53 protein-coding genes, 1 pseudogene and 1 other annotated feature (2 of these 55 only partly in view) are annotated in these 57,671 nt (G+C 39.3%); of the genes and pseudogenes, 12 read left to right on the plus strand and 42 right to left on the minus strand.

The genetic code is table 11. From position 1 onward, the window contains the following. The 6 genes from recA to yfmF form a co-directional block, all read right to left on the minus strand. A protein-coding gene (gene recA, locus IGJ53_RS13235; protein ID WP_002293077.1) for a recombinase RecA crosses the window boundary here: on the minus strand, window positions 1-1,011 show its 5' portion. It extends 39 nt beyond the left edge of the window; only the first 1,011 of its 1,050 coding nucleotides appear in the window; its start codon is at window positions 1,009-1,011; its stop codon lies off the left edge, out of view. 108 nt (window positions 1,012-1,119) lie between these two features. Beyond that, window positions 1,120-2,361 (minus strand): competence/damage-inducible protein A, encoded by a 1,242-nt coding sequence (locus tag IGJ53_RS13240; protein WP_010733129.1) that lies wholly within the window; start codon window positions 2,359-2,361, stop codon window positions 1,120-1,122. Window positions 2,362-2,531: 170 nt separating this feature from the next. Further along, on the minus strand, window positions 2,532-3,110 hold the full coding sequence (gene pgsA, locus IGJ53_RS13245) for a CDP-diacylglycerol--glycerol-3-phosphate 3-phosphatidyltransferase (protein ID WP_002310442.1): 579 nt from the start codon (window positions 3,108-3,110) through the stop codon (window positions 2,532-2,534). Window positions 3,111-3,318: 208 nt separating this feature from the next. Further along, complete coding sequence (locus IGJ53_RS13250) at window positions 3,319-4,242, minus strand: RodZ domain-containing protein (RefSeq protein ID WP_002310444.1); 924 nt, start codon at window positions 4,240-4,242, stop codon at window positions 3,319-3,321. Between the two features lie 542 nt (window positions 4,243-4,784). Then, the gene (gene yfmH / locus IGJ53_RS13255) at window positions 4,785-6,071 is read right to left on the minus strand and encodes an EF-P 5-aminopentanol modification-associated protein YfmH (RefSeq protein ID WP_010733128.1); all 1,287 of its coding nucleotides are present in this window, start codon (window positions 6,069-6,071) and stop codon (window positions 4,785-4,787) included. Continuing rightward, entirely contained in the window at window positions 6,064-7,332 is a 1,269-nt protein-coding gene (gene yfmF, locus IGJ53_RS13260) for an EF-P 5-aminopentanol modification-associated protein YfmF (RefSeq protein WP_010733127.1), read from the minus strand. The genes yfmH and yfmF overlap by 8 nt, the downstream gene beginning before the upstream one ends. A gap of 249 nt (window positions 7,333-7,581) precedes the next feature. Here yfmF and mscL point away from each other — a divergent pair, with 249 nt between their 5' ends. After that, window positions 7,582-8,043 (plus strand): large conductance mechanosensitive channel protein MscL, encoded by a 462-nt coding sequence (gene mscL / locus IGJ53_RS13265; protein WP_010733126.1) that lies wholly within the window; start codon window positions 7,582-7,584, stop codon window positions 8,041-8,043. A gap of 56 nt (window positions 8,044-8,099) precedes the next feature. Here the strand turns inward: mscL and IGJ53_RS13270 are convergent, their stop codons facing one another. The 12 genes from IGJ53_RS13270 to IGJ53_RS13325 form a co-directional block, all read right to left on the minus strand. After that, on the minus strand, window positions 8,100-8,546 hold the full coding sequence (locus tag IGJ53_RS13270; RefSeq protein ID WP_002315876.1) for a GNAT family N-acetyltransferase: 447 nt from the start codon (window positions 8,544-8,546) through the stop codon (window positions 8,100-8,102). A gap of 92 nt (window positions 8,547-8,638) precedes the next feature. Continuing rightward, the gene (locus IGJ53_RS13275) at window positions 8,639-8,884 is read right to left on the minus strand and encodes a Veg family protein (RefSeq protein ID WP_002287434.1); all 246 of its coding nucleotides are present in this window, start codon (window positions 8,882-8,884) and stop codon (window positions 8,639-8,641) included. Window positions 8,885-8,998: 114 nt separating this feature from the next. Then, entirely contained in the window at window positions 8,999-9,577 is a 579-nt protein-coding gene (locus tag IGJ53_RS13280) for a sigma-70 family RNA polymerase sigma factor (protein WP_002293088.1), read from the minus strand. A 76-nt stretch (window positions 9,578-9,653) separates the two neighbouring features. Then, on the minus strand, window positions 9,654-10,184 hold the full coding sequence (locus IGJ53_RS13285) for an NYN domain-containing protein (RefSeq protein WP_002293089.1): 531 nt from the start codon (window positions 10,182-10,184) through the stop codon (window positions 9,654-9,656). 3 nt (window positions 10,185-10,187) lie between these two features. Beyond that, entirely contained in the window at window positions 10,188-11,048 is an 861-nt protein-coding gene (gene rlmB / locus IGJ53_RS13290) for a 23S rRNA (guanosine(2251)-2'-O)-methyltransferase RlmB (protein WP_002373371.1), read from the minus strand. Continuing rightward, window positions 11,041-11,436: a Mini-ribonuclease 3 gene (locus tag IGJ53_RS13295; RefSeq protein WP_438750436.1), complete on the minus strand. Its 396-nt coding sequence runs from the start codon at window positions 11,434-11,436 to the stop codon at window positions 11,041-11,043. Before IGJ53_RS13295 ends, rlmB begins: the two co-directional genes overlap by 8 nt. Then, window positions 11,433-12,845, minus strand: coding sequence for a cysteine--tRNA ligase (cysS, locus tag IGJ53_RS13300; RefSeq protein ID WP_259742253.1), 1,413 nt, complete (start codon window positions 12,843-12,845; stop codon window positions 11,433-11,435). The genes IGJ53_RS13295 and cysS overlap by 4 nt, the downstream gene beginning before the upstream one ends. Continuing rightward, window positions 12,842-13,378, minus strand: a complete 537-nt coding sequence (epsC, locus tag IGJ53_RS13305; protein ID WP_002293094.1) for a serine O-acetyltransferase EpsC — start codon at window positions 13,376-13,378, stop codon at window positions 12,842-12,844. The genes cysS and epsC overlap by 4 nt, the downstream gene beginning before the upstream one ends. Window positions 13,379-13,463: 85 nt before the next feature. Then, window positions 13,464-13,704: a binding site (T-box leader), on the minus strand. Next, complete coding sequence (gene gltX / locus IGJ53_RS13310) at window positions 13,701-15,161, minus strand: glutamate--tRNA ligase (RefSeq protein WP_002293095.1); 1,461 nt, start codon at window positions 15,159-15,161, stop codon at window positions 13,701-13,703. (Overlaps the previous feature by 4 nt.) A gap of 169 nt (window positions 15,162-15,330) precedes the next feature. Next, window positions 15,331-16,488, minus strand: coding sequence for a PIN/TRAM domain-containing protein (locus IGJ53_RS13315; RefSeq protein ID WP_002287448.1), 1,158 nt, complete (start codon window positions 16,486-16,488; stop codon window positions 15,331-15,333). 33 nt (window positions 16,489-16,521) lie between these two features. Beyond that, window positions 16,522-17,892, minus strand: coding sequence for a DNA repair protein RadA (gene radA, locus IGJ53_RS13320; protein ID WP_002293096.1), 1,371 nt, complete (start codon window positions 17,890-17,892; stop codon window positions 16,522-16,524). Between the two features lie 62 nt (window positions 17,893-17,954). Then, a complete protein-coding gene (locus IGJ53_RS13325) occupies window positions 17,955-18,482 on the minus strand; it encodes a dUTP diphosphatase (RefSeq protein ID WP_438750438.1) in 528 nt (175 codons plus the stop codon). Between the two features lie 229 nt (window positions 18,483-18,711). On the opposite strand from IGJ53_RS13325, the gene proB reads away from it, so the two are divergent. The 3 genes from proB (at window position 18,712) to IGJ53_RS13340 (ending at window position 21,182) form a co-directional block, all read left to right on the plus strand. Further along, a complete protein-coding gene (proB, locus tag IGJ53_RS13330; protein WP_002287451.1) occupies window positions 18,712-19,518 on the plus strand; it encodes a glutamate 5-kinase in 807 nt (268 codons plus the stop codon). Next, window positions 19,515-20,762, plus strand: a complete 1,248-nt coding sequence (locus IGJ53_RS13335) for a glutamate-5-semialdehyde dehydrogenase (protein WP_172891680.1) — start codon at window positions 19,515-19,517, stop codon at window positions 20,760-20,762. The genes proB and IGJ53_RS13335 overlap by 4 nt, the downstream gene beginning before the upstream one ends. Window positions 20,763-20,837: 75 nt before the next feature. Continuing rightward, the gene (locus IGJ53_RS13340; protein ID WP_002293100.1) at window positions 20,838-21,182 is read left to right on the plus strand and encodes a hypothetical protein; all 345 of its coding nucleotides are present in this window, start codon (window positions 20,838-20,840) and stop codon (window positions 21,180-21,182) included. A 254-nt stretch (window positions 21,183-21,436) separates the two neighbouring features. Here the strand turns inward: IGJ53_RS13340 and IGJ53_RS13345 are convergent, their stop codons facing one another. Further along, entirely contained in the window at window positions 21,437-21,763 is a 327-nt protein-coding gene (locus IGJ53_RS13345; protein WP_002373352.1) for a hypothetical protein, read from the minus strand. Between the two features lie 249 nt (window positions 21,764-22,012). Next, window positions 22,013-23,215 carry an MFS transporter gene (locus IGJ53_RS13350; protein WP_002296013.1) on the minus strand — a complete coding sequence of 401 codons (1,203 nt, stop codon included), beginning with the start codon at window positions 23,213-23,215 and terminating at the stop codon, window positions 22,013-22,015. 116 nt (window positions 23,216-23,331) lie between these two features. On the opposite strand from IGJ53_RS13350, the gene IGJ53_RS13355 reads away from it, so the two are divergent. Beyond that, window positions 23,332-23,847, plus strand: a complete 516-nt coding sequence (locus tag IGJ53_RS13355) for a PadR family transcriptional regulator (RefSeq protein WP_259742388.1) — start codon at window positions 23,332-23,334, stop codon at window positions 23,845-23,847. A gap of 216 nt (window positions 23,848-24,063) precedes the next feature. On the opposite strand, the gene IGJ53_RS13360 is transcribed toward IGJ53_RS13355, so the two are convergent. The 4 genes from IGJ53_RS13360 to IGJ53_RS13375 form a co-directional block, all read right to left on the minus strand. Then, complete coding sequence (locus tag IGJ53_RS13360; protein ID WP_259742389.1) at window positions 24,064-24,510, minus strand: DUF2798 domain-containing protein; 447 nt, start codon at window positions 24,508-24,510, stop codon at window positions 24,064-24,066. A 46-nt stretch (window positions 24,511-24,556) separates the two neighbouring features. Then, window positions 24,557-26,035, minus strand: coding sequence for an ABC-F type ribosomal protection protein Msr(C) (msr(C), locus tag IGJ53_RS13365; RefSeq protein WP_259742390.1), 1,479 nt, complete (start codon window positions 26,033-26,035; stop codon window positions 24,557-24,559). Window positions 26,036-26,387: 352 nt separating this feature from the next. Next, the gene (locus IGJ53_RS13370; protein WP_002310475.1) at window positions 26,388-27,017 is read right to left on the minus strand and encodes a nitroreductase family protein; all 630 of its coding nucleotides are present in this window, start codon (window positions 27,015-27,017) and stop codon (window positions 26,388-26,390) included. Further along, entirely contained in the window at window positions 27,001-27,465 is a 465-nt protein-coding gene (locus IGJ53_RS13375) for a MarR family winged helix-turn-helix transcriptional regulator (RefSeq protein ID WP_002315865.1), read from the minus strand. The genes IGJ53_RS13370 and IGJ53_RS13375 overlap by 17 nt, the downstream gene beginning before the upstream one ends. 148 nt (window positions 27,466-27,613) lie before the next feature. Between IGJ53_RS13375 and IGJ53_RS13380 the strand changes: the two genes are divergently transcribed. Then, on the plus strand, window positions 27,614-30,742 hold the full coding sequence (locus IGJ53_RS13380; RefSeq protein ID WP_311135327.1) for a glucosaminidase domain-containing protein: 3,129 nt from the start codon (window positions 27,614-27,616) through the stop codon (window positions 30,740-30,742). A 294-nt stretch (window positions 30,743-31,036) separates the two neighbouring features. Here IGJ53_RS13380 and IGJ53_RS13385 read toward each other — a convergent pair whose 3' ends face one another. The 3 genes from IGJ53_RS13385 to IGJ53_RS13395 form a co-directional block, all read right to left on the minus strand. Continuing rightward, on the minus strand, window positions 31,037-32,305 hold the full coding sequence (locus tag IGJ53_RS13385) for a glycoside hydrolase family 73 protein (RefSeq protein WP_259742392.1): 1,269 nt from the start codon (window positions 32,303-32,305) through the stop codon (window positions 31,037-31,039). A 227-nt stretch (window positions 32,306-32,532) separates the two neighbouring features. Next, window positions 32,533-33,270: an SDR family oxidoreductase gene (locus tag IGJ53_RS13390; protein WP_010733116.1), complete on the minus strand. Its 738-nt coding sequence runs from the start codon at window positions 33,268-33,270 to the stop codon at window positions 32,533-32,535. A gap of 66 nt (window positions 33,271-33,336) precedes the next feature. Beyond that, window positions 33,337-33,906, minus strand: coding sequence for a DapH/DapD/GlmU-related protein (locus tag IGJ53_RS13395; RefSeq protein ID WP_002372464.1), 570 nt, complete (start codon window positions 33,904-33,906; stop codon window positions 33,337-33,339). Window positions 33,907-34,032: 126 nt separating this feature from the next. On the opposite strand from IGJ53_RS13395, the gene IGJ53_RS13400 reads away from it, so the two are divergent. The 3 genes from IGJ53_RS13400 (at window position 34,033) to nagE (ending at window position 38,073) form a co-directional block, all read left to right on the plus strand. Then, entirely contained in the window at window positions 34,033-34,905 is an 873-nt protein-coding gene (locus IGJ53_RS13400; protein WP_259742393.1) for a LysR family transcriptional regulator, read from the plus strand. 340 nt (window positions 34,906-35,245) lie between these two features. Continuing rightward, complete coding sequence (locus IGJ53_RS13405) at window positions 35,246-36,118, plus strand: PRD domain-containing protein (protein ID WP_010733114.1); 873 nt, start codon at window positions 35,246-35,248, stop codon at window positions 36,116-36,118. After that, a complete protein-coding gene (gene nagE, locus IGJ53_RS13410) occupies window positions 36,115-38,073 on the plus strand; it encodes an N-acetylglucosamine-specific PTS transporter subunit IIBC (protein WP_259742395.1) in 1,959 nt (652 codons plus the stop codon). The genes IGJ53_RS13405 and nagE overlap by 4 nt, the downstream gene beginning before the upstream one ends. Window positions 38,074-38,408: 335 nt before the next feature. Here the strand turns inward: nagE and IGJ53_RS13415 are convergent, their stop codons facing one another. Then, window positions 38,409-39,260, minus strand: a complete 852-nt coding sequence (locus IGJ53_RS13415; protein WP_259742396.1) for an SDR family oxidoreductase — start codon at window positions 39,258-39,260, stop codon at window positions 38,409-38,411. 122 nt (window positions 39,261-39,382) lie between these two features. Here IGJ53_RS13415 and IGJ53_RS13420 point away from each other — a divergent pair, with 122 nt between their 5' ends. After that, entirely contained in the window at window positions 39,383-39,850 is a 468-nt protein-coding gene (locus IGJ53_RS13420) for an Rrf2 family transcriptional regulator (protein ID WP_002314309.1), read from the plus strand. Between the two features lie 262 nt (window positions 39,851-40,112). Here IGJ53_RS13420 and IGJ53_RS13425 read toward each other — a convergent pair whose 3' ends face one another. After that, on the minus strand, window positions 40,113-40,595 hold the full coding sequence (locus IGJ53_RS13425) for a GyrI-like domain-containing protein (protein WP_025478253.1): 483 nt from the start codon (window positions 40,593-40,595) through the stop codon (window positions 40,113-40,115). A 99-nt stretch (window positions 40,596-40,694) separates the two neighbouring features. Next, complete coding sequence (locus IGJ53_RS13430; RefSeq protein WP_259742397.1) at window positions 40,695-41,558, minus strand: AraC family transcriptional regulator; 864 nt, start codon at window positions 41,556-41,558, stop codon at window positions 40,695-40,697. Between the two features lie 597 nt (window positions 41,559-42,155). Between IGJ53_RS13430 and IGJ53_RS13435 the strand changes: the two are divergent. Continuing rightward, window positions 42,156-42,998, plus strand: a pseudogene (locus IGJ53_RS13435) (SWIM zinc finger family protein); the annotation flags it as partial. A 688-nt stretch (window positions 42,999-43,686) separates the two neighbouring features. Here the strand turns inward: IGJ53_RS13435 and xylB are convergent. The 6 genes from xylB to xylA form a co-directional block, all read right to left on the minus strand. Then, window positions 43,687-45,168, minus strand: a complete 1,482-nt coding sequence (gene xylB / locus IGJ53_RS13440; RefSeq protein ID WP_010733108.1) for a xylulokinase — start codon at window positions 45,166-45,168, stop codon at window positions 43,687-43,689. 63 nt (window positions 45,169-45,231) lie between these two features. After that, on the minus strand, window positions 45,232-46,065 hold the full coding sequence (locus IGJ53_RS13445; RefSeq protein WP_010733107.1) for a carbohydrate ABC transporter permease: 834 nt from the start codon (window positions 46,063-46,065) through the stop codon (window positions 45,232-45,234). Beyond that, window positions 46,058-46,972 carry a carbohydrate ABC transporter permease gene (locus IGJ53_RS13450; protein WP_010733106.1) on the minus strand — a complete coding sequence of 305 codons (915 nt, stop codon included), beginning with the start codon at window positions 46,970-46,972 and terminating at the stop codon, window positions 46,058-46,060. The genes IGJ53_RS13445 and IGJ53_RS13450 overlap by 8 nt, the downstream gene beginning before the upstream one ends. 40 nt (window positions 46,973-47,012) lie before the next feature. Further along, entirely contained in the window at window positions 47,013-48,311 is a 1,299-nt protein-coding gene (locus tag IGJ53_RS13455) for an ABC transporter substrate-binding protein (protein ID WP_010733105.1), read from the minus strand. Beyond that, on the minus strand, window positions 48,308-49,918 hold the full coding sequence (locus IGJ53_RS13460; protein WP_438750446.1) for a glycoside hydrolase family 43 protein: 1,611 nt from the start codon (window positions 49,916-49,918) through the stop codon (window positions 48,308-48,310). Before IGJ53_RS13460 ends, IGJ53_RS13455 begins: the two co-directional genes overlap by 4 nt. A 13-nt stretch (window positions 49,919-49,931) precedes the next feature. Continuing rightward, window positions 49,932-51,239: a xylose isomerase gene (gene xylA / locus IGJ53_RS13465; RefSeq protein WP_259742399.1), complete on the minus strand. Its 1,308-nt coding sequence runs from the start codon at window positions 51,237-51,239 to the stop codon at window positions 49,932-49,934. 221 nt (window positions 51,240-51,460) lie between these two features. Between xylA and IGJ53_RS13470 the strand changes: the two genes are divergently transcribed. After that, complete coding sequence (locus tag IGJ53_RS13470; protein ID WP_259742400.1) at window positions 51,461-52,621, plus strand: ROK family transcriptional regulator; 1,161 nt, start codon at window positions 51,461-51,463, stop codon at window positions 52,619-52,621. 295 nt (window positions 52,622-52,916) lie between these two features. On the opposite strand, the gene IGJ53_RS13475 is transcribed toward IGJ53_RS13470, so the two are convergent. The 6 genes in view from IGJ53_RS13475 to IGJ53_RS13500 are tightly spaced (at most 41 nt apart) and all read right to left on the minus strand, a layout consistent with a single transcriptional unit that may run on beyond the window. Beyond that, a complete protein-coding gene (locus tag IGJ53_RS13475) occupies window positions 52,917-53,249 on the minus strand; it encodes a DUF4176 domain-containing protein (protein ID WP_259742401.1) in 333 nt (110 codons plus the stop codon). Then, on the minus strand, window positions 53,242-54,138 hold the full coding sequence (locus tag IGJ53_RS13480; protein WP_259742402.1) for a hypothetical protein: 897 nt from the start codon (window positions 54,136-54,138) through the stop codon (window positions 53,242-53,244). The genes IGJ53_RS13475 and IGJ53_RS13480 overlap by 8 nt, the downstream gene beginning before the upstream one ends. A gap of 4 nt (window positions 54,139-54,142) precedes the next feature. Further along, window positions 54,143-55,732: a T7SS effector LXG polymorphic toxin gene (locus tag IGJ53_RS13485; RefSeq protein ID WP_438750450.1), complete on the minus strand. Its 1,590-nt coding sequence runs from the start codon at window positions 55,730-55,732 to the stop codon at window positions 54,143-54,145. A 41-nt stretch (window positions 55,733-55,773) separates the two neighbouring features. Continuing rightward, window positions 55,774-56,103 (minus strand): DUF4176 domain-containing protein, encoded by a 330-nt coding sequence (locus IGJ53_RS13490; protein WP_259742367.1) that lies wholly within the window; start codon window positions 56,101-56,103, stop codon window positions 55,774-55,776. After that, entirely contained in the window at window positions 56,100-56,855 is a 756-nt protein-coding gene (locus IGJ53_RS13495; RefSeq protein ID WP_010733095.1) for a hypothetical protein, read from the minus strand. The genes IGJ53_RS13490 and IGJ53_RS13495 overlap by 4 nt, the downstream gene beginning before the upstream one ends. Beyond that, on the minus strand, window positions 56,852-57,671 hold the 3' portion of the coding sequence (locus IGJ53_RS13500; RefSeq protein WP_438750542.1) for a T7SS effector LXG polymorphic toxin. Its footprint extends 557 nt past the window's final position; 820 of the gene's 1,377 nt are visible here — the last part of the coding sequence; its start codon lies beyond the right edge, outside the window; the stop codon is at window positions 56,852-56,854. The genes IGJ53_RS13495 and IGJ53_RS13500 overlap by 4 nt, the downstream gene beginning before the upstream one ends.

Here is a 57,671-nt window from a genome sequence, read left to right on the forward strand (position 1 = left end):
ATCTTCTGGGACAGCCACTTCTTCACCAATGCCATAAGCTGCTCTAACTAGAGCAGAAACTTCTGCCATCATTTCAGGATGATTAGCCATATAGATTTTAGCGTTTTCCCGTCCTTGACCAATCCGATCTTCTTTATAAGAATACCAAGCACCGCTTTTATCAACGATGTCTTTTTCTACTGCCATGTCTAGAAGTTCTCCTTCTTGTGAGATCCCTAAACCATACATGACATCTACTTCAGCGATTTTGAAAGGAGGTGCTACTTTGTTTTTTACGACTTTGATCTTTGTACGGTTACCAACAATATCTGTTCCTTGTTTCAATTGTTCTGCACGACGTACTTCTAAACGGATCGTTGCGTAGAATTTCAATGCGCGTCCTCCAGGAGTGATTTCTGGATTCCCAAACATCACGCCTACTTTTTCACGGATTTGGTTGATGAAAATAGCGATTGTTTTTGTTTTGTTGATCGAACCAGAGAGTTTACGCAATGCTTGAGACATCAAACGTGCTTGTAACCCGACATGTGAGTCACCCATTTCGCCGTCGATTTCTGCTCGTGGAACTAAAGCAGCAACTGAATCGACTACTACGATATCCACAGCCCCACTTGATACTAAAGCATCAGCGATCTCCAGACCTTGTTCTCCTGTGTCAGGCTGTGAAAGAAGTAGTTCATCGATATTCACGCCTAATTTTTGTGCATATTGCGGATCTAACGCATGCTCAGCATCAATGAAAGCGGCCGTTCCGCCATTTTTTTGTACTTCTGCAATAGCGTGTAGCGCCACTGTTGTTTTACCTGAACTTTCAGGTCCATATACTTCGATGATACGTCCACGGGGGTAACCGCCGACACCTAAAGCGACATCTAACGCAAGAGAGCCACTTGGAATTGTAGAGATTTGTTGGTCGATTTTTTCGCCCAATTTCATAATAGAGCCTTTACCATAGCTCTTTTCAATTTTTTTCAGTGCAGCATCTAAGGCTGCTTTACGATCATCTGCCAATACGATAATCCTCCTTATATTTACAAATCAGAGCAACATTTCATTATCCTTATCATATCGTTTTTAGTAATAAAAAGCAAGAAAAAACCGAACAAATATTCGCATTTATCATTTTCTTAAAAGCTGTTTTCTCAAAAGATCAAATCCTTGCATAACCGCATTATATCTGATAGCCGCACGGTCTCTGGCAAAATGATATTTTTCTGAAACCACACCATCTTTAGATGAAATAGCGATCCATACTGTTCCTGCAGGGTGACCTTCTAACGTGTCCGGTCCAGCCACTCCGGTGAAAGCTACACTGTAATCTGTTCTTGCTATCTCACGTGCTTGAATGGCCATCTGCTCCACACATTCTTTGCTGACTGTTCCATATTCTGCTAATAGCTCCGGATCAATCTCCAGAAAACCAGCTTTTGTTTGGAGCGAGTAGGTAACGAAGCCGCCTGGAAATACTTCAGATACACCAGCAATATCGCCCAATGCGGCTTGGAAGGCACCGGCTGTCAAGCTTTCCGCCGCTGTTACAGTCTGCTTGTTTTCTTTCAGCAGTTCCACTACGACTTTTGCTAACGAATTATCATCGCCATATCCATAAAAATATTCTCCTACTCGTTCTTGAATCTTTTCTTCCAATGCTAAAAGAGCTTGATTTCCTGCCTGAACATCCTTTGTTTTCACTGTTAGACGCAATGTCACTTCATTTGGTTTGGCATAAGGAGCGATCGTTGGATTGATCTGTGTCTCGATTAGATCTTTTAGTTCAGTGACCAGTCGCGATTCACCAATCCCATAAAAGCGCAAAACTTTAGAAATCAGTTTTTCTTCAGAAGGAAAACGTTCCTCTAGTAAAGGACGTACTTGTTCCACAAACATTGGTTTCAACTCATTAGGCGGACCGGGAAGAAGGATATATGCATGTGTATCTGTTTGATAAAAAGTCCCTAAAGCAAGCCCTGTACGATTTGGTAGAGGAACCCCGCCTTCGATGATTTGGGACTGTTGCAAATTGTTTTTGGTCATTTTTCGATGGGTTGTTTCAAAATATGCCAATAATTTTTTGTATCCTTCCGTATTTTGTATGAGAGACTTACCGAGATGAGCCGCAGTTGCTTCTTTTGTCAGGTCATCTTCTGTCGGTCCTAATCCGCCACATAAGAGTATGAGTTCACTTCTTGTTTCAGCTAGAGCAATCAACTCTTCTAAACGCTGCTGATTATCTCCTACGACTGTCTGATAATAAACTTCGATACCTAGATCAGCTAGCTGTTCTGACAAGAAAGTGGCATTCGTATTCACGACTTGTCCTAGTAAAAGTTCTGTTCCGACAGCTATTATTTCTGCTTTCATTACTTCCCGCTCCCTTATATAGTATACGCTGTACTTATATATTTTTTTATTTAAAAAGAGGGCAAGGCTGATCCATGGACCAGCCTCTCCCCAGTTCTTTTTTCATTATATGATCAAATTATTTTCGCTTTATCAAGAACCGACGAATCTGACCATCCACAAAACAATACCTACATTGATCCTTTGAACACGCCGCTATTTTTGATGAAGTAATCCGCACCTGAATAGATAGTAAAGATCAGACAAGCATAAAGCATGATTTGGTCTACTGGAATACTAATCAGATTGAATGGGATATTATTGATAAACAGCAAGATAATAGCAACCATTTGTGTAGCCGTCTTGACTTTTCCCGGCCAAGCAGCAGCCATGACTTCTCCATGTTCGACAAGTAGTAAACGTAAGCCTGTGACGGCTAATTCGCGGCAGACAATAATCGCGACTACCCAACCTGGGGCCTTTCCTTGGTCAACCAACATGATAAAAGCGGTCATAACTAGCATTTTATCTGCCAGTGGGTCCGCAAATTTGCCAAAGTTAGTGACAAGACCTCGTGCACGGGCAATTTTTCCGTCTAACCAGTCTGTGATGCTGGCTAATGCAAAAATAACTGCGCCTACTAGCTGCGTGACAGCCAGTGTGGTGTCCCCTACGTTAAGTTGTCCCCAATCTAACGGTAATCCTACAACCAAAATAAAAATCGGGATCATACAAATTCTAAGTACAGTTAATTTATTTGGTAAATTCACATTATCGACTCCTTTCTTCCCTATTCTACGTGACTATCCGCGAAGTTTCCACCGATATTATTTACTTTTCCGAACGAATTTATTCAACGGAGCATTTTTATTGAAACTGATCTTTTGGAAATAACGAAGAAGGACCGCGACACAGATTTGTCACGATCCTTCTTTTTTATGCCTACAAGTAAATAGATGAATAAACTCATTTATACGATCACTCTGCGTATTGGAGAGTCAGGTTCACATTTTTAGGACTCTGATTGTTTTCCCCTGGATTAACTGGTACGGATTCTCCATTCGCTTTGATCGTCGCATTGCTTGCTGCACCGATCGTAATGGTCGCATTGGCTGCTGTTTCCGGTAACACGGTACTTTGTGTTTCATTTGCTGCCAGTGTTCCTTGATAAACATAGGCATTGTCTACTAGCACACCGATCCACACACGATTGACAGCGGTAAACTCAAGGGTGACAGGCTTGGTAGCATCTGTAATATTTACTGCGATGGCACTGCCGGAATCCTCTCCTGCAGCTATTGCCATTTTCTTTTCTTCACTTGATTCTGTTGTTGACTCTACTGTAGAAGACTCTTGGGTCTGCGTACTTTGCTCTGAGGAAGAGGACTCCTCGACTGATCCTTCTACTTTGAGCGAAGAAGCTGTATCGCCGATTATTGGATCAGCTTGACGATCTTGCCAAGTCATATAGCCTACGACAACGACGATCGCCAAAGCGACCAATCCTAATAAAATAACAGGAAGACTTGTCCAAAAACGACTTGGATGCGATTCTTCTTGATGTATTGCTTTTCTGGAAGTACTTACTGTTTCAGGCTGCGGACGTTCAGGGACCGATCCTGTCAATTTGCTTTTTCCATCAAAAACATCGACTAAATGGTCTCCATCTTCTCCTACAGCTTCAGCGTATTGCCTAATAAACGCCCGTACGTAAAACTTACCAGGCAATTGATCAAAATCATCATTGTCGATTGCTTCCAAATAACGTTTTTGAATTTTTGTAATCTGCTGTAATTCATCTAAAGATATCTTTTTATTCAGGCGTGCTTGCCGTAATTTTTCTCCGATGGTTTCAAAAGCCACTCGTTCATCTTCTCCAGTCTGTTTGATTCTCCGAAGCATCTGCTGTTGCAACGAAAGACGTTATGTTTGGGGGCTGTGACAAAAGAAGTCGTGTCACAGCTCCTTTTTCCGTTTGTTTCTCTAATACTCAGATCAGAACGCTGATTTCACAACCTCTTCCTTAAACGGTGTTCAAAAGCTTGCATCTTCGGTAATAAGCCCAACCAAACGAAAAATAGGAGGAGCTATTTTTATTTGGCTGTTCTTATTACTTGATGCATAACAGCTTTTTCACAACCTCTTGGTACACGGTGTTCCAGAAGTAGCTTCTTCGGCAATAAGCCGAAATATCACAAAAATTTGAGAAGCAATTTTCGTAAATTCCTTCTTATTTCTTGAAGCTGACCGCTTCTGTCACAACCTCTTTGATTACTTCGTTTGATTTTATTTTAATATAAGTTGATTAAAAGAGAGCATGATTTGTTTTATTTTCTCATTAATATTTCCAACACATCTAAGAATACCATAAAAGCTGGTTTTGGAGGAGGTTCTTGCTACAAGTCTAAAACGAAATTTAAGACTTTTCTCCATAAAACACTGGTTTATTTTGGTCTCATATAAAACTCACTGAAGGCCTCTTCACTTATAAATGCTTCTCCAGCTGCCAGTACGTCTTTCATTTGGATCGAATCGATGATTTCAGGAAGATCAAATAATGTTCGATCACCAAATAAACTTTGCGTAAATTGATTAGCAATATATTCGATTGAATTCAATGATTGGAAATATTGTCCAAGCATTTTCTTCTTCAGCAAATCGAGATTCATTTCTGACACTTCAGGATCATCAGCGAATCCAAGAATGATTTCTTTGACTTTTTCTGCTGCTTTCTCTGGTTCATCCGTATCTCCGCTGAAGTCCGCAAAGTGAAATTCACGATCCAAGCTAAATTCAAAGCCAAAGCTGTCATCGATAATTCCTTGGTTGTACATAGCTAGATAGTTTCGAGAAGTATTACCTAAAATCATTTGGAACAACAGATTGATAGCTGTTTTATAACGTAGTAGTTCTGTTCCTTCTTGCGGCAATGTGTCTAATCCTTTAATACCAAGTACAAATTTATCTCGTGTAATGGCTGCTTCTAATGCACTTTGTTTGATGATTTCTTTTGTGTTTTCTGGGAAATAACGTACAATTTCTTGCTTTGGCGGGAAATTTTTTGCTTCTTGGTTTTCCCGAATAAGTTTCATCAATTTCTCAGGCTCCATCTTACCAACTACAAATAAAACCATATTGCTTGGCTGATAAAACGTCCGATAGCACGTATACAAGTCTTGAGCTGTGATTTTGTCGATACTTTCAACCGTGCCCGCAATATCGATATGCAACGGGTGTGCAGGATACAAATTATTTAGTATACCAAAAAACATCCGCCAGTTAGGGTCGTCTTCATACATTTGGATTTCCTGACCGATGATTCCTTTTTCCTTGTTTACAGTTTCTTCTGTAAAGTAAGGTGCTTGTACGAAGTCGATCAGGGTCGTCAGATTCTTTTCTACCTGATCAGTTGTAGAGAACAGATAACTAGTTTTCGTAAAACTCGTGAAAGCATTAGCGGAAGCACCTTGCTGTCCAAATAATTGAAAGACATCACCGTCTTCTTTTTCAAACAGCTTGTGTTCTAAGAAATGAGCGATGCCATCTGGGACTTTCACTTTTTCTTTTTCACCATAGGGAATAAATTCGTTATCGATCGAACCATAATTCGTACTGAACAAACCATATGTCTTGTGATAGTCGTTTTTAGGTAACAAATACACGGTCAAACCGTTTGGCAGTACTTCATGATAAAGCGTTTCATTGATTTGCTCATATTCTGTTTTATTCATTTGCATTTCCTCCTGCTAAAAAGAAGATTGCTTGCAATTCGATTTGCTCAGCTACTTGTTGTATCTCTTTGATCGTTACACTCTCCATACGTTTCAACCATTCTTCATCAGATAATTTTGTTTCCGGCAGCCAGCTGTCCAAAAAAGAAGCTTCGATTGCCGCTTGCGGAGAGTCTAGAGAAAGCAGGTATTGGTTTCTTAGCATCGCTTTTGTCTGAGCTAGTTCCAAATCTGTTATTTCACCGTTTCGCAAGCTTTCTAATTGCTCGTGGATCAGGCGAAGTACTTGATTTCGGTTTTTTTCATCGATACCGGTCTGGACACTCATGAACCCTCGGAATGTATCCACGCTGCTAGAGGCATAATAAGCTAGACTTTCTTTCTCTCTCACATTCATGAACAGTTTGGAGTGAGGAAACCCGCCAAATAAACCGTTGAAGACCATTAGCGCAAAACGTTCTGGCTCATCATAATACACATTTGTCTGATAAGCTAGATTCAGCTTTGCTTGAACGATTGGCTCACGGACTTGTCGTTCCTTGACGATATTCACTTGAGGCTGGGTATAAAACAAGTCTGGATGAGCTGTTTCACGCGGCTCAAATGGTAATTGCCCAACAGCTTCGGCTGCTTTGTCCGGATCAACATCGCCGACAACAAAAATGTCAATTTGATCGTTTGCCATCATTTCTTGATAGTAAGCCGCTAGCGAACGAGCAGTGATCTTGTCTAGTTCTTCCACTACGCCTAAACTTGGGATTTTTTGTTCCGGGCTGTTTTCAAAATAAAGTTCTTGCAGTGCATAGGAAGCAAAAGTTTGTTTATCTTCCTTCAAACTTTCCAAATAGAGACGCAGATTGTTCTGTTCCAAGTCAAACGTCAACTGATCAAACTGTTGATTTTTGATATTTGGATAAAATAAAACTTCTTTTAAAAAATCCACCGCTTGAGAGAAAAGGTTCGGATCATTGACATATTCGCCGTTCACAAAGCTGATTCCTGCGTTTAGCCAATGCAAGTTCCCTTTTTTTCTTACTGATAGTCCGAAGCTTGCACCATAAAGCTCAGCAAGTTTCGCACTTAACTTTGTCTGATCCGGATAATTCAAACTATTTGTTTCCAGCATACTGCTGAGTAGTGAACGTTTTGTAATGACTTCTTGTTGCAGACGTGCAGTAAAACGGATAAAAATCCGAATCGTTTTGTATTGTTTTGTTGGTAAGACATGAAGATTCACGCCTTCTGCCAATTGATACACCATATTTATATGCTCCTTTTCATAGATGATTGTCCCTTACTCTTTTAGTAGGACAATCGGCTTTTTTTACTTATGCATCTGCTTGAATATATAAGTTCAGGCAATTCGCCGATTTTTCTAAATGATGTTACACTTTATAGTATAGCATAGAAGTTTTTTATCAAAAGAGACAGACTGCTAAAAGCGTATATCGTTTTTTTATTTTTTATTTTTCGATATACTAAAGACATACAAAAGAAGGGAGGGTCATTCATGATCAAAGAATTTAGAGAGTTCATCATGCGTGGAGATGTCTTGGATCTTGCTGTCGGTGTTGTTATCGGGAGTGCGTTTACAAGTATCGTAAACCAAGTGGTACAAGGATTAATCACTCCGCTAATTGGTTGGATTGTCGCTATGATCACAGGAACTTCTGATTTAGAAGGAGCACTTTCTATTCTTGATTGGTCGCCGACAAAAGGTGTCACATTTGCGTTTGGTAACGTTATTAGTGCTATCATTACATTCCTGATTACTGGTTTTGTCTTATTCTTAGTTGTCAAAGCGGCAAACCGTGCGAAGAATTTACGCGCCAAAGAAGCAGAAGAAGAAGTGGAAGAAACACCTACCGCAGAAGATTATCTTAGTGACATACGCGATCTTCTTGCTAAACAAGTGGCAGAAGACAATACGCATCCGGTAGAGCAAACAAATCTTTCAGATACTTCTAAATAATGAAGAATCTAAAAAAAGAAAGCCGATTTCAGTGTCGGCTTTCTTTTTTTAGATTCTTAACTTGTTACCTGTTCTTTTTTCATGTCGATATGCGGAATATCATCTTCCAAATACACATCTGAGATTGCCTTGAATCCAAACGACTCATAAAAGGCCTGTAGATATTCTTGTGCACCGATCACAATTGGTTTTTCTGGAAATTTTTTCTGGATCATGTTGATCGTTTCTTGGACAATCTTTCTTCCTAAGCCGTCTTTACGGTTATTCTGATGAACAAGAACGCGACCAAAATGGATGCTCTCTGCTTCTTCATATACCCGCGTATAGGCAAGGATCTTCCCATCAGTATCTTGGAAATACGTATGCCAAGCTTGTCCATCGATGTCATCAACTTCTTGATAAGGACACTGCTGTTCCACAACAAAGACTGCAATCCGTTCTTTGACGATTGCATAAAACTCTGCTGTCGACAATTCTTCAAATTTCTTTACCTGATATTCCACTAAGTAAACGCCTCCTACTTTTTTATTATTAGCATACCGATTCATACACAAAAAAGCAAACGAACCTTACGAATCTCAGGCTCGTTTGCTTTTTAAACTGCTTCAGTTAAAAATTCGATTTCAACTGTCCGAGTAAGTACATCTGAATAGCTGTAAGATACTCGTTCAAAAGAATTTTCTTCAGGATCCAAGTCAACAACGAATACTGAAGGATAGGTTTCTGTTAAAACGCCGCGGCGTTCTGTTTGACGCTTTCTTCCTGTCTGAGCAACCAACATGATTGGGCTGCCGATACGACCTTCTAAATCTTTCTTGATTGAAGCTAAAGTTGTTGGCATACAGTTCACCTCTACTACCAACTATACCACATATTTTTAAAATTTTCAAGTTTACCATAAAAAAAAAAGAAATGCAATAAAAATAAATAAGAAGCTCATTAAGATTTTTCTAAATTATTCTTCATTATAAAATTTCAAGTGTTTTTTTATTTTGAGTTTTACCCTTCCATATGCACTCATCACTTGCTTGTGATCCATTGACAAACATTCAGCCATCTCTGCAAAATCAACCCCTTGCATGTAATAATGAAAAATTTGTGCTTCTTTTTTTGAAAATCGGATCTCGCAATTTTCGATTGCTTCTTTTAATAAAAGATGCTGAATCGCTAAAGGTTCCTGCAAGGTGATCTCTGCTAAAAAATCTGGTCCTTCTGTCTCTATTTTTTGGTCGATCGAGACTTCGTCTTTTTGGTCACGGCGCTTCAGCGCGTTCTGTTTTCTCAATAAAGAATAAATTTGATTGCTTATGATACTTTTATAATAACTTCCAAAGCTAACTCCTTTGCTTTTTTCGTAAGTTCTCAATGCCTGATATAAAGCGATCCTCGCTTCTTGTTCCCAATCCTCAGTAACATAATTTCTTAAATAATAGGTGTTTTTCAAACGTAGTAAGAGTGGAAAATATTTTTGATACAGGGCAGCAAATGCTTCTTCGTCACCATTACGTGCAGCGCGCAATAACTCCTCAGACATAAAATAATTCCTCCATAAATTCGTTTATGGAGGAATCTTATCATCAATGATTCATCGAACTGATTAGAACGATATGTTATTTATTTTTTCTCATTAAATCGTCCAATTTTTGGGACAATTTTTTTAACTGCTCTTCATTCCACGGAGAATTACGTCGGAAATCAACAAAATGCATATCTTTATTTTCTTGGGCTATTGTTTTTTCCGTTTTTTTAATCGTTTTATATAATTCATAAGCAGAAGTCCGCAACGCCCCCTGAGAAAAAATCATCCACTGTTCTGCTAAATCGCTTGTCGCCACTGTTACTTGTGTCAAACGATCATTCAGCTGCCCAGCGATTCTCTCGATATAACTGTCAGCCGTTTCATCTTCTTTCGTAAAAACAACATCCAACTGATATTTCCTATAATTTTGCTGGATGCCCGGTACTAATTGAGCATCGAAGACAACGATGACTTCCAGACCTTCATATTTCGCATAATTTGATAAACGATGCAAAAGAGCTTCTCTTGCATCTGCCATTTTGTCCTGCTTTTTAAGCTGGACCAGTTCCGGCCACGAACCGATCATGTTGTAGCCATCTACAATCAACAGCTGTTTTTTCATGACCTACTCCCCCTGACGTTGGGAAAAAGCCTGATACATCAGCAATCCAGCGGCAACACTGGCATTTAAACTTTGGACGTGCCCAGTCATTGGGATCGTCAGTAATTCATCCATTTCTTTTTTCAATCCTAGACTCATTCCTTTGCCTTCATTACCAATAACTAAAGCAATGGATCCTTTGGCATTCCATTTTTGGAAGTTTGTGCCGGTCATATCTGTGCCAAATACCCAAAATCCTGTCTCTTTGAGCTGCTGCACAGCTTGTACCAAATTCGTCACACGTGCAACAGGCACATATTCCACTGCACCAGTGGAAGTCTTTGTTACGATAGGCGTGATTCCAACTGCTCGGTGTTTTGGTATGATCACACCATCAACGCCACTTGCGTCTGCTGTCCGTAAAATCGACCCAAAATTGTGTGGATCTTCGATGCTATCCAAAATCAAAAAGAAGGGGTCTTCTTTTTTCTCTTTTGTTCGTTCAATCAGTTGGTCAAGGGATAAATATTCATAAGGTGTAATCGCAAGAACGACTCCTTGATGCACGCCATGATCGCTCAAAGTTTCTAATTTTTGTTTAGGGACCCATTTGACCGGTACAGCTTGCTCACGTGCGATTTCTTTCAGTTCTTCTACTTTTTCTCCTCGTGAATCTTCTTGAAGAAAGAGTTTATTCCCTCGCCCTTGTTGTAGCGCTTCTACTGCGGCATGGTGTCCAAAGACGAAATTATCTTCTAATGCTTCTTCATTTTGATCAGAAACTGACTGATTTCGTCCAGTTTGCTTTTTATTTGGATATCTATTTTGTTTTTTATCTTCAAATCCACGTTTCGATTGATGTTTGTTTGTTCTTTCTTTACCCATTTTTTTCACCAACTTTCTGAATACACCAGCGGATCAATTCTTCCATCCGCTCGGTTTGTTTTGTCAAATGCAGATAGCCCACCAGTGCTTCGAATCCTGTTGCGACCCGGTAAGTCGTAACATCAGCATTTTTTGCACTCGTATGGCTTTTGGCATTTCTTCCTCTGCGATAATAAAGCTCTTCTTCTTCTGTCAAAAGATGTTCCTCCAACATTTGCTGAATCAAAAAAGCTTGTGCATTCGCAGAAACATAATTCGTTGCCGCACGATGCAGCTTATTGGGTTTTGTTTCTCCTTGATCGATCAGGTGGTCACGAACATAGATTTCGTAAATCGCATCTCCCACGTAAGCCAAGGCTAAACCGTTCAATTGTGTGTAATCTCTCATGCTTCTCTTCTCCATCGGGTTCCTTGGGGTGTATCTTCTAATAAGATCCCTTTTTCTTTCAACAAATCACGGATTTCGTCGCTTCGGGCAAAATCACGATTGCTTCTTGCTTGATTTCGTTCTTCGATCAATTGTTCAATCTCTTCATCCAATAATTCTTCTGCTGTAAATAAAATACCGAAGATCGAAAGCCATTGCGAGAATAAAGCTTCTCCCTGTGCCAAGACAGTGGCAGAAACTTCCGGCTGGTCTAGATAAGTGTTCAGCCATTTAGCAAGCTCATAGACCACTGTGATCCCATTTGCTGCATTAAAATCATCATCCATTTCTTCGATGAATCGCTGTTCCAAATTTTCTAACAAAGTGATTTTATCCGCATCATCTGCCAAAGTCTCTGAGGCAGTTTCTTGGCGGAATTTCAAATTGTCAAACGTATTCTTCAGTCGTTGTAAATTGGTGGCTGCTTCTTTCATCGTCGTTTCACTGTAACGGATCGGACGACGGTATTGTGTGGTCGCCATGAAGAAACGCAAGACTTGTGGATCGACGTTTTGGATCATTTCATGTACAGTGATGAAATTCCCTAGAGATTTACTCATTTTTTCATCGTCTTCGCCAATCGTTACATAGCCATTGTGCATCCAGTAATTAGCGAATTTTTTCCCTGTTTTCGCTTCACTTTGTGCGATTTCATTTTCGTGATGAGGAAATTCCAAATCTTGCCCGCCACCATGGATATCGATGGTTTCGCCTAAATGTTTTGTTGCCATGACGGAACATTCGATGTGCCAACCGGGACGTCCTTTGCCCCATGATGAATCCCAAGAAATCTCGCCAGGTTTTGCTTGTTTCCATAAAGCAAAATCTAATGGGTCTTCTTTTTGCTGCTGTTCTTCCCCTGTACGCTGACTTGCGCCGACTTCCAATTCATCGATGGATTGGTCACTTAATTTCCCATAGTTTTCAAATTTACGGGTACGGTAATACACATCACCTGAAGATTCATAAGCATAGCCTTTTTCAACCAACACTTGAATAAATGCTAAAATATCTGGCATATGGTCCATGACTCTTGGATGCAGTGTAGCAGGCTCGACATTCAACGCTTTCGTATCTTCTTCAAATGCTCGGATGAAACGATCAGCGACTTCTGGTGCTGTGATGCCTAATTCGTTTGCTGTACGGATGATTTTATCGTCTACATCCGTGAAATTCGATACGAAATCGACTTTATAGCCTCGATATTCAAAATAGCGTCGAATCGTATCGAAAGCAATGGTGCTACGAGCATTTCCGATATGGATATAATTATACACAGTCGGTCCGCAGACATACATACCGACATGTCCCTTTTGTATAGGGATGAATTCTTCTTTTTTTCTGGTCAATGTATTGTAGATTTTTATCATTCTGATCTCCTCACTTTTTCTCCTTTGATTCGAACGACTTTTGCTGGTACTCCTACCGCTGTAGCGTCGTCTGGAACATCTTTCAACACAACGGCACCTGCACCGATTTTTGCGTTTTTTCCGATCGTTACCGGTCCTAATATCTGCGCATTCGCAGAGAGCATGGCTCCTTGTTTGACCGTTGGGTGTCTTTTACCTGTTTCTTTTCCCGTACCGCCTAATGTTACGCCATGGAACAAAATCACATCATCCTCGATTTCTGCAGTTTCGCCAATGACGATCCCCATTCCATGGTCGATGAACACACCTGTTCCAATCGTTGCTCCTGGATGGATTTCAACACCTGTCAGGAATCGCCAAAATTGAGCATTGATCTTCGCCAATAAAAAGAGGCGATGCTGATATAAAAAATGAGAGAAACGATGCCAAAACAAAGCATGAAAACCAGGATAGGTCAAAACGATCTCCGCTGTCGAACGTGCAGCCGGATCGTTTCTCTTTGCTGCATCAATCGCTCGGGCAAACCAACTCATGACTTTCCACTCCTTTCGTAAGTATTTTATGTAGGAAAACAGCTTCTTATAAAGAAAAGAAGCGCCTTTTAAATAAGTTTCCTTATCAAAAGACGCTTTCCGCGTGGTTCCACTTTTCTTCATAATCAACGATTATCTCTGACAGCTAACGCCTGTTATACGTTCTTGGCTACTTCGTTTCCTGTAAAACAGTTTTTCCTGTTTTCTGTGTTTTCGCCAAGACCACTCCCAGAGGCATTTCGGCAACCATTCATTGATACCTTGCACCACCCGGTATCTCTCTTGTAATGATCAGCTGCTTACTTTTTTCTGTTCATCGTGTTTAGTTCAGTACTTGATTTAAATGTGCTAATGATTTTTCACGACCAAGCAATTCGATCGTTTCAGGCAATTCTGGGCCATGCATTTGTCCTGATACAGCTACACGGATCGGCATGAAAAGATTTTTCCCTTTTACGCCAGTTTCTTTTTGAACGGCTTTGATGGCAGCTTTTACAGTTGGAGCATCTACTACTTCCATTTGTTCTAGCTGTGCTTTAAATGCGTGGAGAACAGTAGGAACTGTTTCACCAGCAAGTACTTCTTTTGCTGCTTCATTCAATACAGGATGTTCATTGAAAAATAGCGTAGACAGATCAACGATTTCTGCAGCATAGCTCATTTGAGGTTGATACAGGCTAACGATCTTCTTCACCCATTCGATTGTCTTTTCATCTGGGTTTTCTGCTACACGTCCATCAGCGATTAGATAAGGCAGACACATGTCAGTAAATGCATCTAGATCCATTGCTTTGATGTAATGGTTGTTTACCCATTGCAGTTTTTTCGCATCGAAAGCTGCGGGTGATTTACTTAGGCGTTTTGGATCGAACATTTTGATCAATTCTTGGTGTTCGAAGATTTCGTCTTCGCCCACAGGTGACCAGCCCAATAATGCAATAAAGTTGAACATTGCATCTGGTAGATAACCTAATTCGCGATATTGTTCGATAAATTGTAAGATTGATTCGTCACGTTTGCTTAGTTTTTTGCCTGTTTCACTGTTGATGATCAACGTCATATGTCCGAATGTTGGTGGCGTCCAGCCAAATGCTTCATAGATCATCAGTTGTTTTGGTGTATTGGCAATATGGTCATCTCCACGTAAAACGTGAGTGATTTTCATCAAATGATCATCGACCGCAACAGCAAAGTTATAGGTTGGCATACCATCGCGTTTTTGGATGACAAAGTCGCCGCCGATATTATCGGATTCGAACGAAATAGCGCCTTTTACCATATCTGTAAATGCGTATTCTGTATTGCGAGGCACACGGAAACGTACAACAGATTCTAGACCTTGTGCTTCTTTTTCTGCTTGTTCTTCAGGTGTCAAGTTCGCACATGTTCCTGCGTAATGAGGCATTTCTCCTCTTGCGCGTTGTGCTTCCCGTTCTGCTTCTAATTCTTCTTCTGTGCAATAGCATTTGTATGCTCGATTGCTAGCAAGCAACTGATCAATCAGCGGTTGATAGATTTCTTTACGTTCAGATTGACGGTAAGGGCCATATTCTCCAGGATTTTCAGGAGATTCATCCCAATCCATTCCCAACCAAGCAAGGTTTTCCAACTGGCTTTTTTCGCCATCTTCGATATTACGTTTTTGGTCAGTATCCTCAATACGAATAATAAAGTCTCCATCATTGTGGCGGGCAAACAAATAATTGAACAATGCAGTTCTTGCATTTCCAATATGCAGGTGCCCAGTTGGACTTGGTGCATAGCGTACGCGTACTTTCGTCATTTTCTTCCTCTTCTTTCAAACTAGACTTTGACTAACAGTAAAAATTCCGTCAGTTACGGCTTCTCAAATATCATTTATTTAAAGCCACTCAGCACAAATTTTACCTTTTCTAAGGTAAATAGTAAAGCCAACTGGTTGAATTTCCTTACCAGTTGGCTGAATTTCTTTTTTATTTTGATTGTTTTGTCTTTTTCTCTGTCTCTTTTTTATTATCGATTCCTCGTCCTGCATGGGCAGGTTTAGCAAAGATCATACGTCCAGCAGCTGTTTGAAGGGCGCTTGTCACAACGACTTCGATACGTTCATTCATATAATGCTGTCCATCTTCTACGACAACCATCGTGCCGTCATCAAGGTAGGCTACCCCTTGTTGGCGTTCTGTCCCAGCTTTTACTACTAGAACATTCATCGTTTCGCCAGGAATGACGACTGGTTTCACGGCATTTGCCAACGCATTGATATTAAGAACAGGTACATTTTGGAATTCAGAGACTTTATTCAAGTTATAGTCATTGGTTACGATGACACCGTCTAAAAGCTTGGCTAATTTGATCAATTTGCTGTCTACTTCGCTGATATCTTCAAAGTCTCCATCGTACATTTCGACAGATATACCTTCTTCTTTTTGCAAAGCATTTAGGATATCTAATCCGCGACGACCACGCACACGTTTCAAACTATCCCCTGAGTCCGCGATGTATTGTAGTTCGTAAAGAACAAAATTAGGGATCATCAAGGTTCCTTCTAAGAATCCAGTCTTTGTAATATCATAAATCCGACCATCAATAATCACGCTTGTATCCAAGATTTTATATTTATGGAAATTTTCTCCTGATTTTCGTTCTAACAGTTGGCTCTCCACTTGGCTAGCTGTTTCTTGCTCGATTTTTTTACTTCGTGAACCAAAGACTTTCTTCCATTCTTCGATTCGTGTCGTTCCCATTCTCAATCCCAAATAACCTAAGATGATCATCAGTAAAATCGGCAATACACTATTGACGAATGGAATTTCCATATTGTAAAGAGGGGTTGAGATCACAACGCCTAAAGTCAATCCGATGATCGCACCGATCGCACCGAAGAGAAGATAAGTCAAACTGACCTCGCTTAGTTTTTGTTCTACTTGTTTGATAATAGCTGAGATATGTTTGGCCAACAGCAAAGATAATAAAAAGAAAATAAGTGCGCCTAACAAGCTGTTGGTAAATGTATTATTCAGCCACCCATTTGACTGTTGACCGATTGCCTGCCAAGCTGAGGGTAAAAATGAAATACCCAAGCTTGCGCCGACAATGATCATCAGCAACGTAATGACACGTTTTTGCATCGTTTTTCCTCCGTTTCGACAATCATTTATTATTTAGCGGAACACACGCTTCAACGTTTCAGCCAAAGTTGCTACTCCAACGATCTCGATTCCTTTTGGCGCTTCCCAGTTGCCTAAGTTGTTTTTAGGCAGGTAAACTTTTGTGAAGCCGAGTTTTTGGACTTCTTTGACCCGTTGTTCAATATGACTGACACGTCTGATTTCTCCAGTCAGTCCGATTTCACCGATGAAACATTCCGTCGGCTGTGTTCCTTTTTCTTTGTAGCTTGAAGCAATACTGACAGCGATAGCTAAATCAATCGCTGGTTCATTTAATTTTACCCCACCTGCAGCTTTTAAGTAAGCATCTTGATTCTGAAGAAGTAATCCAGCTCTTTTTTCCAGCACTGCCATGATCAGAGATACACGATTGAAATCAAGACCTGTTGTTGTTCGCTTAGCATTTCCGAACATAGTAGGTGTGACTAATGCTTGGATCTCTACCAAAATTGGACGTGTTCCTTCCATTGCCACAACGATAGCAGAGCCAGTCGCACCGTCTAGGCGTTCCTCTAAGAAAATCTGTGAAGGGTTAGCGACTTCTTCCAATCCATGCTCATGCATTTCAAAAATCCCAATCTCGTTCGTTGAGCCAAATCGGTTTTTTACCGCTCGTAAAATTCGGAAACTATGATGTTGTTCACCTTCAAAATATAACACTGTATCCACCATATGCTCTAACATTCTTGGACCGGCGATCGAACCTTCTTTCGTAACATGACCGACGATAAAGATGGCAATCCCATTTGTTTTAGCGATTTTGAGTAATTCTGCAGTGGTTTCTCTTACTTGGCTGACGCTTCCTGCCACACTTGTGATGTCTGGCTGCGTCATCGTTTGGATGGAATCAATAATAACATAATCAGGGGAGATATGTTCGATGGCACGACTGATTTCATTCATATCTGTTTCAGCGTATAGATAAAATTCTGTGTTGATACTTCCTAGGCGCTCCGCGCGTAATTTTATCTGTTCTGCGCTTTCTTCGCCGGATACATACAAGACTTTCCCGCCTATGGCTGCTAATTGCTGAGAAACTTGTAATAGCAAAGTGGATTTACCAATACCTGGATCACCACCGATCAAGACCATGGATCCCGGTACCACACCTCCACCTAGCACACGGTTCAGTTCTTCTAATTTCGTTTTGACCCGAGGTTCTTTTTTAGGGACGACGTCTGCGATTTTTGTTGGTTTCGCTTTTTCTCCTGTCAAACTTGTCCGCGTTCTGCGGTCTGTTGTATCTTGTTCGATTTCTTCAACCATCGTATTCCATTTTCCGCAATTTGGGCAGCGCCCCAAGAACTTAGGCGACACATACCCGCAATTTTGGCAAACAAATTGTACTTTTGATTTTTTTGCCATTGTACCGCCTCCTTTTATTCTAACCATGAGACATTAAATCAAGCTTAAATTTCTTTATCGTTTTATTTACTGGAAGAGCCAAATCCGCCTTGACGTTGAGCAGTCGTTTGATCTTGATCTGCTTTTAAAAATGGTAAGAAGATCCCTTGACCGATACGCTCACCTTTCTTGATTACTACATCCTTGAAACCAAAGTTGGTGAATTGGAACATGATATGGCCTTCATTTGCTTCATTATTGTAATAATCGCTGTCAATCACACCCACGCCGTTCGTCAACACTAAAAACCGCTTCAACGGATTGCTTGAACGGTTAGCAAGCTGCAAAAATTCATCTTCTCCCATGTAGGCTTTTATCCCAGTAGACACGAGGATCGGTTTTAACTGTTTTTCATTTTCTGATACGTCTTTTTTCAATGCATCTGCGACGGTTTCCAATCCTTTTTTCCAGCCTGCTTTCCAGATACTTGGGATCACGACCTCTTCTGCTGCTTCAAAATCATAGCCAGCAGCATGATGTGTAGCGCGCTGCGGTAGATTGATATTTTGCTCTTTATATTTAGAAATAACTTCAAATCCTCTTTTTCTCACCGGTTTTCCTCCCTAAATAAACTACTCCTATTCTAACATATTCGAGGCTATAAAAGACTCTCTTTACAAATTCTTCAAGAAATTCTGCTATCCTAAAGTCAACCATTAACGCGTTCTTTTACCGAACAACTGCAAGTTGTACAAAAAAACTATTTTTTACATGACTTTACTCGTCAAAACAAGTAGAATAGAACGAAATTAATGAGTGGATATTTGATTGAGGTGTCACATGCGTAAAGAAATAAAAAATGCAAAACGAATTATTGTCAAAGTAGGAACAAGTACATTGATCTATCCCAATGGAAACATCAATCTTGCAGCGATCGATCAGTTAGCTTTTGTCCTTTCCGATCTTAGAAATCGTGGAAAGGAAGTGATCTTAGTCTCATCGGGAGCTGTAGGCGTCGGTATGCATAAATTACATTTGTCAGAACGTCCGACTTTGATCCCTGAACAGCAAGCTGCGGCGGCTGTTGGTCAAGCCGAATTGATGAATATCTATAATCAAAGATTCAGTGTATATAATCAGCAGACAGCACAAATCCTCGTGACAAGAGACGTGGTAGATTACCCTGAAAGTCGTAAAAATGTGAGGAATACATTGGAACAGCTTTTGATCATGGATACGATTCCTATCGTAAACGAAAATGATACTGTCGCAGTAGATGAATTAGATCATCTGACAAAATTTGGCGATAATGATCAGCTGTCAGCAATCATGGCAAAACTTGTCGCGGCAGACCTTTTGATCGTTCTTTCTGATATCGACGGTTTTTATTCAGATAATCCGACTACAAATCCCGAGGCTCAGATGTATCGCTATATCGATAAAATCGATGAAAAGATTCTGGCACAAGCAGGTGGTGCAGGCAGCACCTTTGGAACAGGCGGTATGCAAAGTAAATTAAAAGCAGCTTCTAGGATATTTGAAGCAAACAGTGCAATGATTTTAGCAAATGGGAAAAATCCGGCAATCATTTTTGATATTCTTGCAGGAAAAGAAGTAGGTACTTTATTTAAGGAGGACTTGAAATGACTGATTTGATGCAATTAGGGCAACAGGCAAAAGATAGTGCGCAACAACTAGCACTTATGCCTACAAACCGTAAAAATGAGCTACTTATTCAGATGGCGAAAACCATCAAAAAGAATCAACAGGCGATCATCGAAGCAAATCATAAGGACTTAGAAAAAGCAGTCGAAAACAATATCAGTGAAACGATGCAAGACCGCTTGCAGCTGACGCCTGAACGAATCAATGCCATGGCTGCAGAGATCGAAAAGATTGCTTCGTTAGACGATCCTATTGGAAAAGTAGATGAGATGTGGACGAACACCGACGGATTGAGAATCGGCAAAAAGCGCGTGCCCCTCGGCGTGATCGGTATCATTTACGAATCTCGTCCAAATGTCACGACTGATGCAGCCAGTCTAGCGTTCAAATCAGGGAATGCCGTTATCCTTCGCGGTGGCAAAGAAGCATTCTTCTCGAACCAATTGCTGGTCCAATTATTGCAGCAAGTACTGCTTAGTGCTGGCGAATCTCCTTATGCCATCCAGTTTGTCGATGATACTTCTCATGAAACTGCAGAACAGTTGATGCGATTGACAGAATACTTAGATGTGCTGATCCCTCGAGGCGGAGCAAAATTGATCCAACGAGTCAAAGAACAGGCAACGGTACCTATCATTGAAACAGGTACAGGAAATAATCACGTATACATCGATAAAGAAGCACAGTTGTCTATGGCAGTGAAAATCATCGTCAATGCAAAAGCTTCCCGTCCTTCTGTCTGCAACGCGGCAGAAACATTACTGATCCATTCTGAGATCGCACCCTTTTTCTTACCAGCCATTGAAAAAGAACTGGTAGAACACGGCGTCTCTTTACGTGCGGATGCTCGTGCGTTAGAATATCTAGAGACAGCTGCTTTAGCAGAAGAGGCAGATTGGGATACTGAATATCTGGATTATATCCTTGCCGTCAAAGTAGTCGATTCTTTAAGCGAAGCAATTGCGCATATCAACCGACATAACACCAAGCATTCAGAAACAATCGTGACAGATAGCTATTCGGCTAGTCAGCGTTTCTTGAATGAAGTGGACGCGGCGGCTGTCTATGTCAATGCCTCCACTCGTTTTACAGACGGATCGGTATTTGGTTTTGGTGCAGAGATCGGTATCTCCACTCAAAAGCTACATGCCCGTGGTCCAATGGGTTTAAATGAATTGACTTCCACAAAATATATCATTTATGGCGATGGACAAATCCGCGAATAATGTTTCGTGTGAAACATTATTCACGCCTTTTGCCTTTTTTCTGTAAAGGTTCTATCCAACTAGAAAGGTGTCAATATGTTTGAAATTTTAATGATTTTTTTTATTTACCTTATTTCTCTGAATATCGCTGCTTTTCTAGGAGTCGGTATTTTATCCCTTTTTTTTCAGTTCAAAAAACGAAGCATAGGGAGTCAACGGGAAAAATGGGCGCAGTATTTTGACAAAATTGGTCCAAAAGGTTTGGTTGCTCGCTTACACATCAGCTACATGGTTGCATTATGCCTGTTAGCTGGAGTCAATTACTATTCTTTTTTCGATCATTCAATTGCCTATACGATTACGTTGCTGATTGCTGGGATCTTTCACTTATCTTATAAATATCAGCTGAATAAAAACCACTTGAATCGGACTTTCCGCTAAAAAATATCCGTACGATAAGTAGGGTGCCTTGAACATCGGCAAAAAACTGCCGAACTTTTTAGAGCGTGGGACAAAAGTAAAGAAAAACTTTTGTCCCACGCTCTAAACATGTATAAACGGCGGGAGCAGAAGCAACTCCTTCGGAAATAAGCTGAAATTCACAAAAATTTGAAAAGCAATTTTCGTGAATTTCTTCTTATTTCTTGGAGTTAAACGCTTCTGTCCCAGCCTCTTCCCATATAAACGGTGTTCTCCTACCAGCTGCCTGGTAAATCGGTTTCCTCTTCGTTAAGAAGCGAAAACCCGTCAAATGTTTCGCCATCATAATAACGAAGCAGCTCATCCATGGACAAGTTCATCGTTTTTTCTTTTTCTTCTTCCGCTGATTCTGCCAATAGCTGTTCCCGATACATCTGATACATACCAGCTATTTTTTGCTGCATCGCTTTTCTAGTTTCACCTTCCGCGTTGATCATTGGCAATTCTTTGATATAGCCACGATAAATCAACCGATCATCTGAAAATTCAATGGGTAATTCAACGAGTGTCAACCCGACTTCCTGAAAATATTCTTCCAGCATCTATTATCCCCCCATTCTTTTTCTTAAATGAATTTTAGCTTACCTACTGAAAATTTTCCAGTTTCATTATTTTGAGAAAAAAAGGGAATGTGACAAAAATCGTGTCACATTCCCTTTTTCCGAATAAATGGTGTTCAAAAGCCAGTTTCTCGGTATTAAGCCAAATTTATGCAAAAATGTAGAAAGCCATTTTCACAAAATTTTTCTTAATACTTGAAACTAAACGACTTTTTCACAACCTCTGGTTTCTTATTCTTCTTCATTTGTAGCAAAATAATTACGGTGATAAATGATACAACATACACTGATAAGAACAATGGCACCTGCAAAATAAAACGCATAGCTTTCACCAATATGTTCGCCGATCACACCTGCAATAAATGGTGCTAAAGCTCCACCGAAAAAGCGGACAAAACTATAGCTGGAAGAAGCAACGTTTCGTTGCAGACCGGGTATTTCCATAGCAATCGTCGTCAACAATGTATTAATGATTCCTTGGAAAAATCCTGCTAACACAATACTGATCGGTACAAGGACTGGCATAGAAGTTCCAGCTCCTAATAACAGCAAACAAATAATGAATAAGACAAATGCAGCTAAAATCGTCCGATAAGTCGTAAACTTCCGCTCAAGAGCCGGTGCAACGAAAATCGAAGCAATAGCCAGAAGCACACCCCAGCCAAAAAATACAAAACCGACTTCTAATTCAGAATAGCCAATCAATAAAAATGGCGCATACGCAAGTAAAGTAAAGAATCCGAAATTATATAACAATGCGATCAGTCCAACTGAACGAAGTTTATGATTGCTTAACGCTTTGACACCTTCCCAAAGGCCTACTTTTCTCTTTGGTTTCTCAGTTTCAGGTAAAAGTACCGCTAGGGCTATAAAACCGCAAAACATCAAAAATGCTACCCCAAAAAATGGATAACGCCATGAACCACTACCCAAGACCCCACCGACTAGAGGACCAACTGCCATTCCGCAACCAAGTGCTGCTTCATACATCATGATTGCTTTTTCTGTGTTACCGACTAAAATACTGACGATCGTTGCTAAAGCAGTAGAGACAAACAAAGCATTCCCGACACCCCAGCCGGCACGTAACCCAATCAACATACCGATATTGCCAGATAATCCACCAAGACCAGCGAATACAACGATGATAAACAATCCGGTCATCAATGTTTTTTTCAAGCCAATCCGACTAGATAAGAAACCTGTAAATAGCATCACCACACCAGTGACTAACATGTAACTAGTAAATAACAGGGTCGTTTCAGCTGGCGTAGCGTTTAACTGTGCAGCAATCGTTTTTAAGATCGGGTCTACTAGGCCTACTCCCATAAAAGCGATCATACAGGTAGCTGCTACAACTAGCGCCGAACTTTTCCCCTTTGTTTCTTCATTTGTTTGTTCTTGTATATCTATTTGATTCTCCAATATTTCCATCCCTTTCTCTCTATTAGCATCATACATGATTTATTTTACATGTCAATATGCACATGTAAAAAATGTAAACTTTACTGTGATATAATAAAGAAAATAAGACGAGAGGTAGGGTTTTTATGAATACTTTAGCCTATATATTATTATGCGTGCTTTTATCCAAACCGCGTTCTGGATATGAATTGAAGCAGCTGATCACAATTTTTTGGGAAGCTCATCACAGTCAGATCTATACGACACTTGCCAAGTTAGACCAGCAGGGTTATGTGACCGTTTTGGACAAAGACGAGCACTCTCAAAAAAAGATCTACCACTTAACTGATGAAGGACGTGCCCTTGTAGAAGAATGGATCAAAGAGGAGACCCCAGCTCCTACGCAAAAAGATGAATTTTTAGCAAAAATCTATGCTTTTTCGACACTCGACAAAACAACAGCTACTGGACTGCTATTCACTAGAGAACAACAGCTGAACAAAATCATGCAAAAAAATAAAAAAAAATTGAATGACCTCTCGCTAGACAAGAGACAAGAATTTGGGCGTTATGTTGTGATCCAGCGCCGAATCATGCTTTGTCAGCAGGAACTCCAATGGTGTCAGCAAGTAAGAGAACAAATGCAGCCGTTTTTTGAGTAATGGATAAACAGAACCTTTCTAGATTTATCTATTAAGCAACGAATCATCTTCACTAAAAGAACGATACAGCAAAAGAACGATACAGCTGAAAAAGAAAAACGATCCGAAAGATAGGCAAGAACCTATCGTTCGGATCGTTTTTCTTTCTAGAACTGCATTGAAGAGAATGTGACAAAAAGCAGGTCACAACCATTTTTTCAAATATACAGTGTTCCATCATTCATTGCTTTGAATGGCTTTCAACACACTTCTTGAAAGTGGGCCAACGATGATCAACTGCAACGGTAAAGCGGCAATCACATTCATTTTCCAAGCATTCATATAAGCAGAGAATAATTGATCAGGTATTCCTTGTTCCATGATTACACCAAACAAAGACATACATGTGACCATTCCTAAAACCATCAAGCAGGAAATAGTTAAGATCATTTGGACCTTGCTTTCTGGATTTACTGGTAGTTTAAAGGCAATTTTTTTCGCCAGCACACCGATGATGAAGACATCCAAAATGAAAGCCACCACGAATCCAGGCACTAGACCAATCAACAAATTTGATAAATGAAGATCTTGATGCAGCCATAAATTATACGCGCTCATCCCCAAGACCATCAAAAAACACATCATTGTTGTAAAAATTATTCCTTCTTTTTTATTTGTAGGCAATCTGTACCACTCCTTTAAATTTGTCACGAAAATCATCGTAGCACATTTAAAAATTTCTCGTAAGTACTTTTTTTATTTTCTGCCCTTTTATTTCATAAACTTCATCAGCCGTACGCTCGACAAAGTAGGAATCATGAGAAGTAAACAAAATCGTTCCCGGATATACTTGCATCAGCTTCTCTAAAGCTTCGATCGTTGCCATATCAATGAAATTAGTCGGTTCATCTAACAGCAACACATTACTTGGCTTAGTAAAAAGCAAAGCAATCGTCAAACGGGTCGCTTCTCCCCCACTTAACGTACACAACGGTTTCGCCAGAGTTTCCTGAGCAAACCCTAAGTGATTCAGCAAACTGCGGACAAGCGATTCCGAAAACTCTGTTTGTCTCATGACAAAACGAATGACGCATTCTTCAGATGTCATTTGATAATCCTTTTGCTGATAGACTTGAATGCTTACTTTCGGAGAGAGAAGGATTCCTTCTCCTTGTTTGCGGATATGTTCCAATAAAGTTGTCTTACCTGAACCATTTTCGCCGACAATCGCGATTTTTTTACCTAAAGAAAATTGAAAATCGCTATTTATCAGTAATGTTCTTCCGTTTCTTTCCAATTGGATATTTTGTCCCATGATTGGATAACGATTGTGGAGTGCAAGAGATTTTGGTACTGGAAAACGGATTTGTTTCATCTGTTGCGGCTTGGTTGTTTCTCCTATTTTTTGGAGTCTTCTCTCTAATGTTTTCGCATTCTTTTGGATGGCTTTTTGTACACTGTCTTTTTGTTTAGAGGAAGACAACCGATCCGGTCTAATTTGTTGCTTTTTCTTTTTACTGGACACTTTTTCCAACTTTTCCGCTTGTTTTTTCTTTTCTTGGAGCGATTTTTCCAATCGTTTTTTCTCTTGCATGATCGACTCTGCTTCTCGTAGCTGAGTCTTTTTCTCCAATTCCTTTTGAGTGAGATAGGCACTATAATTCCCCGAAAACTCTCGGATTTCTCCGTCTTTTACTTCCCAGATTTTCGTTGCCAGCTCATCTAGAAAATAGCGGTCATGACTAACAAAAATCAGCGTGCCATAATAATAACGAAGCTCTTCAATTAGTCGATCCATACTTTTTCTATCTAGATGGGTTGTCGGCTCGTCTAGAAGCATCCCTTGTTCATAAGAAGAAAGAAGACGTATCAACTCGATCTTTCGTTCTTCCCCTCCACTCCATTTCCGTTCCGAAGTTTCTTCCAGTTTTAACTGGAAATGACTGGCTAATTCCAAATTCAGATCCTTTGTTTCAGTAAGATAAGTTAATTGAGGCAGATAGTTGAAAGTGATCTCTGTTTGGATTTTCCCTTGATCGGGGATAAGTTCACCGGCTATCAGTTTCAGCAACGTTGATTTACCGACTCCATTTTCTCCTATGATTCCTATCCGATCTTGCTGATAGACACGAAGAGAATCAATAGATAATTCTAACTGGTTACCAAAACGAACTTGCAGGTTTGTTATATTTATTGCTAAATTTTCCATATGTTTTACACTCCTATTTCATGTAAAACAACAATTATCGATACTAAAAAAGAGCAGAAAAATCTGTTTGCAAAAAACTGCATAACATCTTTTCCTACTCTGAACGAAATAACTATGACTAAATCATCAAATCTGTCATAGCTTTCACCTATTCTACTGTCGTTCGAAAAAATGGACATACTCCACCCATGAAATTGTTGTTTATACATGTCTTTTGAATTTATTTAGTTGTTATTCAAAAGTTCAAAACGTAATTTCATCGATGCAGTCATTTTTCCGACCTCCTTTTTTATTAGGTTACCACACACGATTCAAAAAAAGCAATAGCTACTGAATAGTAACTGAAAACCTTTTATTTGAACGTAGTGATCTTTTCTGGTGCTAAACGAACAGACTCGTAACCTTCTTCTACCGCTTTTCCTATTGATAAAATAATAACTGGAACATAACGGTCTTTATCCAAACCAAATGCCTCTGCCAACTGATCTGCTTCGAATCCACCAATTGGATTTGTTTCATAGCCATGATCACGCGCAACTAGCATGAATTGCATAGCCGCTAAGCTAGAATCGACTTTGACTACATCGTTCATTTCTTCTCTTGAAAAACTCTTGTAATAAGGAATAATCGCAGCTAATTGTTGATCTCTGACTTCTTTTGGCATCTTCCCTGATTCGTAAGCTTGGTTATAGATTTCTTCGCCATATTCATAACATTGCATATCGCCAAAAATCATGACCATTGCAGAAGAAGTATCATTTTGTCTCGTATTGAAACGAATCAAAGGACGCAAAATTTCTTTTGCTTCCTCGCTTTCAGCGACCACAAAGCGCCATGGTTGCATATTGACAGAAGAAGGAGCAGTCGTCGCTTCTTTGATCATTTCCAGCATTTCTTCGTGTGGGATTTTGTATGTTTCATCATATACGCGAACGGATCTTCTACCAGTCATAATTGTTGAAAAATCATTTTTTTGTTCCATTATTATTAACCTCTTTCGTTTCTGTTGTTATATTGCAAAGTTGGGTATTCAATTTATCTAAAAGTGTTAGGAATTGTTTCATTTCTGCATCGCTGAAAGCTGGGGACAGCACGGAACCTGTATCTTTATGGTCCATTTCACAATGCTCGATTTTCTGCTGGGCTTTTTCTGTCAGCGCTACGTACACTTCCCGGTTGTTCTGAGGATTTCTCTGACGCGAAACATAGCCGTTTGCTTCTAATACCTTCAAATGACGAGTAACTGCTCCTTGATCAATCTGCAACTTTTCTTGCAAACTGCTTTGCAGCAATGGATTTTCTTCTTTCAGTCTCATCATGATCTCGTATCTAGTAAGACTTATACCGATATTTTCCTCAAAGATCTGGACGATTTTTTGATCGGCTAATTTGATTTGATATAAAAGGTGGCTAATCTCTTCTAAAGACATAATTTCCTCCTCTCTAATAATTGACTAGTCAACGATTGACTTATCAATAATAGAATAAAAAAAGAAAAAAGTCAAAGAATCAGCTGTGAAATTAAAAAACAAAGGCTTTCAATAGAAATGAGTGTAAATAAAAGAAATCTCTTGTAGAATGAAAAGAAGGAACAATAAAAAAGAAAGAGAGGATAATAATGTGAGAAAAAGAATAGTAGCCGCAGTATTTCTCTTAGTGAATGCGACGTTGTTACCTAATAGTCTCGTATTCGCTGATACCGTTTTGTCAAATGTTCAAACAACAGAAACATCTGCCCTATCAGAAGATGAAAGCGCACCATCCCAATCAAGCCTATCTGGAGAGAATTCCTATCAAAATCTAGAAGACAGCTCTTCTGCCGTAGAAAATTTTACACCGCCAAAAATCTCTGGAAATCCCTCTTTGCAAGGAGCAAATGGTAGATTTGAACAAATGAAACCTGATAAAATCCACCTTTCAGCTTCAAAACAAACAAAGGAATCGTTCATTCAGCAGCAATCTGCTCATAGCTACATTGATGCGCAAGGTGTGTATGAGATCGTCTCTACTGATGTCCAGCTACCCGGTGGACAATGGGTGGATAAAGGAACGATCCAACTGGTCATACCGACAGAACCAACAGAACAAGTCACCAATTATTTGGCCTATTATGTAGCAAAAAAAATCAAAACCTATTCTTTACCCTTGGAAAAATCAGCAGATTTCTTGATGTTTGACGATTCGATCACTCTAGACAAGGAGCATTTTCTTTCTTCCGTACGTGCGTATTACACAGAAGTTGCAGCTGGTCCTATCATTCAAACACATATAAGTATGACAGAAACCTATACGACTCTGAATGAAACTGATATTTATCCTACCTTCTATCGCCAAGAAGAACATCAAAAAATATCTGGACCAGCCCTCATCACAGATAAAGTAGCGTTATCGGATCAAACGACTTGGGTACATATCCAAACAGCAAACTATGAAGGATGGGTAGCAGCAAACTCTGTAACTGCTCATGAGCCAAAAACAGTTCCAGTTGAAGCCTCACAAGGTCAGCTTTCTGAATCAGCCGTTGCCTCTCTGTCACTTGATCAAGCTTGGCTAGAACAATCAGAGGAAACCATTTCACATTCAGAAAGTTATCACGTACAAAGAGCAGTCCAAATCAGCGATCAAGTGTTTTATGTGCTGACAGCAGAGGATTCTTCAATCGTTTTTGTCCCACAGAAAGAATTCCAACCAGAGGATCCAGTATCAGCAGAGACTGATTCCTCAAATGAACAGATAGGAACAGCTGAAAGTACAGCATCTGATTCAAAAGAAACAACTGATTCTTCTTTCCAGCCGCAAAACAAAGTGCCACAGACAGATGAATCTACCTTGCGTACTGCACGTCCATCTATTACCTATAGTACACATGTCAAAAATCGTGGTTGGCTACCAAATGTTTCTAGCGGTCAACTTTCAGGAACAACAGGTCAATCTTTACAAGTAGAAGCTTTTCGTATCCATCTTTCATCCTCCCTCTCTGGTGCTATTGAATACACCTCTTATGTCCAAGGTTCAGGATGGCAAAATTGGGTAGCTAACGGCGCTATTTCTGGCACGACTGGACAAGTCAAACAGATTGAAGGAATCAATATTCGATTAACTGGACAATTAGCAGCAACTTACAATGTTTATTATAGAGTCCATGTACGAAATTTTGGCTGGCTTCCTTGGACAATGAACGGAAATCCTTCCGGTACACTTGGATACGGTCATCAAATCGAAGCAGTTGAAATCCAATTATTGGACAAAAACAGTTCCGGTCCTGCTACTAACGGTATTTCTTATATCGAAAAGGAACCATCCGTATTGGCGAATACTCACGTAACTAACAGAGGATGGTTAGGCCAGACAGATGCTGCTAATCAAGCTGGTACGACTGGCCAACGGTTAAGTCTTCAAGCAATGCAACTGCGTTTATCTGAAAATACGATTGGTGGCGGTATCACTTATCAATCCCATATCGCTAACAAAGGTTGGGAAACCAACTGGGCACAAAATGGCACGATTTCTGGCACGACTGGACAAAATCTGCCTATTGAGGCGATCCGCATCAATCTGACTGGCACAATCAGCACCCGATATGACGTTTATTATCGTGTACATGCACAAGAATTCGGCTGGATGAACTGGGCAAAGAACGGTGAATCAGCTGGTACACAAGGCTATGCTTACCGTGCAGAAGCGATTCAAATTGTATTAGTAAGGAAAGGAGGAGCCGCACCTGGTGCAACTACTCGCGCCTTTCGTATAGCTCCGCCTAGAATCACGTTGCAAGGACATGTATCGAATATTGGCTGGGTAAGCCAAACTAGCCTGAACAACTCGATCAGCTACGCAAATCAAGGAAGACAATTTGAAGCGATTCGCGCAAATTTAGGAACATCAAGATATACTGGTGGTATCCAATATGATTCACACATAGCTGACAGCGGTTGGACCAGAACTGTATCCAATGGAGCGATCTCAGGAACGACTGGACAAAATCGCTCTCTTCAAGCCTTTTCCTTTCAGTTAACAGGAGAACTTGCTGAAAACTATGATATTTATTATCGTGCCTTTGTTCGTTCCAAAGGCTGGTTAGGCTGGGCATCAAATGGACAAAAAGCAGGCTCTGTCAGGATGAATTTGCCTGTTGAAGGTATCCAGCTGACCATTGTTGAAAACGACCGACGGCCAAGTGGCTATCAGCCAAACCAACTGACGATTCTAGGACAAGTGAATGAGCAGACACCTCAGGGAAGATTCATCAATTCCGTCAGCCAAAGTGCGAATCGTATCGCGCCTGCTCATGGCTTGTATACTTCTGTCATGTTGGCTCAAGCGATCCTAGAAACAGGATATGGCACAAGCTATCTAGCTCAGCACGCGAATAACTTCTTTGGGATGAAATTCAAAGACGGCGAAGATGAAGGAAAGTATGGCTATATCTGGCATATATCTAACGAAGTGATCAATGGTGTCGTTGTCCCTGTCAATTCAAAATTTCGGGTCTATCAGTCCACTGACCAATCCTTCTTAGATAATGCCTTAAAATTAAGATATGGTGTTTCTTGGGACCCAAACCGATATGCGGGAACATGGAAAGTCAATGCACGTTCTTATAGAGATGCTACCCGTGCATTAACAGGAACATACGCGACAGATCCTGATTATGGTCAAAAATTGAATAATCTGATCGAATATTGGAAGCTGGATCAATTTGATTGAACGGGCATAAAAAAAGGTTGTGACAACATTCTTGTCACAACCTTTTTTGAGTAAACGGTGTTCAAAAACTTGCATCTACGGTAATAAGTCCAGCCAAACGAAAAACATGAGAAACTGCTTTTGTTTGGCTGTTCTTATTACTTGATGCAGGACAGCTTTTTCACAACCTCTTGGTAAACGGTGTTCAATCAGCTGACCCTCGGTATTAGCTCAACAAACGGCAAAATATGAAGAACTATTTTACCGTTTGTTTCTCTAATACTCAGGTCAGGACGCTGATTTCACAACCTCTTTTTAATAACCATAAAATCCTATTCCTTCATATCTCCAGCCCATTGGCGTTAGCCAATCTCTTTCTTTCGCACTTAAGGTATAGTGATGGGTACCAGTTTTTTCATTTGGATTGAATAATCGATAGATTGGCTTGGAACCACCAGAATAAAAACTTAGACCTTCATAGCGCCAACCGATTTTTGTTAAAGAGTTGATCTCAGATTGCGCCATTGTGTAATGATGGTCTCCGCTGTAAGGATTGTATAAACGGTAGACAGGCTGTCCACTGTTTGGTGCTTGCCAAGCAATCCCTTCATATTCCCAGCCTACAGTTGGCAGATAATTTTTTTCGCCGGCATTCAATGTATACAAATGCTCTCCTGTATGACGATTATATAAACGATACATTGGAGAAGTTGAAGTTGGTGCTGTATCATACTGCGTCAGATTGTAAGTCTCGATTACATTGTTTAATGTAGCACCATAATTAGGCGCAGTGGCATAACGACCGGTCAACCAAGCTGTAGCATCCTTGTAAGAGTTCGTATTGCTTTTCCATGCACCAGAATAGTAATACACGCCCGGCTGGAAAGAAGTCGTCTTCAATACCGTCACATTATCTTGTAATGATTCTTTGTACGAAGGGTATTTTCTAAAAGCAGCATTTACCGTGATCCATTGTCCGTTTACATATTCCGAAGTAGGCATCGTAACAGATTGGCCATTATAGCTTCCTTTGATTCCAAATAGATTGTAATTAGGAGCAGAAGCCAAAGCACTGTTCCCCCAGCCGCTTTCAACGATTGCTTGTGCAATCATGACTGATGCGTATAAGTCATTGGCACTTGCCAAGCTTTGTGCAGTGGATGCAATACTATCAATGAATGCTTGTTGAGAATTAGCAGATGAGCGGGCAGAAAAAGCGTAGCCAGTATAGTTTTCGAATTCAGACAAATCTGCTTGATGGGTATGTGTCAATGTTTGTCCATCCGTCAATTGGTTCGTGATTTCTTCCGCATTCTCTGGATTTTTCTGAGCTTCTGCTGATGTGCTTTCTTCCGTTTGCGGTTGTTCTGTTGTCCCTGTTGTTGATTCTTCAGTTGAAACCGTATTTTCGGAGACAGCAGCTGACTGCAACGTACTTTCTGTATCGTTTTCAATTCCTATTTCTGAAGAACTCGTTGTCTGAGTTGTGACTGTTCCTATCGTTTCTTCAGCTAGCACGGTTGTGTTGGCAACTGCTAGATTTCCTAAAAGAATAACGCTAAATAATAAATTCTTTGCTTTCATCTTTTTTCTCCTTTGGATATGAAACTTTTCCTAAATAACAGTGTAACTAAAAAAGTAAAAGTAAGTCAATGTCCATTTTTAAATAACTTTTGTTTTTTGATAAAATTGCTTTTTCTACATAAAAAAAACGTGAATGAAGAACCTTCTTCATTCACGCCTTATTTAGTTAGTTGGTCATTTGAATAACCAATAACAAGTAATTCTCTCTGGATATTATCCGTTATGAATTATACTTCCTGTGTCGTCGGACGGATGATCATGTTGCTGACAGACATCCGGTCTGGCGTTTCTATCGCAAATGCTACAGCAGATGCTATATCTTCAGATGTTAATCCCCATTCTTTTTGCGCTTCATGAAGTTCACGAGCGGCTTTTTTGTCGCTGATTGTTTGATATAATTCAGTTTGAACAGCTCCTGGAGAGATGATCGTAGATTTGATGTTATTTTGTCGCTGTTCTTGACGTAATCCTTCCATGATCGCACGGACAGCAAATTTTGTTCCGCAATAAACGGCAGAATCAGGATAAACAACATGACCTGCTACAGAATCAGTTGAAATGATATGCCCAGATTTTTGTTTTTCCATGATTGGAAGTACGGCGGAAATCCCGTTTAAAACACCCATGATATTGATATCAAGCATATTTTGCCATTCATCTCGGTGTCCTTCAACTAATGGTGCGGTTGGCATGATCCCTGCATTATTGTACAATACATCGATTCGACCGAATTTTTCCATCGCTAAATCGATTACTGCTTGGACTTGCGCAAAGTCTCTTACATCTGCTGTTTGAATATATAGCTCAGCTTCTGGTAAAGATTCTTTTATTGCTTTTAGGCGATCTTCTCGGCGTGCGGCAATGACTAGTTTAGCTCCTTTTTCTGCTAACAGCTTCGTTGTTGCTTCACCGATTCCGCTTGAAGCGCCCATGATGACAATCACTTTTTCTGATAAATCATTCATTCTATTCTCCTCCTGTTTTGAAAAATCTTTTGCTTGTACTTACTATCTCTTATTTCATCTTACTCTTCAAATAATCCGTTCGACAGGTTTGACGATTTTGGCAGGGATTCCTGCAACGATGGTATTGTCTGGGACATCTTTCGTAACAGTTGCATTCGCTGCAACAATGGCATTCTCGCCAATCGTTACGCCTGGCAGAATAGTTGCTCCTGCTCCGATCCAAGCATTTTTCTTGATGTGGATTGGCTTTACTGACAAGCCTCTTCGTTCTGTTGGATCGGTTAGATGGTTTACCGTGATGAGATTGACACGAGGACCAATCAATACGGAATCTTCTAAACAGATACCACCCAAGTCGACGAACATCGCTTGACGATTGATAAAGACATTTTTCCCTATACTAATATGTTTGCCGAAATCTGTATAAAAAGGCAGCAGAACAGTCACCGTATCATCTACTTTGTCACTAATGATTTTTTCTAGCCGTTTGCGGATATCTGCTGGTTCATGGTACCCAGTATTCAGTGCTGCTAAAGGCTCTTCGTTTTCCGCTTGGATCTGATGGATCACTTCAAAAAGTGGATCCGTCACTCGAATCTCTTTATTAACGATTTGTTTTTCGATGGCACTTGTCATTTTGCTCCCTCCTTTTATCCTTACTTTATAACGGACGGCTTACTATGTCTAATATTTATAAAATATACTTAACTATTCATTTTAGCTATACTTAGTGATATACTTTTTAAAAACAGGAGGGAAAAAATGGATATTCGTATACTGACGTATTTTTTAGCAGTAGCTAGAGAAAAAAATATCAGCCGAGCAGCAAAATCGCTGCATATCACGCAACCTACTCTCTCAAAACAACTGAAAGATTTAGAAGAAGAACTTGGTGTGACACTTTTCACTCGAGGCTCCCGAGAGATACAGTTGACGGATTCTGGTCGATATCTTTATTCAAAAGGAAAAGAAATCTTGTCATTGGTGGAAAAAACGACGAACAACTTAACAAATGACGAAATCATCTCTGGAGAAATCTACATTGGTGGCGGTGAAACTCAAGCAATCTCTTTCATTTCTGATAGCCTTCATTCGTTGATCAAAGCGCATCCTGATATCCAGTTTCATTTATATAGTGGGAATGCAGATGATATCATGGAGAAATTGGATAGCGGGCTACTCGATTTTGGAGTCGTGATCGAACCGACAAATAAGCAAAAATATCAGGCATTTCGACTACCTGCCCAAGATCGTTGGGGACTTTTGATACATCGGACTCATCCTTTAGCAAAACAAACCGTCATCCATCCACAAGAACTAAAAACTGTTCCTTTGATCATTTCCCGGCAAACGTCAGTGGACAATCAACTATCTGAATGGCTAGGTTTCAGCATAGATCAGTTATCGATCGTCGGAACATATAACTTATTGTACAATGCTTCTTTAATGGTCAATAATGGGACTTTTGGTGCATTAGCTCTAGATGGCATCATCAATACTTATGGGACGGAAAAAATATTTATCCCACTCGATCCGCCATTACAAGCTTCACTGAATCTCATTTGGAAAAAAGACCAGCCGCTTTCTCCTGCAGCTCGTAAATTTTTAGATGTCCTAACGGAGAAATACAGTTAAGCAGCGTTTCTTTCCTTCGCTTTCAGCTTTTTAACAACGAATAAGACAAGCAAAAGATTCAATAATTAAATAACACAAGTTTCTTAATCTGTTCCTTCATTTTATTTCTGATAATTCCATTAAATTACTATAATTATAAAAAAAGAATTGACAAAACATAACTGTCTATATAAAATGATTACGTTAACAATAATTCGTTTCATGTGACTAGATCATACTAGGCATGAAAAATCTCTGAGGAACATGGTTTCCCTAGGAGGTTTTTCGTGTCTATTTTTGTTTGGCCGCAATCAACGGGTCTAGCAGACATGAAAACCAAATCTTCAAAAAGGGTGCGCGCATGAAAATCAAAAAGATCTTTAATCAAAATGCAGTATTGGTAGATGACGGTGGGCAGGAAAAAGTAGCTATTGGAAAAGGAATTGGATTTGACAGAAAAAGAAATGATTTGATCTTTGATCGTGATATTGAGCGGATATTCGTCATGGAGCCAGAAGGACAAATCAAATTGCAAAATCTACTCAATCAGATCGATGAACGCTTTTTGTTTGCAGCAGAAGCAATCATCGATCATGCGGAAACTGTCTTGATGGAGAAACTGAATGAACATGTGTTGATCGCTTTGACCGACCACATTGCTTTTTCTGCGGAGAATATCAATAACGGTATCGTCATCCGCAACAAGCTTTTGAGAGAAATCGAAGTGCTTTACAGTGATGAATTCAGTATTGCTCAATGGGCAGTAGAATATCTGACAAAAGAGCTTGGGATTCCATACACTTATGACGAAGCAGGATATATCGCAATCCATATCCACAGCGGACGAAGCGGTCGAAATAATAACCATCGCAGTATCCGTGAAGTGACGATTGTATCTGATATCATCCATTTAGTGGAATCAGAATTGGAAACAGATATCCATTCAGAACCATTTTCACTGAATTATTCAAGACTGGTGAATCATTTACGACTGCTTCTACAACGAACCCATGCACAACAATATGCTGTCTTAGATACGGAAATCGTAGAAATGGTCAAACGAAAATACCCAGAAAGCTATAAGATTTCTAAAAAAATCCGTGTGTTGCTGACCAAAGAATACCAGCTCGCGATCACGAAAGAAGAACTGGGTTACTTGGCCATCCATATCGAGCGTTTAAGAAGCGCAATCGTACAAACAAATGTTAACAATCATGAGGAGGAAAAAAATTGAAAGCATATCTACAACGAATGGGACGTTCCCTTCAACTCCCAGTTGCGGTCTTACCTGCTGCTGCTTTGCTAGTAGGGATCGGGAACTGGTGGGCATCTTATAGTAACGACATTGTCGCTCATTTTTTACAAGCTGGCGGTAACGCAGTTTTAGGTCAATTGCCTTTGCTGTTTGCTGTTGGGTTAGCACTAGGGATGTCAGTGGACAAATCAGGTGCTGCTGCCTTAGCAGGTTTGGTTGCATTTGAAGTTCCAGTAAATGTTTTAAAAACTGATTCAGTAGCTACTTTATTGAATATCAAACCAGAATCAGTTGATCCATCTTTTGCTCAGATCAGTAACGTATTTATTGGTATTATTGCCGGATTGATTGCGGCAGCTCTTTATAATCGTTTCCACGAAGCAAAATTACCGATGGCTTTATCTTTCTTTAGCGGTAAGCGTTTAGTGCCAATCTTGGCTGCCTTCGTCATGCTGCTGATCAGTGCAGTGCTACTGCTCGTATGGCCTCCGGTTTACTCTGCTTTAGTTTCTTTTGCTAAATTCATTTTGAGTTTAGGCTGGGTTGGTGCAGGTCTTTATGGCTTCTTCAACCGTTTACTGATCCCTACAGGATTGCATCAAGCAATGAACTCCGTGTTCTGGTTTGACGTAGCTGGAATCAATGATATCGGTAAATTCTTGGCTTCTGAAGGAACAAAAGGCGTAACAGGAATGTATCAAGCTGGATTTTTCCCAATCATGATGTTCGGGCTTCCAGCCGGAGCATATGCTATTTACAGAAATGCCCGTCCAGAAAACAAAGCAAAAACAGCTTCCTTGATGTTAGCAGCAGCTTTTGCTTCATTCTTTACTGGTGTAACAGAACCACTTGAATTCTCATTTATGTTCGTTGCTTGGCCATTATATGTCTTGCATGCCATTTTCACTGGGATTTCTTTAGCAGTCAGTGCATTCTTCCATTGGACAGCAGGATTTGCCTTTAGTGCCGGATTTGTCGATTACTTCCTATCTTTGAAAAATCCGATTGCGAATCAGCCATTGATGTTGATCGTCCAAGGGTTAGTAACAGCAGTAATTTACTACTTTGGCTTTAACTTTGCTATCAAAAAATTCCATCTGATGACTCCTGGCCGCGAGGAAGCAGATCTTTCAGATGACGATACTGCAACGACTAATTCAGACAATAAATATGCTGCACAAGCAAACAAAATCTACGCTGCATTAGGCGGAGCTGATAATGTAACTTCAATCGACAACTGTACTACACGTCTTCGTTTGCAAGTCAAAGATACAGGACTGATCGATCAAAACAAAATCAAAGCCACTGGCGTACCTGGAATGAAAATCATTGATGGGAAAAATGCGCAAGTCATCGTAGGTACAGAAGTACAATTCGTTGCAGATGAGATGGCAAAATTACATGGTGGCGCTGCAGCACGACCTGCACAAACAAACACCGTGGTTAAAACAGAAACATTTGCCGGTGGAACGATCGAACAAGATATTTACGCTATCGCAAATGGGAAACTGATTCCAATCACTGAAGTTTCAGATGATGTATTCGCGGAAAAAATGATGGGTGACGGCTATGCTGTATTACCAGAAAATGAAGAAATCTTCTCTCCAATCGCTGGTACGATCACAAACATTTTCCCAACGAAACATGCGGTCGGAATCCAAACAGATGCTGGTATCGAAGTCTTGCTTCATATGGGCATCAATACTGTTGACTTAAAAGGTGAACCATTCACTTTATATGTAGAAGAAGGTCAAAAAGTCGCAAGAGGTCAATTGATTGCTTTAGTTGATCTTGCTGCTATTCAATCTGCAGGCAAAAACACGGATATGGTCGTTGTATTCACAAATGGCGACAAAGTCCAAAGCTTAGAAATCGAACCCGCACGTGATGTAAAAGCAAATGATAAAATCGGCTCTGTTTCTAACAAAGCCTGAGCCATCGTCTTTCCCAGACTTTTTTATCGATAAACAAAAGAAGCTGAGACAAAAATCTTGTCTCAGCTTCTTTTTCTGAATAAAAATGGCGTTCTCCTACCAACTCCGCGGTAATAAGTCCAGCCAAACGAAACATATGAAGAGCTATTTTTTATTTGACTCTTCTTATTACTTGATGCAGAACAGCTTTTTTACAACCTCTGGTAAACGGTGTTCAAAAACCAGTTTATCGGTATGAAGTCAAATTTATGCAAAAATGTGGAAAGCCATTTTCACAAAATTTTTCTTCATACTCAAAACTAAGCGGCTTTTTCACAACCTCTTTATATCACCCATTATTCCTGATCCAGTATTTCTTTCAATGCTGCTTCAAGAGAGACTAATGGTTTTTCCAAAACTTTTTCTAAATCATCAGAGGAAATAGCTAACTGATCTTTTTTGATATCATGTTGGATCGCTAAAAACATGTCAGCTGCTGCTTGAGGGAATCCGGCTTCTTTTAGATTTTCGACAAACGCTACATCACTTGCTTCAATAATTTCTAACTCTTTACCTGTCGCACGCTCTAATGCCTTGGCTAATTCTTCATAGTCAGTTAGATGGCCGGATAATTCTAAGATTTCTGGGGAATCATTCTCTACTAGTACTTTTGCTGCGGCTTCTGCATATTCCCGTTTCAATGCCCAACCTGTTTTTCCATTTCCTGCAGCATAAACGAATTGACCAGTTGCTAAAGCTTGCCCAATGATAGGTAATTCATTCTCTACATACCAATTGTTCCGTAAAAATGTATGGGGAATACCTGAATCCTTAATCGTTTTTTCAGTGAATTGGTGATCTGGCGCTAATACACTGATTGAGTGATCGGCATCTGCAAAACTTGTATAAGCGATATAAGATACCCCAGCTGCTTGCGCTGCTTTCACTACATTCTCATGTTCGGCTTGGCGATTTCCTGGAACGCCAGAGACAAAAAGCAATCGATCTATTCCTTTCAACGCTTCTTTCATTGAATCTAAATCATCATAATCACCAATACGTATGTTAAATCCAGCTTCTTTCAGTGCTTCTCCTTTTTCTTCACTACGTACTAGTGCATAGATTTCATTTTGTGGAACCATCTTTTTTAAAAATTCCAGCGCATAACCACCAAAACCTCCAGTTGCTCCTGTTACTAAATAATGCATATTTCCCACTCCTTATTCTTTTTATTTGTTAAGATTTATAGCTGTACATTTATAAATTACACCTTTATCATAAAGAGTGTGGTAAGATAAGTCAAGCAAAAAAAATGAAAGGATGTCAACTGATGAAGTATTCTCTGCAATTTAGTGATGCAATCCATGTACTTGCCTATATTGAAATGTTTCAAGATACCCGATTGCTTTCTAGTGAGATGATTGCCAGCAGTATCGAAACAAATGCAGCCAATGTACGTAAAATCATGAGTCAGCTCAAAAAATCCGGCTTGATCCTTACAAAAACCGGAAAACCGCAACCTTCCCTTGCCAAAAGACCAGATCAGATTTCTTTACTAGATGTCTATCGTAGCATTGAAGGTAATACACAGCTTATCCAAGTCGATCCAAAAACAAACCCAAATTGCGTCGTTGGTGCAAATATCCAAGAAGCTTTAGAAGAAAGCTACGCTCGGCTGCAGAAAAAAGCAGAAGAAGAAATGGCTAAGATCACACTTGATAGTCTGATACATAAAATAGCCGTTTTGGAAAAAGAAAAAAGACCAGAAAACACAGGCCTCGTAGAGAGATTTTTATAATTCTCTCTACTGGGCCTGCATTTTTCTGATCGGAATCGTCTACATAAATTCTTTTATTCTCCGGGAGACAAAAGCCTTGTCATGCCTCTTTTTTCTCTCTAATATTCAGGTCAAAGCACTGAAGTCATGACGTCTTGATAAACGGTGTTCAAGTAGCTGACCCTTGGCATTAGTTCTGAAAAATACAAAATATGGAAAGCTATTTTCCATTTTTCCTCTCTAATGCTCAGGTCAAAGCGCTACTTTCACGACCTCTATATTATCATGGTTTGTTGACTACCGGTATCCAGATTTCTCCAATGTATTTCCCATCGATAACACCCATTTCGACGACAGCATTCGGACCACCAACATAGGCGTAATCTTCTACTTCTCTTAAAACATGTCCAAAGGCCGTATTCGTCAAATCGTTCCTTAGTTCTTCAGGCGACTCAGATGAAGCGCTTACAACGAGATACATTCCTTTTGGAAATGGGATGATCCTCGTAGTGTTAGGAACATCCTGGCTCGTTTGAACACCCACATAGTACATCATTTTCCCATCATAGGGTTCGTTGACTGTAAAGAAATAATGATTTTCAGCAGCTTGTTTCAAGGTGTCTATTGTTCCGTCACTGATGACTTTTTGCTCAAAGGCTTGCTTCTCTGCTGCCAAACCAACAAAATCTGTATTGCTACTTTTCAATTCCACACCAATACCTGTCACTGCAAACTCTGGTTTTTCTTCAATCTTATACTTTGCCATTTCTCCCACCCTTTCTATTATGTTAAGTTTATCTTACGTAAAATTAAAGGGAATTGACAAAGTTACGTTCTTTTTCATAGAGGTGCTTTTATTTTTTAACTATTTCTTTAATTTTACTGCAATCCAAATCTCACTGTAAACATGACTGAAATCCTCTCCCCATTTTGTAAAAGAGATCTCGGGAGCTTCAACTAGCTCATAATCTGAAGAAGGAAGCCATTCTGCATAGATTTTCCCCCAAGTGTCTTGTAAAGTTTGGGGAAATGATCCTTTATTAGGAAAAATGGCCCAAGTATGTTCTTCTATAGCAAGCATTTCTAAATCATCGTACGGATTTTCTTTTGTCGTAGCAAAGCCGATCATGTGCATTAAACTACCCTTTTCTTCCAAGCGGTCTCCATCAAATCCATAAGAAACGTTGATTACTTGATGTGGATATAAATCTCCTAACTTATGCATCTCTTCCCTTTGAATCTCCGTGATCGTCTGCGCTAACTTTTGTATTTCTTGATTGACTCCTTCAAATTGGACAGGGACTTTTTTCGCCACACCTGCCACATAAAACTGTTCTTTCTTTTCGATACGAAATTCCATCGATTTTCCTCCTCTGACATCAATAAAAAATGTCAAGCGTGGAAAAGATTTTTGTATGCCATATCTGCTGATTTCTGAAGGCAGATAACCTGACCAATCACGAAAAGCTCTTGAAAAACCCTCGACTGTTTCATATCCATATCTAAACGCCGTTTCTGTTACTTTTTCCCCACCTAGAAGATCGCGATTAGCCAAAGCCAATCTACGGTTTTTGATATAGTCCATCAGAGACATCCCTGCAATAAACGTAAAGATGCGCTTTAACTGATATTCAGAGATTCCTGTATTTTCGGCTATTTTTTTATAGGTAAGACTTTCTGTCAAATGTTCTTCGATGTAATCAATCAATTGGTTCAGATCTTTAAGCATGTTTATCTTCCTCCTTGCTTGCCTTTTTATCATATTATCAAAGAAAGTCAATTACTTGATGAATCAGGAACCAATTTAGTCGGGTATAGAAAAATTTGTATGGATTTAAAGAAAATTCTCAAGCAGCGTTTTGTAACGGATAATTGGTAGTATCTGCCTACTTATGTTTTACCTTTAGAAAAAATGAATTTTGGGGAAGACACATTCTAAGTTAACAAAGCAGGAAAAATAGCTTTTACCCCCTTCGTTAAACCGCTTACTATTTACTGTACAAAGCAAGCGGCTGTTCGGACTGTTGATACGAACGCTGCTTGAACCTTTCTTTGCGTTACATCATACCTCTTTAATCAATTGGAACAATTATTTATTTCCAACAAAATTCCTTCATTTTTGCCAGATAAATAAAAAAACAAAAAGTTCCATCTTTAATACGCTATTTTTTTACTTTTTCTCTCATTCTTTAAGAAAAGGAACGCAGAATTAATTTTTGACAATTCGAGAAAAAGTTGCTTCACAGATATGGTAAAATCAGCTACTTTTTTCTTTGACGATTCTTTATACTAAATATAAACAAGTGTTTCATGAAAGGAGAACTATATGAATAATTGGCTTGAACTTTTTCCTGAAAACATTTTGGAACGCGGGTATAGCTATCATCTGCACGGGTTTGTCAGTCATTTGAACTATACGAGCAAACACTTGACCGCAACAGTTTCTGGCACGGAAGATTATAAGGTAGTGATCACATGGGATGAAAAGGCGAATATGACTTGCGATTGTCTATATGCCATAGAAGGAAAAAACTGCAAGCACATGGCGGCTGTCTTATTCGCTTACGAAGAACGTCCAATAAAAAAATCCAACTACTCGCTTTCCGAACTCTCTTCCCTTGTTTCTTCCGCTAGTTCCTCTCTTGTACGGGAACTTTTAACAGAGATTCTTATAGAACATCCGCAATTTATCGAACGCTTCAAAGAGAAGATCCCGCTCCATGCAGTAAACTACACAGATAAATTAGCAACGATCATCCACAAATACGATCATCCTATCGGAAAAAACAAAAACAGGAAAACAGCGAAGTTCATCATGGAGATGCGAAAGTTCATCCAAGAAGCTGTTGAGTCGCTTATACAGCAAAATGCCTATCTTCCCGCATTCGAATTGATCAATGAAGTGATTGCTACTCTTGAAACATGCTATTTGGAGCCTGCGGACGAACGATCACTTCTTCTGATAGAGGACTGTTATTATTTATGGAAAGAATTATTAGCAGAAGCACCCCGTGCAGAAAAAAGACAAATGTTCTCTTGGTTCGTCTGCCAAGTCGATCATACTGACGCCTCTTATTCAAAAAACTACTCCATAAAAATCCTGAAAGAAGAATTTCAGGAAAAAGAGTTTTCTAGCCAAAAGAAAAAAATAACCAAAAAACGAAAAAAATCTGTAAAAAAAAGCGAGCCCCATAAAAAAGGACAAACACACACGGACAAGCAGTCTAAATCCATCAAAAAAACAACTGGCTCTACTTTAAAAAATACGGATGATACAAGTAAAATAGAAAATTTGAAAAAACGTTTATTAGCATCTGACAGTATCCACTTCCCTACATTGGAAAAACTAAAAAACGCATGCCCACCTGAAACGTGGTCGATCATACGCAATGAACTGTTTTCAGCTCTTAAATATCATAAAAATGTGGATCGCTTTTATGCAGCAGAAGGTTGTTATGATTTATTGTGGGAGTATGTAAAAAGCACAGACAGCTTGATCATGGTCGACCGGCACTTTGATATCTTGAAAAACTATTGTCCTAAACAGTTATTACAAAAATATGAATTTGAATTACGTCAAAACGTAGCTAATTTTGCGACAAAATTGGAATACCAAAAACTTGGCAACCAAATAGAAAAAATGGCTAGCTTGCCAAACGGACTTGTGACAGCTAAATTGTTGACCAAAGAACTTCGAGAAAAATATCCGCGCAGAAAAGCATTGACTGCTGAGATGAAAAGAATCGAACCAAGGTTGAAATAAAGAAGATGGAAGAGGTTGTGACAGAAGTGGTCAGATTCAAGAAATAAGAAGAGGCTGTGACCAAACTTTTGTCACAGCCCTTCTGTTTTATAATTTATAAGTTATGACAGATTTCCTTCGTTGCTGGATAGATTTTTCGGTATTGTTGATAGATTTTACGATACTTTTCTACATTTTGTGAGAGAGGTTCCACTGCATCTGTATATTGGATAAAAAACTGACAACAGCTTTCAGGTGTATCGAACCACCCTAATCCTAGTGCAGCAATCATTGTTGCGCCTAATGCAGGTCCTTCCTCCACACTTAAACAATAGATCGTTGCATCGAAAATATCAGCTTGGATTTGTAGCCATGCAAGATTTTTCGCGCCTCCTCCCACCGAAACAATACGTGTAAATCTGCGACCCGCTAGTTCTTCCATCAACTGTTGCGAATCTTTCAATGAAAAGGTGATTCCTTCCAACACTGCTCGGGTAATATGGCTAAGTGTATGTCGAGTATCCATACCAATGAAACTCCCCCGTATCTGGCTATCGGCGTACGGTGTTCGTTCTCCTGAGAGATAGGGTGTGAACAATAATCCATTTGAACCTGGCTCGATCTTTTCGATTCCTTGCAGCAGTTCGTCAAAAGAAAGTCCTTTGGCAAAAGTCTTTTTGAACCAATTGAGACTGTGTCCCGCAGCTAATGTCACTCCCATAGAATAGTAAGCATCATTTATTGCATGATGGAATAAATGAAGTTTGCCTTCATAAGACTTTTGGTTATTTTTCTCATAAGACAAAAATACTCCTGAGGTTCCAATACTGACCATAGCTGCGCCATCTTGGATGATCCCCGCACCTAAAGCAGCACATGCATTGTCTGCTCCGCCAGCAAATACCTTTACTTCTTTGTGAAAACCAAATTGTTCTGCTAGTTCTTTGCGTACCGATCCAATGCAAGTAGTAGAAGATACAAGCGGAGGCAGTATTTTAGGAGAGATATGGAAAGTCTGTAAGAGCTCCTCAGACCATGTTTTTCTTTCCATATCAAGTAATAACGTACCTGCAGCATCTGAATAATCCATCTGCTGGTTTCCTGTCAGCCAAAATCCAAGGTAATCTTTCGGCAATAAAACATGACGAACATTTGCCCATAATTCCGGCTCATTTTCTTGAAGCCATAGCATTTTAGGTAACGTAAAACCTTCTAATGCACGATTATTGGTAATCTCAAGTAATCGATCACCAAAGTTTTCCATTATTTCTTCACATTCTTTGGTTGTACGCACATCATTCCATAAAATCGCATTTCTTAACGGTTGGTTCGCTTCATCTAGTACGACTAAACTGTGCATTTGACCAGAAAAACTGATTCCTTCTAATTTTTGAGTAAAATCAGGCACTTTTTCAGCTAGTTCTTCGATTACTTGACCACAAGCTTGGATCCAGTCTTTAGGATCTTGTTCACTAAATCCAGCTTCTGGTTGTAGTAACGGATAGTCTTCGCTCGCCGCACCTTGGATCCTCCCATTCCTATCCATTACTAATCCCTTCAATGAACTAGTTCCTAGATCAATACCTAAAATATACATTTAACCACCTGCCTTGTTTTTATTATAAATATCAAAAACGATTGCTGACAATGTCTGTTTTTCCTATTCTTTGATCCCACCTGCAGTCACGCCACCAATGATGTACTTCGATAAAAACAGATAAATCAGCAGAAGCGGTGCGATACTGAGAGAAATCCCTAGATACATACTGCCGAATTCTGTACGATAGACATCGGTTTTTAACAGCTGGATCAACATCGGCAAGGTAAATTTGTCAGTATCGTTGATCAAGATCAGCGGCATCAAAAAATTGTTCCAAGTAGTCACGAATGAAAATATAGCCATCGTCGCTAATCCCGGTTTCATCAAAGGAAGCATCACTTTATGGAAAATCTTCAGCTCTCCTGCACCATCTAAACGCGCTGAATCTGCCAAATCGGAATGATAGACAGTCTCCAGATATTGTTTCAAAAAGAAGACAGTCGTAGGCGATGCAATCGCTGGAAAGATCAATGGAATATAGCTATTCAGCAAATCCAACCGATTCATAAATTGATAAAAACCAATCATGCTGATCTGCTGAGGAATCATGATCAATCCAAGAATAACGGCAAAAGCAAGCCTTTTGCCTTTGAAGCGATAAGCAATCAATCCATACGCAGTCAAGGCAGAGAAATAAACATTCAATAACGTAGCACCAGCTGAGATCACCAAACTATTTTGGAATCCGTTGAACACATCGAATCCTTTATTCCTCAAAACATGCCAATTCGCTACTAACTGTGTTCCTGGAAGTAAGGATAGCCCTTGTTGTATTTGCTCTGCTGAACGTGTGGAATTCACCAGAACGACCCAAAAGGGAAAAATACTCAAAAACGTAAGTAACAACATGAATCCATAAATCAGCAGACGTTGCAACCGATAGTGTTTATCCATTTCTTCCCCTCACTTTGCTCTTTTCTTGGAAAAACCGGAAAAGCAATGTACTCAAAAGAATCGACATCCCTAACAAAATGACTGAAGCTGTCGCAGCAATCTGAAAATTCCGACTACCAGTAAATGCTTGTTTGTAGATGAACATCGTAATCGTGTTGACACTATTGTCAGGATTTCCGTTAGTCAATAAAAACGGGATATCGAACATCTGCAGACCCCCGATCAATGACGTCACTAAAGTATACAGCATGATAGGTTTCAATAACGGCAACGTGATCTTTCGAAAAATCTGAGCATCACTTGCGCCATCAACCATGGCAGATTCGAAAAGCGACTGATCGATACTTAATATCCCTGAAACAAGTACAATCGTTGTCTGCCCATACCACATCCAAAACTGAATAAAAGAGACAATCAAGCGTGTACTTGCCACACTTCGGAAAAAATCAAACGGTCGCTCCAACACGCCTAAATGAGTCAGGACCAAATTCATCGGCCCCATCGGAAAGCTGAACAATGCAAAAAATAGAACGGCTACAGATGCTGCTGTAATAATGTTTGGCAAATAGAAAATGATTTTAAAGAAACCACTCCCTTTCAACTTCAATTTGAGATTTGTAAACCAAGCAGCCAAAAGAAGCGCCAACGTAATCTGAGGGACAAAATTCACACCCCAAAGAATCAACGTGTTTCTGATTGATTGAAGGAACAATGCATTGTTCAAAAGATTGACATAGTTTTCGAAACCGACAATCGAGGCTTCTGTATTCCATCCTTTCAAATCTGTGAAGCTTAAAAAAATAGTATAGAAAATCGGATAAAGCTGAAATACTAGAAATGCTAAGAAAAATGGGGCAATGAATAATAAACCATAACGATTGTAGCGCTCAAATCTAGCTTTTTTCACTCGAATCTCCTTTCTTGTACCTTTTAGACAACTGTCCCAGCTAATCGATTTCTAAATCAGGATAAGCATTTGCTACGGCCTCTTTGAAATTTTGGATAGCCGATTCTTTGTCCGTCTCTCCTTTAGAATAAGGTGTCAAGCAATGGTCGATAAACAACGTTTCGATTGTTTGATCATATTCAGTTAGAATTTTTGCATTGATTGATTCGACCATTTCAGAAAATTCATCATAATGGTTTTGCCCGCCCAGAAAGTCTTCTTGGTAAGACGATTTGATTGCTTCTACTACCCGTTCATTCGATACGAAGTCTCCCGTATCTTTTGCCCATTGTTCCAAAAATTCTGGGTCAGTAGTTAGATATTGGATCAGCGCTGCCGCTTCTTCTTTCATTTCTGAGGTGTCCGTGGCACCGATCCATGTACCACCCCAAAACCAAGAAGAAGGTCCTTGGATCATCCGCCAATCCCCTTCTGTTGTTCTAGAGCCGTCTGCCGAAGCAGCATTTTGTTTCAACCAATAATGTAATCCCCATGTAGGCAGACTATATCCAAAGTCTGTCTCGCCATTCATCCCAGCAAACCATGCTTCTGATTGACCTTCTGTATCTTTCGTCAAATCTTCTTCAACAAATCGCCGTGAAATATCCATTAATTCATGAAGTTTATCATCGATGATTAGCTTTTCATCTTCCACCCATCCTGATTCCCGCATGCCAAAAAATGGTTTTGCTAAGTCTTGGACACTGGAGATCATCTGGACAGTCCCACCACTATTTTCTTTGACTTCTTTTGCCACTTCATAAAATTTCTCGTAATCAGCTATTTGCTCTTGCATCTGGTCTGCATCTGTAATCCCTAAAAGTGATTCTGCTAGAGAAGCACGATAATAAAATCCGCCAGGCGCTGCTTGCCAAGCTAAAGCATGCAAAGTCCCTTCTCTGCTAGTTCCGACATCCTTGACATATAAGTAGGTATCACTTGCCGCTTCTTCCAGACCGTATTCTCCTAGATCAGCCATCAATCCTGATTCGACATATTTCTTTACGAACGCAGATTCTAAGGCAATGACATCAGGCGCATTTCTTGTTCCTAACACTGGATCTAATTTTGTCTCAAATTGATCAGAAGGGATCTCTACGATCTTTATCACGTAATCCAAAGATTCATGAGCTGGCAAATAATATTCATTGATCATCGTCGAAAGTTCGTCTGTGAACGTCCACACAGTCAATTCTAAATTGTCTTCTGAAGAACGTTCAGAGCTCGTTCCGCAAGCAGTTAGTGCGCCTATCAAACTGACTCCTAATAGAGCAACACTCAGCTTCTTCCATTGTTTCATGGCTTCCCTCCTTTTTCTTCATACGAAAAGAAATCAAAATCTGCAGCCAGTCTTGTGCCGGAAGTATCGATGGCAAACATACCGACAAATGCTCCCGTGAAAAATCCTTCTTGGGTTTCAGCAGTATAATCATCGGAAAGTTTTAAGCTATCAAAAGTATGACCAACGTCTATCCATACTTTCCCGTCGAATGAATAAGAATAACGATATGTCTCATAAGAAACTATAGTTTTTAAATATACAGCGCTTACATTATCGGGTGTGGGGATGATTCCGACTGGTTCACATAATTGTCCATTGTCACAATCTAAAAGAGCGATGACTCGTCCCTTCTCTTCATCATGTGTGAGATGGATGCTTGACCAGTTCTTAGTATTGTAATAATTCGTCATTCCTGCTAGTTGCATAAAATTCTCAGCTGAACATTCTACTTTCGTCACGGCTTCAAATGAAAAGTGCTGCCATCGTCTAGCAACTAAAGATTTGGTGAACAGCGAATGGAATGATTCTCGACCAAATAGTCTCAAATAACCTTTTCGCTCAGTCAAACTACCGATTTCTTCAGTAAAGGGAATCCTTAATGTTTGAAAATGCAGAGGGAGCTTTTCTTGATCGAATGTTTCTTTGATAGGTGTTTTTTCCCACATCTGTTCTGGTATGGACGGGCTTTCCACTCTATTTTTTGGAAAATTCCCTTCAGTTATATACGGCCATCCCCCTTTCCACTCTATTTTTTGGATCGCAGTTTCCCTTCCTAAGGGGCAATACCCTCTGTTTTCTAAAAGCGGTGTTTCTTTGTATTTTAGTGGTCTAGCTGTCAAATGGACAAAATACCATTCATCTGTATGTGTATGAACGAACGACCCATGACCTGCTTTTTGCAAAGGCAGTTCAGGAGATGACCAAGAAGTAATCAACGGATTCTCTGGATGGACTTCGTACGGACCCTCGATTTTCTTTGAGCGGGCAATGGTTGCCGCATGTTCATACTTCGTTCCACCTTCTGCAGTCAGCAAATAGTAATAGCCGTTGATTTTATAAAGATGAGGTGCTTCTGTCAATTTTCGATTCGTCCCTTTAAAGATGATCTTTGATGGACCAATCAATTTTCTTTCTTCTGATGAATATTCTTGAAGGGCGATTCCATAGAAAGAATGACGAGTAGGACGATAATCCCAAACCATATTGACCAAGTACTTTTTCCCATCTTCCTCATGGAACAAGGAAGGATCGAATCCTGAGCTATTCAAATAGATTGGATCTGTCCATTTTCCGTCGATGGTATCACATGTAATTAAATAATTGTTCACGTCTTTCCAACTACCACTCAATTCTTTGACATCGGAATAGATCAGCCAGAATTTCCCATCGTGATAACTCAAAGCAGGAGCCCAGACACCTCCAGAATCCGGGTTCCCTAACATATTCAGCTGACTTGTTCGGTTGACAGGCGTACTTACCAAGTGCCAATGTTTTAAATCCTTTGAATGATAGATCATGACACCTGGGAACCATTCAAAAGTAGAAACAGCGATATAATAATCTTTCCCAACACGACAAACACTAGGGTCTGGATGGAATCCAGTTAAAATCGGGTTATTTATCATAAAGAATTCCTTTCTATACTAGGTAATCGTTCAAACGCGACTTGATCCATTCTAAGTGACTTGACTCATTCTTTATTTGGTCATGTACTAAAGCATACTCTGTCAGTGATTCAAGATCTTCCTGATCCATGATGATCCGTTCTCCCACACCTGATTTATAGCTTGCATACCGTTCTTCTTTGATTGTTTCGAAAAACTCCTCTTCTATCAATCGTGCGGCAGCTTTCAACCCTCGTGCAAAGGTATCCATTCCAGCAATATGCGCAAGTAATAGATCTTCCATCTCAAAGGAAGAACGTCGTACTTTCGAATCGAAGTTGATTCCTCCTGGTGCGATCCCGCCATTTTTCAAAATTTCGTACATGGCTAGCGTCGTGTCATAAATATTGGTTGGAAATTCATCTGTATCCCACCCTAGAAGAAGATCCCCTTGATTGGCATCGATTGATCCCAAAGCATCATAGCATCGGGCAACAGTCAATTCATGTTCAAAGGTGTGGCCTGCCAAAGTCGCATGATTGGCTTCAAGATTGAGTTTGAAGTCTCCTGATAAATCATATTTCTGGATAAATGCCATTGTCGTAGCAGCGTCAAAGTCATATTGATGTTTCGAAGGTTCTTTGGGCTTAGGTTCGATCAAAAATTGCGGTTTATGCTCGATTTTTTCACCATATGCCACCGCCATTTTGAATAACCGTGCAATATTGTCCTGTTCGAATCTCATATCCGTGTTCAGCAAAGACTCATAACCTTCTCGTCCGCCCCAGAAGACGTAGTTCTTTCCATTTAACTTTTTACTGACATCTAATCCTTTCTTTACTTGAGCTGCAGCATAGGCAAAAACTTCTGCATTGCTTGACGAAGCTGCTCCATGGACAAAACGCGGATGTGAGAATAAATTGGCGGTATTCCAAAGCAACTTGATCCCAGTCTGTTCCATTTTTTCTTTGATCAAATCTGTGATGACATCTGTGTTTTGGAAAAATTCTTCTAAAGAACCCCCAGCTGGAGCAATGTCTACATCATGGAAACAAAAATATTCGATATGCAATTTTTCAAGAAGTTCAAAAAATGCTTCTACTCGGTTTTTCGCTGTTTCTAATGGTTTCTCACCTTCCCAAGAGCGAATATTCACAGGGTCGCCGAATGGATCAGATCCGTCTTGCGTCATCGTATGCCAGTAAGCAGCTGCAAATCGTAAATGTTCTTTCATTGGTTTCCCCAAGATTTCTTGTTCAGGATCATAATGACGATAAGCAAATGGATTTTCTGTTCTTGGTCCTTCATACTTTACTTCTTTGATCATCGGAAAATAACTCATCTTGTTCCTCCTTGTTTTTAGTTGATTAGTACACTAAACTAATTTACAATTGCATCATAAGCGACTTTCTTTATCTTTGTCAAGCGCTTTCAAAAAATTCATTTGTCATTTAATTGATTCTAGTTTTATAACAAATGTTTCATTGTCGAATGGAATAAGACACGCTATACTTTAACATATAACGTTGGTTTTACTAGCAGAGGACCAAGAAAGGAACTTCTATGATCTCAAGTAAATACACGATTCGCGAATTGAACCAAGCAACGCTTTTAAAAACGATTATTGACAAAAAAGAAGTATTTCGCGCAGAATTAGCCGCTGCAACAGGGTTGAACAAAGCATCTGTGTCAGATATCACTAAAAAACTTCTAGATGATCAGCTGATTGTTGAAACCCGTGTCGGAGATGCCTCCACTGCTGGAGGAAGAAAGCCGATCATGTTGACTTTCAATCCCCAATCTGCCACAGCTCTTTCTTTTGATATTGGCTATAATTATTTAGAAGGAATGCTTTCTTATATCGACGGCACTGTCCTCTCTTCGATCTCTAAGCGTCGGATCTCGATTGATGCCACAAACGTGTTCGATCACATTCAACAGTCGATCCTTCAATTGATAAAAGACTTGCCAGAAACGCCACATGGAATTGTCGGGATGACGATCGGTATACACGGCGTAGTTTTCGAAGACCACCCAATTTTTACGCCCTATTATGATCTGCACAAAATCGATTTACAAAAAGAATTAGCTGATCATTATGACTTTCCTGTTTACCTACATAACGAAGCAAACTTGGCTGCTTTGGGAGAATATACCTTCTCTTCCCATTATCAAAACCTTGTAAGTATTAGTATACACAGTGGTATTGGCTGCGGGATCGTAGCATCTGGGAAATTGCAAGTCGGTAAACATGGAAAGGCTGGGGAACTTGGTCACTCGATTTTATACCCTGATGGTCGGCCTTGTCCTTGTGGGAATTCAGGATGCTTGGAACAATATGCTTCCAGCAAAGCGGTTTATGAAGAATTCGCCCAGTTAAAAGGGTTAGAATATGTCAACTCAGATATCTTGACTGATTATGTCAAAAAGGGAGACACAGATGCCACAGCTCTACTCAAGAAAAATGCTGCCCTGTTAGGCATCGGGATCAATAATATCATCATGATGTATGATCCAGATGTGATCGTCATCAACAGTAAGCTTTACGAAAAAAATCCGCAAATGATCGAACAAATCCATGCGAACTTGACAAGCCAGTTTACGAAAGACATTTTGGTACGCAACACCCGTTTGAAAGGCAATGCGATTTTATACGGTGCCTTGGCAGTCACTGCTCAGCACTTCTTGAATATACGGAAGTTGAAGTTGGGAACAGAAAAATAACTTTTCTAAAAATCAAAAAAAGGCAGCCTTGCTTTAATGAGGACTGACCTTTTTTTGATTGAATGTTATTTTTCTATTAACCAATTAGCTATCTCCTAATTCCTCATCGAATGGCATTCTTTTACGTGCCAAATGATCATAATGGATGTTCTCTCGGTATAATTGTTTTTCATTTGAACAGCTAGTAATTTGTTCTAATGTTTGAAGTCCTACTATGTACTTCTAAAAAGAGGAAACCTTCCTCTTTTTAGAAAGAATTGCAGTACTGTTTTCTTTAAAACATTTTGCAAAACAATTAGAAACCAAACGTTTCAGTCGCTTGGCTTTCTTTTTTTTCGGAAGAATCAAGTTTCTTTTTCCATTCTTGGTAAACATCTAAGAAGCGAGTCTCTTCTTCATCCGAATATCCTTTGAATACTACTTTATCGATGTTTTCATGATTAAAGAAAATAGTCGTTTCTGGATTCAAGCCCGTTGGATATAAGGCAGCCATATAATCTGCAAACGTATCTTTTCCAGTCACTTGATCTGTGTATACCACACCTCGCCCTACTACTACTAATTTCTGTAATCCTTCTTCCAATAACACGATGCTTCCTAATGGTAATAATTCTTGTTTTTCAGTCATTTATTTTCTCCTCTTTTTCTGTACCTTTTATATGCTTGTTAAAGTACTTCTCTCCGTACCATTCCAATTGTGTTTTACCTTCCCATTCGCGATATTCTTCAGGATATTTATATTTGTAATAACCGTGTAAAAGATAAGGAAAGAATAAATAAGCTTCTACGATAATCACTGCAATATCCATCGCTAGCCACATTCCTAAAATACCTATAAATCCTACAAGATCTGTTCGAACTTCATTACTGCTTGGGAAAATCAGCTTCCATAGCGCAACTATAATTACAACTAGCCAGCCATATTTCATCACTAGTTTTAATACTTTTTCTACCAATTTATCTATTTTATCTTTCTCTTTTTCTGTTTCGTATAGCACATTTTCTAATGATCTTTTTTTAGTCCTAAATACTATATAACCTACTAATACTAATATACTTATTAACAAGCTCATGCCTATTAACGTCAATGGTTTTAAGAAGAATGTTATGAATAACAAGTTCACTTCTAACAGTAGCCAAACTATATATAAGTTTATATTAAACTGTCCTTTTATTCTTGAAAGATAATATTCTCCTTTATCTCTAAAAATTATTACTAAAATAATCCATAGAAGAAATAATACATAGAATAGTTCTATTGGTAAAAAATTAATATCTGGCTTTAGGACTGTACTCTCCCCTAATTCTCCTTCGCTACCTTTTGTAGATATAAATGCTATTAAAAAATTAATTCCTACTAAAAATAAAATGAGTAGAGTACCTATCCCTCTAGCAAATATCTTTCTTCCGCCTTGAGGATCAGGTAATCTATTGACATCTTTATTCATAAAAGTAACAAAAGGATCATCTAATAAATTCAAACTTTGTTCAAATGATGCAGCAAATAATTTTTTCATATTTTTACCATTCAAAATTAATCTTTAGTATTTCTACCAAAGATAGCGCCTTTCCAATTGCTTTACCTGTCTGTTGCACATTTTCATATACATTTTTTACCGTATCAGTGTTTTGTCCAGCAGCTTTTCCTATTTTTTTTGATATATTCCCTATAGTTTCCGTTGTTTCATCATATAACTTATAAGCCCCATCTTTTATATTGCCATACAAATCTGGTTTAAAAAATTGGACAAGTTTATTGGAACCTCCTATAACTCCACCTACTATAGCGCCTCCTACAGCACCTGAAACTGTACCTACTAAAGGAATAGGTATAGCGCTACCAATAACTCCACCTATCTGAGCTCCTATCGTCATTCCCTCCAACGGTCCGATACTTTTCACTGTGTCAATCGCCCCGCCAATCACTCCTTTGCCGATACTACCTGTTTTTCCATATTCATTGACACCACTCGAGACAAATGTCACCCCAAGTTGTGCATAGGTCGCTATTTGGGCTGCTGAACCTAATCCTTTCGCCACTCCCCAATTCTTAGCTCCTTGTATAAATTGAGAATTTTTCAAACTTTCATTGACATAAGTTTTTATAGGATTCGTCATTTTGTTGAACCATTGATACCCTTTACCAAGGGTGTCTATTTTAGGAATCCATTTTCCTTGGGTTATAGCTTGTCCAAATGATTCATATTTAGCTAATCCATTGATTAACTTGGTTTGTGCTTTCGAAGGCAACTTATCCGCAAGCATCCAAAATTCGTCATTTTTCATTAACTTATCTACCAATGCCTTTGGATATAGTGCTAATAATTGATCTAATCGTTTCATATTTTCTGTTTTTCCACTTTTCAATGGATTCATTAGTTCTTCTACTTGCTGATATAATTCCAGGAAAGCATTACTGCTGTATGCATCGATCTGTTCTTTTGCATTTGGTTTTATTTGCTCAAACCAACTTCTATCAAACCCTTTCGGCAATACATACGTACCATCACTATTGACTGTGGTGTTGTTCAACACCATCACCGCTTGCATTGCAAGTTCCAATTCTTTTAAGCTGCTTGTAAACAAATGCTTCGTTTTTGCATCGAATTCTTTTAACTGGTTCAATTTCTTTTGTATCCGTACGATATCTCGCTGATAGCTTTCGGCTCTTCTCAAGAAATCTTGTTGCTGGTTTCTTAACATTTCCGCGATTGTCGGGAGCGGGATATTGGCCAAGGTTCCTACTGTGTGAGCTGCGTTTTCCAATGAAGCTTTCGAGCGTTGTAAGATGGTCAATTGCTGCTGCAGATTCTCTTCATCCAAATAGCCTTCACTAGCAATGAAACTGTTGGCTGCTGAAAATTGGTTCAGCTCCTGTTGGATCGTGTCGATAGCACTAGACACACGTTTGATGGTTGGCAGGATAAAGTCTGAAAACAGCCCTTTTCCTGCATTGTAAGCAGCCCCGGACAAGGTATGACCATCAATGGCAGCGATCAGTTGCTGGCTCCCTGCATTCAGCTGACTGATAGTCGTTCGGGCTATAGATAGATTGGCAGACAGCGAACTTTTTAAAGTTGAAGCGTCTTTGCTGGAGTAGATTAGTCCCATGGGATGATTCCTTTCTTCTAATTTTTTCTATGAATATTTTTTTAAAATCCATAAGTCGTATCTTCTATACTACTCGGTACATCCACATTTCCCCGATTGATTTTTCCTGAATTCTTGGCTACCCATTTTTTATACAATTTTACAAAACGTTCTTCATCCTCATCCTTGAATCCTTCAAAAACAACTTCATCAATATCTTCATCATTGAAATAATACACTTGTTCAGGATTAAGTCCTTGCGGATATAGCGCTCCCGTATAGTCAAAAAAGACTTTTTTCCCATGTTGTTCTGCTAGCGGCCCTCGATTCAAAATCATGATTTTTTGATTTCCTTCTGCTAAATAAACTATACTTCCGATTGGTAACATCATTCGTTCTCCTTTTCCTTTATAATTTCATATTTATTCTTCTTATCCATTGGAATAAATCCTAAAAATTTCCCTAAAAAGATTTCATAAAACGGTATTACTGTAAAAAATAATAACTGTGAATAGCTAGAACTAATGATTCCTATAGCAAATATCGCTGGGATCAACACTGCTATAGCAACCACCCATTGAATAGTCAGAGGCAATTTATATAGCCAGCTTACATACCATTTTGCTTCCGAAATTTTTTTATAATTGATTTCTTTAACATTAGATTGTTTTAAAATCAAAAAATTTTGTTCTAGAATAGGGAGTTGGAGTTGCTTTAATTTGTTTAAAATCAACGTTATAAAAATTAAAATACCCACTAATAGCAAAATGACTAATTTCCAATATTCCTTTATTCTCGAATCATATGTTAGATAAGCAATGTTTACAGCTTTAGGAAATAAAATAATATTTAAAAGATAAAGAATACTGATCAAAGTAATCAATAAATATATTTTTCTAGTATATTTTCTATTTGTTTTGAATAGCTTTGATTTCATCGTGTTTATTTTTCCTTCGTAATTTGATATATCATATATTTTCCACTCTGTATTTAATTCAGGAAACAACCCAGAAAAATAATTTCTTAAATCTCTTGGATTAGAGTAATCAATAATAAATTTTTTCCCCTGTATTTCTATAAGCCAATACCTAATATCGATTCGATCTGCTTTTTCAACTAATAATTTATCTCTATAATCTGTCATCCTAATACTCCTTTATGAGAGTTTAGTGGACTTGCAAAGGACGTTCCAATCCTTTCTATTCTTTCCCCAATTTTATTGAATGTATCACCAATACTATTAACAAAATCGTTAAATGGCTTAACATGATTATATAATGCATTTATTCCAACAGTTGCAACAGCACCTACTGCGATGGCCCCAGCTATAGGTAAGCCTACTGTTGCCAATCCTGCTACAGAAGTGCCTGTGAATGCTCCTGCAACCACTCCGCCTAACGCAGAACCGATAGTTCCTGCTGCTATGCCAGTCGTAGTAGCTATGGTGCTATAAGTGAGGGATCTGCCAATATTATTTGTCTTATCATAAAAATCTTTGAATTCAGAGTATGCCCCCAGTACGATCATAGCTTGTCCTCCCCATTTGGCCATACTTCCAATAGTAGTGCTTGTAGAGTTTGACATGCCTTTTAATTTACTTGTTACCCATCTTCTTCCTTTATTATTGTCTTTCATAAAAGTACCTAAACTCGTTCTTGGTTGTAATTTTGCCGCTATAGATTTTCCTAAGTTTTTACCTTCTTCTATAACCTTTTCTTTAATACTATCCAAACCTGCTGCAGTACTTTCATTAACCCAACCGGATAAGTCAGTTATAACATCACCAATATCTTTATTTATCTCATCCATTCTATATGAGGTTCCTTGATTATTTGAAAACCAATTTATTTTGGTAAACCAACTTCTATCAAACCCTTTCGGCAATACATACGTACCATCACTATTGACTGTGGTGTTGTTCAACACCATCACCGCTTGCATCGCAAGTTCCAATTCTTCT

This window comes from Enterococcus sp. DIV1283b (assembly GCF_051710965.1).
GTDB lineage: Bacteria > Bacillota > Bacilli > Lactobacillales > Enterococcaceae > Enterococcus_B > Enterococcus_B lactis.

Excerpts from the sequence above, each read along its gene's own strand:
- IGJ53_RS13240 (WP_010733129.1), bottom strand. The coding sequence starts at position 2,361 with ATGAAAGCAGAAATAATAGCTGTCGGAACAGAACTTTTACTAGGACAA.
- IGJ53_RS13250 (WP_002310444.1), bottom strand. The coding sequence starts at position 4,242 with ATGCTTCGGAGAATCAAACAGACTGGAGAAGATGAACGAGTGGCTTTT.
- yfmH (WP_010733128.1), bottom strand. The coding sequence starts at position 6,071 with ATGAATAAAACAGAATATGAGCAAATCAATGAAACGCTTTATCATGAA.
- yfmF (WP_010733127.1), bottom strand. The coding sequence starts at position 7,332 with ATGGTGTATCAATTGGCAGAAGGCGTGAATCTTCATGTCTTACCAACA.
- mscL (WP_010733126.1), top strand. The coding sequence starts at position 7,582 with ATGATCAAAGAATTTAGAGAGTTCATCATGCGTGGAGATGTCTTGGAT.
- IGJ53_RS13275 (WP_002287434.1), bottom strand. The coding sequence starts at position 8,884 with ATGCCAACAACTTTAGCTTCAATCAAGAAAGATTTAGAAGGTCGTATC.
- IGJ53_RS13280 (WP_002293088.1), bottom strand. The coding sequence starts at position 9,577 with ATGTCTGAGGAGTTATTGCGCGCTGCACGTAATGGTGACGAAGAAGCA.
- IGJ53_RS13285 (WP_002293089.1), bottom strand. The coding sequence starts at position 10,184 with ATGAAAAAACAGCTGTTGATTGTAGATGGCTACAACATGATCGGTTCG.
- rlmB (WP_002373371.1), bottom strand. The coding sequence starts at position 11,048 with ATGGGTAAAGAAAGAACAAACAAACATCAATCGAAACGTGGATTTGAA.
- IGJ53_RS13295 (WP_438750436.1), bottom strand. The coding sequence starts at position 11,436 with ATGAGAGATTACACACAATTGAACGGTTTAGCCTTGGCTTACGTGGGA.
- cysS (WP_259742253.1), bottom strand. The coding sequence starts at position 12,845 with ATGATAAAAATCTACAATACATTGACCAGAAAAAAAGAAGAATTCATC.
- epsC (WP_002293094.1), bottom strand. The coding sequence starts at position 13,378 with ATGAGTTGGTTTGCCCGAGCGATTGATGCAGCAAAGAGAAACGATCCG.
- gltX (WP_002293095.1), bottom strand. The coding sequence starts at position 15,161 with ATGACGAAAGTACGCGTACGCTATGCACCAAGTCCAACTGGGCACCTG.
- IGJ53_RS13315 (WP_002287448.1), bottom strand. The coding sequence starts at position 16,488 with ATGCAAAAACGTGTCATTACGTTGCTGATGATCATTGTCGGCGCAAGC.
- radA (WP_002293096.1), bottom strand. The coding sequence starts at position 17,892 with ATGGCAAAAAAATCAAAAGTACAATTTGTTTGCCAAAATTGCGGGTAT.
- proB (WP_002287451.1), top strand. The coding sequence starts at position 18,712 with ATGCGTAAAGAAATAAAAAATGCAAAACGAATTATTGTCAAAGTAGGA.
- IGJ53_RS13335 (WP_172891680.1), top strand. The coding sequence starts at position 19,515 with ATGACTGATTTGATGCAATTAGGGCAACAGGCAAAAGATAGTGCGCAA.
- IGJ53_RS13340 (WP_002293100.1), top strand. The coding sequence starts at position 20,838 with ATGTTTGAAATTTTAATGATTTTTTTTATTTACCTTATTTCTCTGAAT.
- IGJ53_RS13345 (WP_002373352.1), bottom strand. The coding sequence starts at position 21,763 with ATGCTGGAAGAATATTTTCAGGAAGTCGGGTTGACACTCGTTGAATTA.
- IGJ53_RS13350 (WP_002296013.1), bottom strand. The coding sequence starts at position 23,215 with ATGGAAATATTGGAGAATCAAATAGATATACAAGAACAAACAAATGAA.
- IGJ53_RS13355 (WP_259742388.1), top strand. The coding sequence starts at position 23,332 with ATGAATACTTTAGCCTATATATTATTATGCGTGCTTTTATCCAAACCG.
- IGJ53_RS13370 (WP_002310475.1), bottom strand. The coding sequence starts at position 27,017 with ATGGAACAAAAAAATGATTTTTCAACAATTATGACTGGTAGAAGATCC.
- IGJ53_RS13375 (WP_002315865.1), bottom strand. The coding sequence starts at position 27,465 with ATGTCTTTAGAAGAGATTAGCCACCTTTTATATCAAATCAAATTAGCC.
- IGJ53_RS13380 (WP_311135327.1), top strand. The coding sequence starts at position 27,614 with ATGAAAAGAAGGAACAATAAAAAAGAAAGAGAGGATAATAATGTGAGA.
- IGJ53_RS13385 (WP_259742392.1), bottom strand. The coding sequence starts at position 32,305 with ATGAAAGCAAAGAATTTATTATTTAGCGTTATTCTTTTAGGAAATCTA.
- IGJ53_RS13390 (WP_010733116.1), bottom strand. The coding sequence starts at position 33,270 with ATGAATGATTTATCAGAAAAAGTGATTGTCATCATGGGCGCTTCAAGC.
- IGJ53_RS13395 (WP_002372464.1), bottom strand. The coding sequence starts at position 33,906 with ATGACAAGTGCCATCGAAAAACAAATCGTTAATAAAGAGATTCGAGTG.
- IGJ53_RS13400 (WP_259742393.1), top strand. The coding sequence starts at position 34,033 with ATGGATATTCGTATACTGACGTATTTTTTAGCAGTAGCTAGAGAAAAA.
- IGJ53_RS13405 (WP_010733114.1), top strand. The coding sequence starts at position 35,246 with ATGAAAATCAAAAAGATCTTTAATCAAAATGCAGTATTGGTAGATGAC.
- IGJ53_RS13415 (WP_259742396.1), bottom strand. The coding sequence starts at position 39,260 with ATGCATTATTTAGTAACAGGAGCAACTGGAGGTTTTGGTGGTTATGCG.
- IGJ53_RS13420 (WP_002314309.1), top strand. The coding sequence starts at position 39,383 with ATGAAGTATTCTCTGCAATTTAGTGATGCAATCCATGTACTTGCCTAT.
- IGJ53_RS13425 (WP_025478253.1), bottom strand. The coding sequence starts at position 40,595 with ATGGCAAAGTATAAGATTGAAGAAAAACCAGAGTTTGCAGTGACAGGT.
- IGJ53_RS13430 (WP_259742397.1), bottom strand. The coding sequence starts at position 41,558 with ATGCTTAAAGATCTGAACCAATTGATTGATTACATCGAAGAACATTTG.
- xylB (WP_010733108.1), bottom strand. The coding sequence starts at position 45,168 with ATGTATATTTTAGGTATTGATCTAGGAACTAGTTCATTGAAGGGATTA.
- IGJ53_RS13445 (WP_010733107.1), bottom strand. The coding sequence starts at position 46,065 with ATGGATAAACACTATCGGTTGCAACGTCTGCTGATTTATGGATTCATG.
- IGJ53_RS13455 (WP_010733105.1), bottom strand. The coding sequence starts at position 48,311 with ATGAAACAATGGAAGAAGCTGAGTGTTGCTCTATTAGGAGTCAGTTTG.
- IGJ53_RS13460 (WP_438750446.1), bottom strand. The coding sequence starts at position 49,918 with ATGATAAATAACCCGATTTTAACTGGATTCCATCCAGACCCTAGTGTT.
- xylA (WP_259742399.1), bottom strand. The coding sequence starts at position 51,239 with ATGAGTTATTTTCCGATGATCAAAGAAGTAAAGTATGAAGGACCAAGA.
- IGJ53_RS13470 (WP_259742400.1), top strand. The coding sequence starts at position 51,461 with ATGATCTCAAGTAAATACACGATTCGCGAATTGAACCAAGCAACGCTT.
- IGJ53_RS13475 (WP_259742401.1), bottom strand. The coding sequence starts at position 53,249 with ATGACTGAAAAACAAGAATTATTACCATTAGGAAGCATCGTGTTATTG.
- IGJ53_RS13480 (WP_259742402.1), bottom strand. The coding sequence starts at position 54,138 with ATGAAAAAATTATTTGCTGCATCATTTGAACAAAGTTTGAATTTATTA.
- IGJ53_RS13485 (WP_438750450.1), bottom strand. The coding sequence starts at position 55,732 with ATGGGACTAATCTACTCCAGCAAAGACGCTTCAACTTTAAAAAGTTCG.
- IGJ53_RS13490 (WP_259742367.1), bottom strand. The coding sequence starts at position 56,103 with ATGATGTTACCAATCGGAAGTATAGTTTATTTAGCAGAAGGAAATCAA.
- IGJ53_RS13495 (WP_010733095.1), bottom strand. The coding sequence starts at position 56,855 with ATGACAGATTATAGAGATAAATTATTAGTTGAAAAAGCAGATCGAATC.